This window comes from Thauera sp. K11, from assembly GCF_002354895.1.
Classification (GTDB): Bacteria; Pseudomonadota; Gammaproteobacteria; order Burkholderiales; family Rhodocyclaceae; genus Thauera; species Thauera sinica.
The window spans coordinates 4,218,332-4,272,811 of the sequence record NZ_CP023439.1 but is presented as its reverse complement, the minus strand read 5'-3'; the positions used below and the strand labels follow the sequence as shown (position 1 = coordinate 4,272,811).

General features: G+C 66.8%; 61 protein-coding genes and 2 pseudogenes (2 of these 63 only partly in view). 57 read left to right on the top strand and 6 right to left on the bottom strand.

Annotated features, from left to right (window positions below; genetic code table 11):
- Positions 1–501 carry the 3' portion of a class I SAM-dependent methyltransferase gene (locus CCZ27_RS18760; RefSeq protein ID WP_096450766.1) on the top strand. The gene continues 114 nt to the left of window position 1, outside the view, so only the last 501 of its 615 coding nucleotides appear in the window; the start codon falls outside the window, past its left edge; the stop codon is at positions 499–501.
- 38 nt (positions 502–539) lie between these two features.
- Here CCZ27_RS18760 and CCZ27_RS18755 read toward each other — a convergent pair whose 3' ends face one another.
- On the bottom strand, positions 540–2,288 hold the full coding sequence (locus tag CCZ27_RS18755; RefSeq protein WP_096450764.1) for a SulP family inorganic anion transporter: 1,749 nt from the start codon (positions 2,286–2,288) through the stop codon (positions 540–542).
- An 80-nt stretch (positions 2,289–2,368) separates the two neighbouring features.
- Between CCZ27_RS18755 and CCZ27_RS18750 the strand changes: the two genes are divergently transcribed.
- The 20 genes and pseudogenes from CCZ27_RS18750 to CCZ27_RS18655 all read left to right on the top strand — a co-directional run bounded on the left by CCZ27_RS18750 (position 2,369) and on the right by CCZ27_RS18655 (position 19,932).
- Positions 2,369–2,752, top strand: coding sequence for an ArsR/SmtB family transcription factor (locus tag CCZ27_RS18750; RefSeq protein ID WP_198363183.1), 384 nt, complete (start codon positions 2,369–2,371; stop codon positions 2,750–2,752).
- A 15-nt stretch (positions 2,753–2,767) separates the two neighbouring features.
- Positions 2,768–4,123: an NAD(P)/FAD-dependent oxidoreductase gene (locus tag CCZ27_RS18745; protein ID WP_096450760.1), complete on the top strand. Its 1,356-nt coding sequence runs from the start codon at positions 2,768–2,770 to the stop codon at positions 4,121–4,123.
- A 12-nt stretch (positions 4,124–4,135) separates the two neighbouring features.
- On the top strand, positions 4,136–4,507 hold the full coding sequence (locus CCZ27_RS18740; RefSeq protein ID WP_009521537.1) for a DUF5368 domain-containing protein: 372 nt from the start codon (positions 4,136–4,138) through the stop codon (positions 4,505–4,507).
- A 15-nt stretch (positions 4,508–4,522) separates the two neighbouring features.
- Positions 4,523–4,900 (top strand): carboxymuconolactone decarboxylase family protein, encoded by a 378-nt coding sequence (locus CCZ27_RS18735; protein ID WP_009521538.1) that lies wholly within the window; start codon positions 4,523–4,525, stop codon positions 4,898–4,900.
- Between the two features lie 18 nt (positions 4,901–4,918).
- The gene (locus CCZ27_RS18730; RefSeq protein WP_198363182.1) at positions 4,919–5,335 is read left to right on the top strand and encodes a hypothetical protein; all 417 of its coding nucleotides are present in this window, start codon (positions 4,919–4,921) and stop codon (positions 5,333–5,335) included.
- A gap of 1 nt (position 5,336) precedes the next feature.
- Complete coding sequence (locus CCZ27_RS18725; RefSeq protein ID WP_096450758.1) at positions 5,337–6,722, top strand: dihydrolipoyl dehydrogenase; 1,386 nt, start codon at positions 5,337–5,339, stop codon at positions 6,720–6,722.
- Positions 6,723–6,801: 79 nt separating this feature from the next.
- Positions 6,802–7,173, top strand: coding sequence for a DsrE family protein (locus CCZ27_RS18720; RefSeq protein WP_009521541.1), 372 nt, complete (start codon positions 6,802–6,804; stop codon positions 7,171–7,173).
- A gap of 115 nt (positions 7,174–7,288) precedes the next feature.
- Positions 7,289–8,122, top strand: coding sequence for a TlpA disulfide reductase family protein (locus tag CCZ27_RS18715; protein WP_096450756.1), 834 nt, complete (start codon positions 7,289–7,291; stop codon positions 8,120–8,122).
- Positions 8,123–8,386: 264 nt separating this feature from the next.
- Complete coding sequence (locus CCZ27_RS18710; RefSeq protein WP_009521543.1) at positions 8,387–9,301, top strand: LysR family transcriptional regulator; 915 nt, start codon at positions 8,387–8,389, stop codon at positions 9,299–9,301.
- 292 nt (positions 9,302–9,593) lie between these two features.
- Entirely contained in the window at positions 9,594–10,592 is a 999-nt protein-coding gene (locus CCZ27_RS18705; protein ID WP_442786597.1) for an ATP-binding protein, read from the top strand.
- A 128-nt stretch (positions 10,593–10,720) separates the two neighbouring features.
- On the top strand, positions 10,721–10,939 hold the full coding sequence (locus CCZ27_RS18700) for an AlpA family transcriptional regulator (RefSeq protein WP_009521545.1): 219 nt from the start codon (positions 10,721–10,723) through the stop codon (positions 10,937–10,939).
- 39 nt (positions 10,940–10,978) lie between these two features.
- The gene (locus CCZ27_RS18695) at positions 10,979–11,845 is read left to right on the top strand and encodes a ParA family protein (RefSeq protein WP_009521546.1); all 867 of its coding nucleotides are present in this window, start codon (positions 10,979–10,981) and stop codon (positions 11,843–11,845) included.
- Entirely contained in the window at positions 11,829–12,086 is a 258-nt protein-coding gene (locus tag CCZ27_RS18690) for a hypothetical protein (RefSeq protein WP_009521547.1), read from the top strand. Before CCZ27_RS18695 ends, CCZ27_RS18690 begins: the two co-directional genes overlap by 17 nt.
- A pseudogene (locus CCZ27_RS18685) lies at positions 12,007–13,748 on the top strand (ParB family protein). Before CCZ27_RS18690 ends, CCZ27_RS18685 begins: the two are co-directional and overlap by 80 nt.
- 13 nt (positions 13,749–13,761) lie before the next feature.
- The gene (locus tag CCZ27_RS18680; RefSeq protein WP_096450754.1) at positions 13,762–14,322 is read left to right on the top strand and encodes a DUF2857 domain-containing protein; all 561 of its coding nucleotides are present in this window, start codon (positions 13,762–13,764) and stop codon (positions 14,320–14,322) included.
- A gap of 3 nt (positions 14,323–14,325) precedes the next feature.
- On the top strand, positions 14,326–15,576 hold the full coding sequence (locus tag CCZ27_RS18675) for an STY4528 family pathogenicity island replication protein (protein WP_096450752.1): 1,251 nt from the start codon (positions 14,326–14,328) through the stop codon (positions 15,574–15,576).
- A gap of 309 nt (positions 15,577–15,885) precedes the next feature.
- Positions 15,886–16,671, top strand: coding sequence for a PFL_4669 family integrating conjugative element protein (locus CCZ27_RS18670; protein ID WP_096450750.1), 786 nt, complete (start codon positions 15,886–15,888; stop codon positions 16,669–16,671).
- Positions 16,668–17,219, top strand: coding sequence for a DUF3158 family protein (locus CCZ27_RS18665; protein WP_096450748.1), 552 nt, complete (start codon positions 16,668–16,670; stop codon positions 17,217–17,219). The genes CCZ27_RS18670 and CCZ27_RS18665 overlap by 4 nt, the downstream gene beginning before the upstream one ends.
- A complete protein-coding gene (locus CCZ27_RS18660) occupies positions 17,216–17,599 on the top strand; it encodes a single-stranded DNA-binding protein (RefSeq protein ID WP_096450746.1) in 384 nt (127 codons plus the stop codon). Before CCZ27_RS18665 ends, CCZ27_RS18660 begins: the two co-directional genes overlap by 4 nt.
- Before the next feature lie 302 nt (positions 17,600–17,901).
- Positions 17,902–19,932 (top strand): DNA topoisomerase III, encoded by a 2,031-nt coding sequence (locus CCZ27_RS18655; RefSeq protein WP_096450744.1) that lies wholly within the window; start codon positions 17,902–17,904, stop codon positions 19,930–19,932.
- Positions 19,933–20,457: 525 nt separating this feature from the next.
- On the opposite strand, the gene arsN2 is transcribed toward CCZ27_RS18655, so the two are convergent.
- Genes arsN2 through CCZ27_RS18625 form a run of 5 tightly spaced genes read right to left on the bottom strand, consistent with a single transcriptional unit; the run spans position 20,458 to position 23,701 of the window.
- On the bottom strand, positions 20,458–21,288 hold the full coding sequence (arsN2, locus tag CCZ27_RS24765; protein ID WP_096450740.1) for an arsenic resistance N-acetyltransferase ArsN2: 831 nt from the start codon (positions 21,286–21,288) through the stop codon (positions 20,458–20,460).
- Positions 21,285–22,376, bottom strand: a complete 1,092-nt coding sequence (gene arsB / locus CCZ27_RS18640) for an ACR3 family arsenite efflux transporter (protein WP_096450738.1) — start codon at positions 22,374–22,376, stop codon at positions 21,285–21,287. The genes arsN2 and arsB overlap by 4 nt, the downstream gene beginning before the upstream one ends.
- A 9-nt stretch (positions 22,377–22,385) precedes the next feature.
- Positions 22,386–22,883: an arsenate reductase ArsC gene (locus tag CCZ27_RS18635; protein ID WP_096450736.1), complete on the bottom strand. Its 498-nt coding sequence runs from the start codon at positions 22,881–22,883 to the stop codon at positions 22,386–22,388.
- A 12-nt stretch (positions 22,884–22,895) separates the two neighbouring features.
- Complete coding sequence (locus tag CCZ27_RS18630; protein ID WP_096450734.1) at positions 22,896–23,360, bottom strand: ArsI/CadI family heavy metal resistance metalloenzyme; 465 nt, start codon at positions 23,358–23,360, stop codon at positions 22,896–22,898.
- A gap of 11 nt (positions 23,361–23,371) precedes the next feature.
- Entirely contained in the window at positions 23,372–23,701 is a 330-nt protein-coding gene (locus CCZ27_RS18625) for an ArsR/SmtB family transcription factor (RefSeq protein ID WP_096450732.1), read from the bottom strand.
- 325 nt (positions 23,702–24,026) lie between these two features.
- Between CCZ27_RS18625 and CCZ27_RS18620 the strand changes: the two genes are divergently transcribed.
- From CCZ27_RS18620 to CCZ27_RS18445, 36 genes and pseudogenes are all read left to right on the top strand, one after another.
- A complete protein-coding gene (locus CCZ27_RS18620) occupies positions 24,027–24,278 on the top strand; it encodes a hypothetical protein (RefSeq protein WP_041701432.1) in 252 nt (83 codons plus the stop codon).
- Positions 24,279–24,303: 25 nt separating this feature from the next.
- Positions 24,304–24,696 (top strand): hypothetical protein, encoded by a 393-nt coding sequence (locus tag CCZ27_RS18615; RefSeq protein ID WP_096450730.1) that lies wholly within the window; start codon positions 24,304–24,306, stop codon positions 24,694–24,696.
- A 103-nt stretch (positions 24,697–24,799) separates the two neighbouring features.
- Positions 24,800–25,264 carry a hypothetical protein gene (locus CCZ27_RS18610; RefSeq protein ID WP_096450728.1) on the top strand — a complete coding sequence of 155 codons (465 nt, stop codon included), beginning with the start codon at positions 24,800–24,802 and terminating at the stop codon, positions 25,262–25,264.
- 80 nt (positions 25,265–25,344) lie between these two features.
- Positions 25,345–26,061 carry a DUF5983 family protein gene (locus CCZ27_RS18605; RefSeq protein WP_096450726.1) on the top strand — a complete coding sequence of 239 codons (717 nt, stop codon included), beginning with the start codon at positions 25,345–25,347 and terminating at the stop codon, positions 26,059–26,061.
- Positions 26,062–26,353: 292 nt separating this feature from the next.
- Positions 26,354–27,151, top strand: coding sequence for a GTPase (locus CCZ27_RS18600; protein ID WP_096450724.1), 798 nt, complete (start codon positions 26,354–26,356; stop codon positions 27,149–27,151).
- 77 nt (positions 27,152–27,228) lie between these two features.
- On the top strand, positions 27,229–27,594 hold the full coding sequence (locus CCZ27_RS18595; protein WP_096450722.1) for a DUF3085 domain-containing protein: 366 nt from the start codon (positions 27,229–27,231) through the stop codon (positions 27,592–27,594).
- Positions 27,595–28,007: 413 nt separating this feature from the next.
- A complete protein-coding gene (locus CCZ27_RS18590) occupies positions 28,008–28,571 on the top strand; it encodes an STY4534 family ICE replication protein (RefSeq protein WP_096450720.1) in 564 nt (187 codons plus the stop codon).
- 120 nt (positions 28,572–28,691) lie between these two features.
- Complete coding sequence (locus CCZ27_RS18585; RefSeq protein ID WP_096450718.1) at positions 28,692–29,321, top strand: DUF3275 family protein; 630 nt, start codon at positions 28,692–28,694, stop codon at positions 29,319–29,321.
- Positions 29,322–29,422: 101 nt separating this feature from the next.
- Positions 29,423–29,815: a hypothetical protein gene (locus tag CCZ27_RS18580; RefSeq protein ID WP_096450716.1), complete on the top strand. Its 393-nt coding sequence runs from the start codon at positions 29,423–29,425 to the stop codon at positions 29,813–29,815.
- Positions 29,816–29,822: 7 nt separating this feature from the next.
- Positions 29,823–30,092, top strand: coding sequence for a hypothetical protein (locus CCZ27_RS18575; RefSeq protein WP_096450714.1), 270 nt, complete (start codon positions 29,823–29,825; stop codon positions 30,090–30,092).
- 135 nt (positions 30,093–30,227) lie between these two features.
- The gene (locus CCZ27_RS18570) at positions 30,228–31,055 is read left to right on the top strand and encodes a DUF932 domain-containing protein (RefSeq protein WP_096450712.1); all 828 of its coding nucleotides are present in this window, start codon (positions 30,228–30,230) and stop codon (positions 31,053–31,055) included.
- A 501-nt stretch (positions 31,056–31,556) separates the two neighbouring features.
- Positions 31,557–32,213: a hypothetical protein gene (locus tag CCZ27_RS18565; RefSeq protein WP_096450710.1), complete on the top strand. Its 657-nt coding sequence runs from the start codon at positions 31,557–31,559 to the stop codon at positions 32,211–32,213.
- A 61-nt stretch (positions 32,214–32,274) separates the two neighbouring features.
- Positions 32,275–33,390, top strand: coding sequence for a DUF6094 domain-containing protein (locus CCZ27_RS18560; protein ID WP_096450708.1), 1,116 nt, complete (start codon positions 32,275–32,277; stop codon positions 33,388–33,390).
- Positions 33,391–33,502: 112 nt separating this feature from the next.
- Positions 33,503–33,808, top strand: a complete 306-nt coding sequence (locus CCZ27_RS18555; protein ID WP_096450706.1) for a hypothetical protein — start codon at positions 33,503–33,505, stop codon at positions 33,806–33,808.
- Positions 33,809–33,910: 102 nt separating this feature from the next.
- Positions 33,911–36,192 (top strand): annotated as a pseudogene (locus CCZ27_RS18550) (helicase-related protein).
- A 163-nt stretch (positions 36,193–36,355) separates the two neighbouring features.
- Positions 36,356–36,958, top strand: a complete 603-nt coding sequence (pilL2, locus tag CCZ27_RS18545; protein ID WP_096450704.1) for a PFGI-1 class ICE element type IV pilus protein PilL2 — start codon at positions 36,356–36,358, stop codon at positions 36,956–36,958.
- The gene (locus tag CCZ27_RS18540; protein ID WP_096450702.1) at positions 36,955–37,599 is read left to right on the top strand and encodes a hypothetical protein; all 645 of its coding nucleotides are present in this window, start codon (positions 36,955–36,957) and stop codon (positions 37,597–37,599) included. Before pilL2 ends, CCZ27_RS18540 begins: the two co-directional genes overlap by 4 nt.
- A 9-nt stretch (positions 37,600–37,608) precedes the next feature.
- A complete protein-coding gene (locus CCZ27_RS18535; RefSeq protein WP_096450700.1) occupies positions 37,609–38,331 on the top strand; it encodes a TIGR03759 family integrating conjugative element protein in 723 nt (240 codons plus the stop codon).
- Between the two features lie 23 nt (positions 38,332–38,354).
- Positions 38,355–38,900, top strand: coding sequence for a lysozyme family protein (locus CCZ27_RS18530; protein WP_503660835.1), 546 nt, complete (start codon positions 38,355–38,357; stop codon positions 38,898–38,900).
- Complete coding sequence (locus CCZ27_RS18525; protein ID WP_096450696.1) at positions 38,897–39,451, top strand: integrating conjugative element protein; 555 nt, start codon at positions 38,897–38,899, stop codon at positions 39,449–39,451. The genes CCZ27_RS18530 and CCZ27_RS18525 overlap by 4 nt, the downstream gene beginning before the upstream one ends.
- A 20-nt stretch (positions 39,452–39,471) precedes the next feature.
- Positions 39,472–41,631: a type IV conjugative transfer system coupling protein TraD gene (gene traD / locus CCZ27_RS18520; protein ID WP_096450694.1), complete on the top strand. Its 2,160-nt coding sequence runs from the start codon at positions 39,472–39,474 to the stop codon at positions 41,629–41,631.
- On the top strand, positions 41,628–42,377 hold the full coding sequence (locus tag CCZ27_RS18515) for a TIGR03747 family integrating conjugative element membrane protein (RefSeq protein ID WP_096450692.1): 750 nt from the start codon (positions 41,628–41,630) through the stop codon (positions 42,375–42,377). Before traD ends, CCZ27_RS18515 begins: the two co-directional genes overlap by 4 nt.
- 113 nt (positions 42,378–42,490) lie before the next feature.
- Positions 42,491–42,901, top strand: a complete 411-nt coding sequence (locus tag CCZ27_RS18510; RefSeq protein WP_096450690.1) for an integrative conjugative element protein, RAQPRD family — start codon at positions 42,491–42,493, stop codon at positions 42,899–42,901.
- Positions 42,898–43,137 (top strand): TIGR03758 family integrating conjugative element protein, encoded by a 240-nt coding sequence (locus CCZ27_RS18505; RefSeq protein ID WP_096450688.1) that lies wholly within the window; start codon positions 42,898–42,900, stop codon positions 43,135–43,137. The genes CCZ27_RS18510 and CCZ27_RS18505 overlap by 4 nt, the downstream gene beginning before the upstream one ends.
- Before the next feature lie 21 nt (positions 43,138–43,158).
- On the top strand, positions 43,159–43,536 hold the full coding sequence (locus tag CCZ27_RS18500) for a TIGR03745 family integrating conjugative element membrane protein (RefSeq protein ID WP_096450686.1): 378 nt from the start codon (positions 43,159–43,161) through the stop codon (positions 43,534–43,536).
- A gap of 12 nt (positions 43,537–43,548) precedes the next feature.
- Complete coding sequence (locus CCZ27_RS18495) at positions 43,549–43,977, top strand: TIGR03750 family conjugal transfer protein (protein WP_096450684.1); 429 nt, start codon at positions 43,549–43,551, stop codon at positions 43,975–43,977.
- Positions 43,974–44,666, top strand: coding sequence for a PFL_4703 family integrating conjugative element protein (locus CCZ27_RS18490; protein ID WP_096450682.1), 693 nt, complete (start codon positions 43,974–43,976; stop codon positions 44,664–44,666). Before CCZ27_RS18495 ends, CCZ27_RS18490 begins: the two co-directional genes overlap by 4 nt.
- Entirely contained in the window at positions 44,663–45,592 is a 930-nt protein-coding gene (locus tag CCZ27_RS18485; protein WP_267966273.1) for a TIGR03749 family integrating conjugative element protein, read from the top strand. Before CCZ27_RS18490 ends, CCZ27_RS18485 begins: the two co-directional genes overlap by 4 nt.
- Positions 45,582–47,054: a TIGR03752 family integrating conjugative element protein gene (locus tag CCZ27_RS18480; RefSeq protein ID WP_096450680.1), complete on the top strand. Its 1,473-nt coding sequence runs from the start codon at positions 45,582–45,584 to the stop codon at positions 47,052–47,054. The genes CCZ27_RS18485 and CCZ27_RS18480 overlap by 11 nt, the downstream gene beginning before the upstream one ends.
- Entirely contained in the window at positions 47,035–47,481 is a 447-nt protein-coding gene (locus CCZ27_RS18475; RefSeq protein WP_096450678.1) for a TIGR03751 family conjugal transfer lipoprotein, read from the top strand. Before CCZ27_RS18480 ends, CCZ27_RS18475 begins: the two co-directional genes overlap by 20 nt.
- On the top strand, positions 47,481–50,375 hold the full coding sequence (locus tag CCZ27_RS18470; RefSeq protein WP_096450676.1) for a conjugative transfer ATPase: 2,895 nt from the start codon (positions 47,481–47,483) through the stop codon (positions 50,373–50,375). Before CCZ27_RS18475 ends, CCZ27_RS18470 begins: the two co-directional genes overlap by 1 nt.
- Before the next feature lie 12 nt (positions 50,376–50,387).
- Complete coding sequence (locus tag CCZ27_RS18465) at positions 50,388–51,143, top strand: DsbA family protein (protein ID WP_096450674.1); 756 nt, start codon at positions 50,388–50,390, stop codon at positions 51,141–51,143.
- 194 nt (positions 51,144–51,337) lie between these two features.
- The gene (locus CCZ27_RS18460) at positions 51,338–51,925 is read left to right on the top strand and encodes a hypothetical protein (protein ID WP_096450672.1); all 588 of its coding nucleotides are present in this window, start codon (positions 51,338–51,340) and stop codon (positions 51,923–51,925) included.
- Positions 51,926–52,067: 142 nt separating this feature from the next.
- Entirely contained in the window at positions 52,068–52,514 is a 447-nt protein-coding gene (locus CCZ27_RS18455; protein WP_096450670.1) for a TIGR03757 family integrating conjugative element protein, read from the top strand.
- Positions 52,511–53,461: a TIGR03756 family integrating conjugative element protein gene (locus CCZ27_RS18450; RefSeq protein WP_096450668.1), complete on the top strand. Its 951-nt coding sequence runs from the start codon at positions 52,511–52,513 to the stop codon at positions 53,459–53,461. Before CCZ27_RS18455 ends, CCZ27_RS18450 begins: the two co-directional genes overlap by 4 nt.
- 9 nt (positions 53,462–53,470) lie before the next feature.
- A protein-coding gene (locus tag CCZ27_RS18445; RefSeq protein WP_198363181.1) for an integrating conjugative element protein crosses the window boundary here: on the top strand, positions 53,471–54,480 show its 5' portion. The gene runs 403 nt beyond the window's last position; the window shows 1,010 of its 1,413 coding nt (coding positions 1–1,010); its start codon is at positions 53,471–53,473; its stop codon lies beyond the right edge, outside the window.

Sequence of the window (54,480 nt, the reverse complement as noted above, 5' to 3'; positions counted from 1 at the left end):
CTCGCGGCCGCGATTGTCGACGTGGGTGGTGGAGAGGCCACGCTTGTCGACGATCTGCTTGAGGCGGGATATCGTGACATTGCCATTCTGGACATCTCGGAACGCGCATTGGAGGTTTGTCGAGAGCGACTGGCCGAACGATCCGCTCGGGTGAAATGGCTGGTGGGTGACGTGCTGGAGCAAGACTTTGCTCCGCGCTCCGTCGATGTGTGGCACGACCGGGCTGTCTTTCATTTCCTCACGGAGCATGCACAGCGCCAGCGCTATGTCGCTCGGGTATTGAAAGCGCTCAAGCCCGGCGGCTATGCCATCGTCGGCGCATTTGGCCCACAAGGTCCGACGCAGTGCAGTGGTCTACCCGTGGTGCGCTACTCGTCCGACGAACTGCATGACGAGTTCGGCAGTTGCTTCCTCCTCTTGGACCACTCGACGACCCTGCACACGACGCCGTGGGGGTCAACTCAGCAGTTCGTCTACTGCTACTGCAGACGTGAGCATTGACGCCAATGATGTGACTCGTGGCCGCGGCCCTCGCTGCCTCAGGCCAGGCTGTCGGGGGACAATTCCGCGATGGCTTGATAGTGGGTGAGGTAGATCCGTCCGCTGAGGCGCGTCAGAAACGGTGTGCCGGCGAGCTTGTCCATCACCGGCCCCTTCACTTCCGACAGATGGAGCCGGATGCCCGCCTCGTTCAACCGCGCCTCGATCGTTTCCAGGCTTTCGAGCGCGCTGGCGTCGATGTCGTTGATGGCCGAGCACTGAAGCACCACGTGCCGGAGTTCGGGGCGATCCGCGACAGCCTCATTGATGCGGTCCTCCAGATAGCGTGCGTTGGCGAAGTACAGGCTTTCGTCGACGCGCAGCCCCAGCACCTGCGGGCTCGTTAGCACGGAATGGCGAAGCACGTTGCGAAAGTGTTCGGTCCCGGGCACGAGCCCGACCACAGCCACATGCGGCCGGCTGCTGCGGTACAGATGCAGCATCAGCGCCAGGCCTACCCCGGCGATCAGGCCAGTCTCCACGCCCGCCAGCAGGGTCGCGGCCAGTGTGGCCGCCACCACAGTGAAATCGAAGCGTGAGTATTGCCAGGTCCGCTTGAGCATGCCCAGATCGACCAGCGAGAGCACCGCCACCACGATGGTTGCTGCCAGGGTGGCCTGTGGCAGGTGGTGCAGCAGCGGCGTGAGCAGCAAGGTCGCAACGGCGATGCCGATAGCGGTGTAGATCCCGGCCGCCGGCGTCTGCGCGCCGGCGTCAAAATTGACCACGGAACGCGAGAAGCCACCCGTTACCGGCAAACCACCCGTGAAGGCCGCTGCCACATTGCTCGTTCCCAGCGCGACCAGCTCCTGATCCGGTTCGACACGTTGGCGCCGTTTGGCCGCGAGCGTTTGCCCCACCGAGATGGATTCAACGAAGCCGACCACGCTGAGCAACAGCGCTGGCACGGCCAGTTCCGTCCACAGGGCCGGGTTCCACGCAGGAAGCGTGAACGGCGGAAGTCCCTGTGGCACCACCCCTACCACACGCACGCCGTGCGCGGCCAAGTCCCAGGCCCAGACTGCGACTGTGGTCGCCGCGATGGCTGCCACGGGTCCCGCCTTGGCGAGGGCATCTGCCCAGCGCTGCCCGATGCCGATGCGGCGCAGCCATGGCTTGAGCCCGCTGCGCGACCACCACAGGAACAAGAGCGCCGACAGCCCCAGAGCCACGGTTGGGCCATTGGTCTGGGGCAGACCTCGCCATAGCGCGGGAAGCAGTTCCGGCAGGGTATCGCCCGATGCCGCAATCCCCAGCACGTGCTTGGCCTGGCTCAAGGCGATCAGCACGCCGGACGCCGAGATGAAGCCGGATATGACCGGATGGCTGAGGTAGTTCGCCAGCCAGCCAAGCCGCAGCACGCCCATGAGGGTCAGCATCAGGCCAGACAGCAAAGCCAGCACCAGCGCCGCCGCCCAATAGTCAGCGGAGCCCGCCGCAGCAACCTGCCCGACGGCTGCGGCGGTCATCAACGACGTCACCGCCGCCGGCCCGACAGCCAGTGTGCGGCTGCTGCCGAACACCGCATAGGCAAGCAAGGGAAGCATGCTTGCATAGAGGCCCGCCTGCGGTGGCAGGCCAGCCAGCATGGCGTAGGCCAGGCTCTGGGGAATCAGCATCAGCGTGACGATGCCGGCCGCAAGCATGTCCGCGGACCATTGGCCTCGGTCGTAGGTTTTCCCCCAGGACAAGACCGGCAGCCACCGCTTGGCCGCAGAGGACCGTTGGGAGGTGGAAGCCCCGCTCATCGGTAGGCCTCGAAAGCCAACGAGAAAGGCACGCGGGCGAGCCCATCAGAAACCATCACATTCACGGGGATACCTCTGGAATGATTTACGAATTTACATATTATAATTTCTTCATTCGTTCAACAGCGAGAACCAAGATGCCACCGTTCAACAAGAGCAACCTAAAAGCGCCCGAGCAGCTGCGTGAGCACGCTGGCGAAGCGTGCGCCTTGCTCAAGGTTCTTGCGAACGAAGACCGCTTGATGCTGTTGTGCCAGATCGCGTCCGCTCGCCACAACGTGGGCGAGCTGGAAGCCATCACCGGCATTCGCCAGCCCACGTTGTCGCAGCAGCTGGCCGTGTTGCGTCAGGAGGGACTGGTCGAGACCGAGAAGGAGGGGAAGTACGTCTACTACCGGCTGGCCAACGACAACGTCGTGCGCGTCATGCGCATGCTCTGGGACATCTACTGCGCCCCGAAGTAAACGGGGTACGAGACCATGAATCACCACAAGAACCCTATCCAAGGAGACAAGGCAATGGATCAACCGCTCAATCGGCGCCGGGCTCTTCTGACGCTTGGTGCGGCCGGCGCTGCAGGCATTGCACTTACGCCGGGCATCGCCAACGCGGCGAACAAGGTCAAGACCACGGCCCGAATCGTCATCGCAGGCGCCGGCGCCGCAGGCCTGGCAGCAGCATCGCGTCTCTCAGAAGCGCTGGACGGCGCGAAGATCACGCTGATCGACGCGCGCAAGGAGCATTTTTACCAACCAGGTTTCACGCTGGTGGGCTCGGGCATCAAGCCCGCAGGCTACGTGGTGTCCACCACCGCCGAATACGTGCCCGCCGGCGTCGAGCTGGTGCAGGAACGCGTTGCCGAGTTCGATCCGGAAGGCAAGAAGGTCGTCACGGAAAGCGGCCAGGCCCATGCATACGACTTCCTCGTCGTCGCCACCGGCATGAAGCTGGAGTACGGCCTGATCGAAGGCATGGAAGAGGACCTGATCGGCAAGAACGGCATCGGCAGCATCTACCACAGCCCGGCCAAGGCCGAAGCCACGTGGCAAGCCATGTCGGCTTTCGCCGACAAGGGCGGCCGTGGCGTCTTTCTACGCCCCGGCACCGAGATGAAGTGCGCGGGCGCGCCGCTGAAGTACACCTTCATCACGGACGACTACCTGAGCCGGCGCGGCCAGCGCAGCAAGGCGGAGGTCGTCTACAACTCGAACAACAAGGCGCTGTTCAGCGTACCCATCGTCTCGGAGAAGGTGCGCATGCTGTTCCAGGAGCGCGGCATCCAGGTGAACTACGAGCGAGTTCTCAAGGCCATCGATCCGGGCAAGCGCATCGCCACCTTCAACACGCCGGCGGGAACCGAAGAACAGGGTTTCGACTTCATCCACGTCATTCCCCCCATGCGTGCGCCCGAGCCCATCCGCAACAGCCCGCTGCCCTGGCAAACCGGCGCGTGGGCCGCCGAAGGCTGGCTGGAGGTCGACAAGGGCACGCTGCGTCATGTGCGCTACCGCAACGTTTTCGGCGTCGGTGACATCGCCGGGGTGCCCAAGGGCAAGACCGCAGCGAGCGTGAAATGGCAGGTGCCCGTCGCGGTCGACCATATCGTTGCCGAGATCGCGGGCAAGACCTCGGACGCGCTTTACACAGGCTACACCTCGTGCCCACTGATCACGCGATTGGGCCGCGCCATGCTGGTGGAGTTCGACTACCAGAACAACCTGGTGCCATCCTTCCCCGGCGTGATCGCACCGCTGGAGGAGCTGTGGATCAGTTGGGTCATGAAGACCATGGCGCTCAAGCCCACCTACATCAGCATGCTGCGCGGCCGCGCCTAAGGAGACACCGCCATGAAAGAACTCGATCCCTTCATCCTGCTGGCTGTTTTCCAGGAAATGCTCGGCCCCTTGCTGTGGATTCTCCTGGCCGTCGTCGTCCTGGGCCTGGTCGCCTTCGTCGCCCTGCTGGTGCGCGAGAAAGGCCTCGTGTCACGCCGCCTGGTGCGTTCGGAGGCGCTGGGCATCGTCGGGGGAGCACTGGCTTTGGTCCTGATGGCCAAGGTGTCTTCCTCGGGCTTCACCGATGCCGCCGGCCCGGCCGACTGGTTCTTGATCGCCCTGGTGTTCGGTGCCGGCCTGGTCGGATCGACCATATTGGCCTACACCATCGCTGGCTGGTGGCCTGCTCGGCGGCAGCCGGCCGGCACCGCAAACGCCCATTGAGCCAGGGAAACTTCCATGACGACGACCAGCTACAAGAACGTGACGAAGCAGATCACCTCCAACCTGGCACCGCTGCGTGCCAGCGTTCCACAGGTCATGAAGAGCTTCACGGAAATGGGCAAAGCCGCCATCGCCGATGGCGCGCTGGACGCCAAAACCAAGGAACTCATTGCACTGGCGATTGGCATCGCGACGCGCTGCGACGGTTGCATCGGCTTCCACACCAAGGCCTTGGCTCGTCTGGGGGCCACGAAAGCCGAAGTGCACGAGACCCTGGGCGTGGCGGTCTACATGGGGGGTGGCCCCTCTGCGATGTACGCAGCCAACGCCGTGGCCGCCTTCGACGAGTTCATGGCTGAAACACCTCTCAGTTCGTTGCCGGCAGAGCAATAGAGCGCGTCCATGCGGCACTTGGCCAGCTACGTCGCAGCCATCCGACAGCGCCGCAGCCCGATGTGTATCGAGAGCATGACGCGCGATGCGTTGAGTTGGCAGGAGGATGGGTTCAAAGTGACCCAGGAGACGGTCACCTATCGGTTCACCGACGGCGCCACGATCTTCTGCACGACCGAGCAGGACTCGGTGCCGGTGGATGCCGATATCTGCCCGGAATGCTGGATCACCTACGAGGTCGTTTCAGATGGGCATTCCGACGAGCGGATCACGCCTGCGCGAGTGACTTTCAACTCGACCTGCCGGGAAGCCTTCTGGCTCAAGTACCACGCGCCGTCGTCTGACGACCTAAGCGACCTAACCGTGTCTGCATCGGCCCCTTGGTCGGCTGAGACGCGCTGCGACGATGCAGACACAACGAAGGAGAACCCCTAGCATGCCCTCGTCCATCACCACCGACGTTGCCATCATCGGAGCTGGCACTGCCGGTCTCACGGCTTTCAGCGAATTGCGTCGCCTCGGCCTGTCCGCCGTTCTGATCGACCATGGCCCTTTGGGCACGACCTGCGCCCGGGTGGGCTGCATGCCTTCCAAGGCAGCACTGCATGCCGGCCACCAGTGGGCCAACCTGCGCGCGCTGCTGAAAGAGGCCGCCGCACCTGCGGGCTCGGCCACTCCTGACGACTTGTGGAGCCACGCCCGCAGGACGCGCGACCTGCTCGCTGGTAACACCGCCAAGCGCACCCGCGAGGTCGCAGGAGATCGGCTTCTCACGGGAACGGCGCGTTTCACCGGTCCCAACACCGTGGACGTCAACGGCCAGCTCATTCACGCTCGGGCGTTCATCGTCGCCACCGGCTCCCGGCCGGTGGTTCCGCAGGCTCTTGCGGCGCTGGGCGATCGGCTGCTCACCACGGATAGTCTGTTCGACCTGGACACCCTTCCCGGGAGCGTCGGAATGTTGGGACTGGGCGCCATCGGGCTGGAAATGGGGTTGGCGCTGTCGCGGCTCGGGGTTCGACTGGTCGCCGGTGACATGAAGGCCTTGCCCGCAGGCATCACCGACCCCAAGATCGGTGCGCGTGCCATCGAGCACTTCAGCGGCGAGATCACCATGTGGCTGGGGCGGCCCGTCGAAGCCACTGCCCGGCAGCAATCAATCGAGCTGCGCAGCGGCGACGCTGTCGAACAAGTGGACGTCGTTCTGGCCGCACTGGGTCGCCGTCCCAATGTCGAAGGTCTGGATCTGCAACTGGCAGGCGTGCCGCTTGATGCACGCGGACAGCCGGTCCTGCATGCCAAGACCCTGCGTGCCGGCTCGTCCCTCGTGTTTCTCGCCGGTGATGTGAGTGCCATTCGGCCGCTGATGCATGAGGCCGTCGATGAAGGACTGATCGCAGCGCGTGCCGCTGCGCAATCGCTTGGTGGCTCCCCCCTTGCCGAACTCCCGCCACGCCGCACGCCGCTGGCGATCGTGTTCAGCGACCCCGACATCGCGACGGTCGGTCAAGCCTACGACACGCTGAATCTCGACCAGACCGTCATCGGCTCCGCGCAAGGCGACGCCAATGGTCGATCGCGCGTGATGGGTGCCGAAGGCAACCTCGTTCGCCTGTATGTGGACCGCGGCAATGGGCGCCTGCTAGGTGCCGGCCTGCTCGCCACGCGCGGGGAACATCTGGCCCACTTGCTGGCCTGGGCCATCCAGCGCGGGGAGACGGTCGAGAGTCTGCTGACGATGCCGTACTACCACCCCAGCATCGAGGAAATGGTGCAAAGCGCGCTCAAGGATGCAAGCCGGCAGTTGAAGGCTTCGGCATGAGCACCTTTGCCAAAATCCACGCAACCTCACCCCGTAGACCGTCCCACCGTTCTATTCATACACTGACCAGGAGCTGAACATGCAAACCACTGATTTCGTCGCGACCGTCTTCGACGGCACCAGCAATCCGAACAAGGTCACCGTGACCTTCACTATGGCCCTCAACGCCTTGCTCAAAGGCCACACGGCCACCATCATCCTCATGGTCGAAGCCGTCCAACTCGGCAAGCCCGGGGCCACGGCGGGCATGGCGATCGGCAAGCCGTTCGAGCCCGTGGCAGACCTGCTGGCCAAGTACCTCGAAAAAGGTGGTCGCATCGCCATCTGCGGCTCTTGCATGATTCACAACGGTCTGACGGCCGAGCAGATGGACCCGCGCTTCGAAGTCATCACGGCGCCGGATGTCATCGAGCTGCTCATGAATGCGAGGGGCTCCTTGCAGGTGACCTGAGGGCACACCAACCGTGCGATATGCAAGGCCGCCCATCGGCATGAAAGGGCCACCTCCTGCCCAGAAGCTGGCGAGCGGATGTTTCGGCCCGCTCGTTCAAGGCGGGAGCTAGAACTTGATTCATTCCGTTCAGATCGGACCAGTGTCACTGCCGCCCGGCCTGGTCCTCGCTGCGCTCGTCCTGACAATCGCTTTGTTGGTCGGAAATTGGCTTGGGCGTAAAGCCGGAGTCGAAGTAGAGAGTCGAATCTACCGCGGTCTGTTCATCAGCGCGATCTGCGCTCGCTTGGGGTTTGTGCTCCAGTACCATGAAGCCTATTCCAGCACGCCATGGAGCGTTCTTGATTTTCGTGATGGAGGATGGTCTCCCTGGGCTGGGCTACTTGCAGCATGGCTCTATGCCGCGACGGTCGTTTTACGTTTCCCGACAATAAGCAAGCCCCTGCTGTCGGGCTTGACTGCTGCAAGTGCGATTTGGATCGTCGGAACGGTGGTCCTGGCCTTGCCGTCTCGTGAAAGGCAGTTCCTGCCGGATTTCAACACGCTCTCCATAAAGGGCGACCATATCGCGCTGCAGTCCTACGTCGGAAAGCCTACGGTGGTCAATCTATGGGCCACCTGGTGCCCACCTTGCCGGCGCGAAATGCCCGTCTTCGAGCGCGCTCAGAACGAGCATCTTGACATCAACATCGTGTTTCTCAATCAAGGGGAGGCACCGGCCAAGATCCAGCAATTTCTTGCAGGAAGCAAGCTGTCGCTACGAAATGTGTTGATTGACACGCAGGGCGAAGTTGCCCGCTCAATGGGCCAAAAAGGCCTACCAACAACCCTGTTCTTTAACGCGGCTGGACGCTTGGTCGATGTTCGCGTCGGCGAGTTTTCTTACCCAACCCTCAACCAGCGTATTGATGCGCTCAGGCTCGGTCATGAGGCTGGCGGAAAGACGTGAGCCACTTTGGGATAAGCATCTGTAGTGCAGCAGTCACGGCACTACGGGAGGAGTTGATGCTTCACCAAAGTTATTCCGTCTGAGCCTGATCAACATACTTGTTCCATGATGTCGGCAGCCCAGCAGGCGTGATCGAGTTGGCGCGTTGCTGGTCAATGCATCCGGTAGGCATCGCGAGCTGCGAGGGGTGATTGCAACGGCTGCATTCTTCTCCTTAACTGCGACCAGGGCCATAGGCAGTGGCCCCACAGATAGGGAGAAAACATGAACTTGCGTCATATCGAGGCATTCGTCGCAGTGGCCGAGGAGCTGCACTTTGGCCGGGCTGCCAAGCGCCTGCACATCGAACAGTCGCCGCTGTCGCGCCGGATCAGCCGGCTGGAGGCGGACCTGGGCGTGACGCTGCTCCACCGCAACGGGCGTGGCGTGCGGCTGACCGTGGCCGGGCGCGTGTTCCTGGAAGATGCGCTGCGCGTGATGCTGGCCTGCGAGCAAGCCCAGGCCCGCGTTCGGGATGCGGCGGCGGGCTATCACGGCACGCTGCGCATCGGCTTGGCAGGCGACATCGGACGCACGCGCCTAGCCGCGCTGCTCGCGCTGTGCCGGCAGGAAGCGCCGGAGGTCAGCATCCGGTTGACGGAGGTACCGCTGGCCCAACTCCTGCACGGATTGGGCGTGGGTCTGTTCGACGCAGGCCTGGCGTCGGTAGGGCATGTGGAGGGCGAAATCGTGGTGGCGCCGCTGTGGCGCGATCCGTTCCTGGTGGCCTTGCCGGCGCGGCATCCGCTGCTGGCGTACAAGGAAGTGCCGCTGAAGGAGGTGGTGAAGTATTCGCTGGTGCTGTGCGACCCGCAGGTGTGTGACGGTTGCCAGCAGCAGCGCGAACACCTGTTCCGATCCATTGGCATTCAGCCAGCAGTGGCGGAGTACGTCAGCACCCATTCGCTGATGCTGGCCCTGGTGGCTGCGGGCTATGGCGTGGGGTTCTCCAGTGCAGCGCATCTCGAAGGCTGCACGCAAGCCGAAGTGGTGGCGCGACCGCTTGCGGAGCGGGACGTTTCGTTGACGACGTATCTGCTGCGGCCACAGGGGGACATCCTGGAACCGTTGCGCCAGTTCATCGACCGCGCGGAGCGTGTGGCAGGCACGCCAGTTGGCGGCGATCAACGCCTGGCATGAGGTGGGGAATACTGGATCGGTCGATGCATATTGGGTCTGGCGCAAGACCGGATTTGCATCACCGTTCGACCACCATGCGTCACGACGATAGGGGGCACATCGCTGGGGTAATCCGCATGGCATGAGAGACCGATGCCGGCGCGCTGCCGAAGTCAGTGTACTGACGCGGAACGCATGAGCTTTGCCTGGATGCAAACCGGCTCATCCGGCCGACGCATTGACGCTTTACCCCGCCCCATTTCCTAAGAAAGATTTGCCCTGGTTTTCTGGTTGAGCGCGGCATCCCTGATGGATGCGCGATATTTCAAACCGTTGCGCCGGTAACAAGACTTTTCGCAGGCGCATTATGGTGGAGGTGTATTGGGCATCGCAAGAAGTGTTTGCCTTTTATGCGACGCTCGGCTTCAGCGCCGAACCCAACGTTCACCATGTGCCGACCGGCCCGCGCTTGATCGGGTTCTGGGCAATCGTCGCGCCCACGTGGGCTGCGCGCGCTTGCCACTTGTCGATCCGACGATGGGAAGCGCACGACATGCCGAAATCGAGCAGCCTTGCCTTTGGCGCCAAGACTTACTACCGCCCGATGGAGGCGGCAATCCGCTGGTGCGGACTGCTGCGCTTCGAGCAACGCATCTTGCAAACGCTGGGGCGGCGCGCGATGCCGGAGGCCAACGAGTTTCCGCGCTGGCCACTGCTGCGCCTATATGCCGACCGCATCTTCGACGCGCTGACGCATGGCGAGCTGGCCGGCGGCAGGGACGGTATCGTAATGGACGGCCAACGGCCGGCGCTAGATGATCCGCAACTGACCGTGCGCCATGTGGACCTCAAAGCGTGGATGGCCCACTACTACCCCGGCGAGCGGCCGGGTTTTTTGTTTGACGACATCGAACGCGCGGTGCATCCGGTGGTGAGCGTGGACACGCTCAACATCCTGCTGGCCGACCGCGAGGCAACGAAGGTGCAGCTCGCCGAACTCTCGCAGGTGCGCGAGGCGCTGCGAGCCGCGCACGAAGCCTTGGCGAAGGTACAGGCGGCGCGCGGCGATGCCAGCGACACGTCGCGCGAGCCGGGCTTGCGCAGCGAGACGACCTACCTCAATATCATCGGTGGGCTGCTGACCTTGCTGCTGGGCAAGTCGCCCTCGGGCACGGCCTATTCGTCCTTCCACAGCATGGACGCGGTGGTGAGCGCGCTGCTCGCGCACCACGAAGGCCGGCCGGGCCTGAGCGAACGCACGCTGTGGAGCAAGCTCGCGCAGGCGCGGCGCCACCTCGAAGCGTCGCGCTGATTCAAGTCCCGGCCGCGCCCTGCAATTGCAGTCGCGCCTTCTGCAATTGCAGTGATTTCCGCGGCGGCCGTCTATTCAATGCGAGGCACTTTCCGAACAACGCCAATGAGCGTCAAGGAGTGTCTCTCATGTCTTCGCAGACGACAGCGCCGGTTACGCCGGCCGAGCACCGCATCCTGCGCCGCGCCGAAGTCGAGGCCAAGACCGGCTTCAAGCGCGCCCACATCTATTCGCTCATGAAGGAGGGCAGGTTCCCAAAGGCGCTGCGCCTGGGCGTGCGCGCCGTGGGATGGGACTCGGTGGAGGTCGAGCAATGGATCGCTGACCGCCTCAACGAGCGCGCCTGACGCTTCTTCCGGCACATGCCAATCAACCGGGAGAAGCCCATGCAGGTGGTGTCCATCATTTCGACCAAGGGCGGCGTGGGCAAGACCACGACGGCGGCCAACCTGGGCGGCTTCGCGGCCGACGCCGGGCTGCGCGTGCTGCTGCTGGACCTGGACGTGCAGCCCACACTGTCGAGCTACTTCACGCTGGCCGAGCGCGCGCCGGCCGGCATCTACGAGATGCTGGCCTACAACGAGCAGCGCGCCGAGCAACTGGTATCGCGTACCGCCATCGCCGGGCTGGACCTGGTGCTGTCGAACGACGACCGCGGCGAGCTGAACACGCTGCTGCTGCACGCGCCGGATGGCAGACTGAGGCTGCGCCACCTGCTGCCGACGCTCGCGCCGCGCTACGACCTGCTGCTGATCGACACCCAGGGCGCGCGCAGCGTGCTGCTGGAAATGGCGGTACTGGCCTCGGACCTGGCACTGTCGCCGGTGACCCCGGAAATCCTCGCGGCCCGCGAGCTGCGCCGCGGCACCTTGCAGCTCATCGAGGACATCGCGCCGTACCGGCACCTGGGCATCGAGCCGCCGCCGCTGCACCTGCTCATCAACCGCGTGCATCCGGTGTCGTCGAACGCGCGGCTGATCCAGCAAGCGCTGCGACAGGTGTTCCAGGGGCAGCCTGGCGTGCGCGTGCTGGACACCGACGTGCCGGCGATCGAGGCGTATCCGCGCGCAGCGACGCGAGGCTTGCCGGTGCACCGCGTGGAGTACCGCCAGCCGGCGGGCCGCGCCGCACCCGCGGCACTGGACACCATGCGCGCGCTGGCCGGCGAGCTTTTCCCGGCGTGGCAGGAGCGCTTCGCGCTCGTCACCGGCCGAGAGAACGCGGGAGGGGCCGGCCATGGCCAGCGCGCATGAACTGGCGCGCGGCCACAAGCGGCTGCGAGCGCTGATCGAGTTTGCCCTGGACGAGGGCTGGAAGGTGGTGCGCACCCGTGGCGGGCACCTGCTGTTCACGAAGCAGGGCTGCGCGCCGATCTACACCAGCTCGACGGCGAGCGACCACCGCGCCGAGCGCAATGCCCGTGCGCAGCTTCGCCGCGCCGACCGCCAGGCGCAGGCAGCCGCGGCATCGCCGCAGGAGCGCAGCCATGGCTGACATGACGCCGGACGACATGGCCGCGAAGCTGCTGGCCTCGGGCTTCGAGCGCAGCAGCCCTTCGGCCGCAGCCTTGACCGACCCCATCGCCGACACGCCGATGGTCGTCACGCTGGACCAGTTGCGCCCCTATGACCACGACCCGCGCGTGACGCGCAACCCGGCCTACGAGGACATCAAGGCGTCGATTCGCGAGCGCGGGCTGGACGCGCCGCCCGCCATCACGCGCCGGCCCGGCGAGCCGCACTACATCATCCGCAACGGCGGCAACACGCGCCTGGCGATCCTGCGCGAGCTGTGGAGCGAGACGAAGGACGAACGCTTTCTCCGCATCCCCTGCCTGTTCCGCCCCTGGCCGCAGCGCGGCGAGGTAGTGATGCTGACCGGGCACCTGGCCGAGAACGAGCTGCGCGGGGATTGAGCTTCATCGAGCGGGCCTTGGGCGTGGAGAAGGCGCGCGAGTTCTACGAACAGGAGATGGGGCGGGACAGCGGCCAATCGCTGTCGCAGAGCGAGCTGGCACGTCGGCTCACGGCCGATGGCTTCCCGCTGCCGCAGTCGCACATCAGCCGCATGCAGGACGCGGTGCACTACCTGCTACCGGCGATCCCGAGCTTGCTGTACGGTGGGCTGGGCCGGCACCAGGTCGAACGGCTCGCGGTGCTGCGCAAGGCCTGCGAACGCACTTGGGAGCGGCGTGCGCTGGGCCGCAGCCTGTCGGTGGACTTCGCCACGCTGTTCCAGGACGTGCTTGCGCAGTTCGATGCGCAGCCGGACAACTTCTCGCCGCAGCGGGTGCAGGACGAGCTGGTCGGCCAGATGGCCGATCTGCTGGAAGCGGACTACGACACGCTGAGCCTGGAGATCGACGACACGGAGAGCCGGCAGCGTGCGCTGACCAGCGATCCGGCGCCGCCGCAGGCAGCAAGACCTCAAGCCCCGGCGTCGTCTGCGTCCGCGCCGGAACGGCCTTCGGTGCAGTCGTCAGCGCCTCCCGCTCCCGCGTCGGCAGGCGCCAACCAGGCGGCCTCGACCAGCGGCGCCGAAAGCGCGCAGCGGGGCGACGAGCAGCAGGACGACAAGCAACGCGATGAACGCCTGCAGGGCCACATCGTCTCCCCGGCGACGACCACCGACCGCCTGCAATCCATCCAGCGCATGGTGGCCGACCAGATGGGCGACAAGCTGCCCGACTTCGAGGCCGACGCGCTGCGCGCCATCCCCGTGCAGGCGGGCGGGCTCTATCCCATCTCGGACGTCTGGTACATCGAGCCCGGCCTGGACGTGCCGGATCGGCTGCGCGTGCACATCGCGCAGTTCGCGCGCGAGATCGCCGAGGAAGCCGCCGTGGCCGAACAGGTCGAGCCCAGCGACGGCGGCATCGGCTTCACCTGCACGGCGCCGCCGGCCCCGCGCGCCGTGCCGCCATTCGCACGGGCAGTGCTGACGCTGCTGCAGGCGCTGTGCGCCGCACGTGCCGCGGCCGGGCTCGATCGCGCCCGGCTGGCGGACGATCTGGCGCCGCTGCTGTGCGGCGGCGGTGCCCATCCACGCCTGAGCGATGCCGCTCTGGTGAAGCTGTTTCGGTTGCTGCGCCTGGCGCGGCGGCTTCTGGATTTGGAGACCGGCGCGGCCTCCAGCGACCCCGGCCGCGGCGCCTGAGCGGAGACCACCCATGTCCGCACCGCACCCGCTCAACCAGGCCGTCATCGCACAGGCGCTGCACGACCTGCGCAACGGGCAACTGCGACGCTGCAAGGCGATGGGCTTCGGCGAGGAAGAACTCGATGCGCTGAAGCATCCCGAACTCGTGAGCATGCTGGTCAATGCCACGGTCTCGTGGTGCTCGGTGTCGGTCAATCGCGAGGTGCTCAAGCGATTGCTGAGCCAGGTGCACGACGTGGAGCGCGAGATCGCCACGGTTGACCGCATGCTGCGCCTGGGCGCTAGCACCGAGATGGTCAGCCGCTTCTACGGCCTGACGCACCAGGAGGTGGCCCTGCGCCGCGACATACTCGGCCTGCCCAAGCGCAAGGGGCGGCATCCAGTGCTGGACGAGGCGCAGGACACGGCGTTGTGGAAGCAATGGAAGGCCGGCGTCACGGAGCGCGGCGTCGCGCTGGACGACGAGGTGGCGATGCTGGCGCTGACCATGGACCTGGCCGAGACCTTGAACCTGCCGATGTCGGTGATCTGGTCGGCGATACGCAACTGGATCGATCAGGGGCTGGTGTAGACCATGGCGACCGGCGGCTCACCCCGGCGCGATGGCCCCGTGGCGCTGTCGGCACTGTTCGACGACGCGCTGCGCGAACTGGTCCCCCCGACACCATCGGCACCGCCAGCCCCGCGCGGCACTGCCCCTGCGGCGCAGTCCGCGCCGGTCAGCGACGGTTTCCTGTACAGCGGCAACCGGCACGAGAGCGTGCCGCGCGCGCTGTTCCTCGACCGTCGCCTGACGCCGCTGGAGCGCAACGCCTGGCAGGTGTTCCGCCTGCAGCTCCAGAGCGACGGCGTGACGGCTTTCCCGACCTACGACCAGCTCCGGCCCTTTCTTGCCTCAATGCCATGCGCGGCACAAGCCTCGCACGAGACCGTGGCGCGCGCCTTGACGTTGCTGCGGCTGACGCGCTGGCTGAGCCTGGTGCGACGGCGCCGCGACCCGAAGACCGGGCGCATCCTGGGCAACCTCTACGTGCTGCACGACGAACCGCTGACACCCTTCGAGGCGATGCAGCTCGACCCCGACTACCTGGGCCTGGTCAGCCAGGCGCTGACCCATGCCGCGAAGGCGGTGCAAATCGTCGGTGCGAACACCCTGCGCGAGATCGCCGAAGACCCGATGCTCAATGGCCGCACGCTGCCCACGCGCCTACAGGTGCTGGCACAACGCATGGCCTGCAACGAATGGGTCGATGCGAGTTATCCACAAGAGCCTGTGGATCACGAATCCGAAGAAGGCCAGGACGGCCTACTTCGGAATCTCGACGGCCCGTCTTCGGATTCCGAAGCAGGGCCGAAACCCGCGCCAGACGGCTCACTTCGGAATCCGAAGGAGGACCGTACAGTACGTAAAGAAAATCATAGTGAAGTACGTACAGTACCGCGCGCGAAGGCGTTGCAGCACCTGCGCCTGCCCGAGCGCCTGCTGCGCTTGAAGGACGAACAGCAAAGCGGCGCGATGGTGGCCTTGCAGCAGGTGGACGAGTCGCTGCGGCAGGCGGTGCTGGACGAATGGGATGCGCGCTGTCGCAACAGCGCGGTGCGCAACCCGGCCGGCTACCTGTTCGGCATCATCCAGAAGGCGATCCGCGGCGAGTTCAAGGCTTGGGCCGGCGAAGGCGGCTCGCCATCGACGCCGCCTGCGCCGCCGCCACGGCCACCCGAACCGGCTCCTTCTGCATCGCCACCGCCCGCACCTAACGGCCCCGGCCGTGAGGCAGCGCGGGCTTACCTGGCGAAGCTGCGTTCGACGTTGGGCAACGCCTGAACAGCTATCCCCAGGGGATAGCTGGGACACGAAGCCTTCCAGCCATCGGCTTCGGTTCTGTCATGTGTCGCACCGTCGCAGCCCGGCGCGGACCTATCCCCAGGGGATAGGTGGAACACGCAGCCTTCCGCGCCCCCGGTTCGGTCCCCGTCTTCATCGCCTGAGACGGGGAGCTATCCCCTGGGGATAGACGCAACACGCGGCCTTCCGGGACGACAACCGGGGACGCACCCGCTGCGGTTTGTTGACTGACGCCCTTCCGGGCGATGCCGATGCTGGCGGCTCGTTCCTTTACCGCGAGTCGTCACCATGGCCAACGAATCCCAGCAGCCCTTGCAGTTGAACCTCGGATCGCTGCGCAGCGCGATGTCGCTGACGCTGCACACCCACCACGCTTCGCGCATCTGGCATGGTCGAGCGCCCGCCGAGGGTCGGCCCGGCATCATCGGCCTCAACGGCTACATCAGCGTGATGAACAAGATGAAGCGCGGTGCCGAGCAGGACGATCCTTACTCGGATTTCTGGATGCTGCGCATCGAGGACAAGCTGACGCAGACCAAGACGAGCTTGCAGGCGCTGCGCGAGCAGGTGGACCAGGCACTGGCCGACGTGCCGCCTGCGCTTTCGCTGGGCGAGAACATGAACGTGCAGCCCGTGAAGCTGCCGCTGTTCGTCAACGCGCAGCTCGGCTTCATGGCGGTGTACCTGCTGGCCGACTATGACGACCTGGCGCGCAAGCTGATCCTTGCCCACCACACCGCACTGATCGACCGCAGTACGTTGGAACGCTGGCTCAACGACGGCGCGCACGCGCTGCGCAGCCTGTTCTCCCTGGCACAGCAGTACCGCTACTCCGGCGCGACGCGCGACGACTTCGCCTCGAAGAACGCGGTGGCGCGGGCGGCGCTGGAGAAGTTCGGCGAACTGCCGCAGGACGTGCTCGAAGGCACGCGCCGCTCGCGCTTTGCACCACCGATCGCGCGGCGGGCGGGCAAGCCTGGCGCAGCCGCTGATGCCGCACCCGTCGCTGGCGCAGCCGACGTAGCGGACGACGACCATGACCATGATCACGGTGGCGAAGGCGCAAAGGCATGACGGCACCGTCTTCCACCGGCCAACCGGCGCGCTTCCTGCCGCTGGAACAGGCGGACTTCCAGCGCCTGGAACACGCGGGCTACCTAAAAGGCCTTTTACAGCCTTTTAAGGGTAAGGGGAGTCTGGAAGCCTGGGCCAACCAATGCACGGCGCTTCGCGACAACCTGATCGCCCTGGCGCAGCGGCGCGTTCTGCAGCAAGCGCGGGCCTACCCGTTCTCGCTGCTCGACGTGCAACTGGCCCAGCAGACCACGGGCGCAGGCACGACCTTCCTGCGCTGGCGCAACCACGACCGTTCCTCGATGGGCGTGGCGCTGTGGGAATCGCTGCTGGACCGCCCGGCGACGCCGGCCTCGCTGATCGACGGCCTGTACGCGATGGAGCTGCAACGCATCGCGCTGAACATGCAGATCAGCCTCCTTCACACGCTGGGCCGCCAGGCCCAGGAGTGCGCCAGCAAGGCCGCGCAGGCCGAAGCGGCTTACCTGCGGCGTGTCCACGGGCATGCCGTGTCCGTTCCATCCACCACCCCCAAGGAGTCACCATGAGTACGCACTTCGTCGGCGAAGGCAACATCGGTTCTGCGCCGGACTACCGCGAATTCCCCAATGGCAATGACGAGCCGCGCCGGCTGCTGCGCCTGAACGTCTACTTCGACAACCCGATCCCGAAGAAGGACGGCGAGTTTGAGGACCGCGGCGGCTTCTGGGCGCCGGTCGAACTGTGGCACCGCGACGCGAACCACTGGCAGACGCTGTACCAGAAGGGCATGCGGGTGCTGGTCGAGGGCCGCACGGTCAAGGACGAGTGGGAAGACGCTGACGACAACGAGCGCACGACTTTCAAGATCGAGGCTCGGCGCGTGGGCATCCTGCCGTACCGCATCGAGTCGGTGACGCTCAGCGCCAAGCCGGCCGGCGGGCAGTAGCTCGCTCGCCGTTTTGCGCTGTGCCGCTCTCCCGAGGGCGGCTGTAGCAACCGTCAGACGCCCGCCATGCACCAGCTATCCCCAGGGGATAGCTCCAGGGTCGTCCACCGAATTCCAGCCGCCCTCCCGAAACGACGCTTCCGCTGCGCCAGTTGCTGCGGTCTTGCTCGCACCACTGCGGCAGCGGATCGCCTGCCGATCACAAAGCGGTGTCTGCGCCAATCGGCTTCCTTGCTGTCGGCATTCGCTGGCCCGGCCAAGCTGGGCCCATCCGACGAACCGCTCATTTCCAAGGAGGCTTCATGCGCGTGTTCCTGTGCGAGAAGCCGTCTCAGGGCAAGGACATCGCCCGTGTGCTGGGCGCCGGCCAACGCGGCAACGGCTGCTATAGCGGTGCGGGTGTCGTCGTGACCTGGTGCATCGGTCATCTGGTCGAAGCGGTTCCGCCCGAAGGCTACGGCGAGCAGTACAAGCGCTGGGCCATCGAGCAACTGCCCATTCTTCCCGAACGGTGGCGCGTCGAGCCCAAGGCGGCGACCGCGGCGCAATTCAAGGTCGTGCAGCAGCTCGTCGCCAAGGCGGGCGAACTGGTGATCGCCACCGATGCCGACCGCGAGGGCGAGATGATCGCCCGCGAGATCATCGAGCTGTGCGGCTACCGCGGCCCGATCCAGCGGCTGTGGCTGTCGGCGCTCAACGATGCGTCGATCCGTAAGGCGCTGGGTGCGCTCAAGCCGTCCGCCGAGACGCTGCCGCTGTACTTCTCCGCGCTCGCCCGGTCGCGTGCCGACTGGCTGATCGGGATGAACCTGAGCCGCCTGTTCACGCTGCTGGGGCGCCAGGCCGGCTACAACGGCGTGCTGTCGGTCGGGCGTGTGCAGACACCGACGCTCAAGCTGGTCGTGGACCGGGATCGCGAGATCACGCGCTTCGTCTCGGTGCCATTCTGGGCCATCGAGGTGGCACTCTCGCATGCAGGCCAGTCCTTCGTCGCAAGCTGGATGCCGCCACAGGGCAGCACCGACGACGCCGGCCGCTGCTTGCAGCAGCCGGTGGCGCAGCAGGCCGCCGAACGCCTGCGCGCGGCCGGCACCGCCCAGGTGCTGTCGGTGGAGACCGAGCGCGTGCGCGAAGGCCCGCCGCTGCCGTTCGACCTCGGCACCTTGCAGGAAGTGTGTTCCAAGCAGTTGGGCCTCGACGTGCAGGAGACGCTGGACATTGCCCAGGCGCTGTACGAGACGCACAAGGCAACGACCTATCCGCGCTCGGATTCGGGCTACCTGCCCGAGAGCATGCTGGCCGAGGTGCCGGCCGTCCTCGACAGCCTGGTCAAGACCGATCCCGGTCTGCGGCCGCTGATCGACCGCCTGGACCGCCAGCAGCGTTCACGGGCCTGGAATGACGGCAAGGTCACGGCGCACCACGGCATCATTCCGACGCTGGAGCCGGCCAATCTCTCGGCGATGAGCGACAAGGAGCTGGCCGTCTACCGGCTGATCCGCGCCCATTACCTCGCGCAGTTCCTGCCGCACCACGAGTTCGACCGGACGGTGGCGCAGCTCACGTGCGGCGGGCAGTCGCTGGTGGCGGTCGGCATGCAGATCGCGGTGGCCGGATGGCGCCAAGTGCTGGCGGCGCCGGAGCCCGAGGACGGTGACGGTGAGGATGCACAGCGCGGACAGGTGTTGCCGGCGCTGCAGGCAGGTGCCGCCTGCCAGGTCGGCCAGGTCGAACTGAAGGCGTTGAAGACGCTGCCGTCCAAGCCCTACACGCAAGGCGAGCTGGTCAGGGCCATGAAGGGCGTCGCAAAGCTCGTGACCGACCCGCGCCTGAAGCAGAAGCTCAAGGACACCACGGGCATTGGCACCGAGGCCACGCGCGCCAACATCATCAGCGGGCTGCTGGCCCGCGGTTATCTGTTGAAGAGGGGTAGGTCCATCCGCGCGTCGGATGCCGCCTTCACGCTGATCGACGCCGTGCCGGCGGCCATCGCCGACCCGGGCACCACGGCGGTGTGGGAGCAGGCGCTGGACATGATCGAGGCCGGCCAGATGACGCTGGACACCTTCATCGCCAAGCAATCGAGCTGGGTCGCCCAGCTCGTGCAGCAGTACCGCGGCGCCACGCTGAACCTCAAACTGCCGCCCGCACCGAGCTGCCCGCAGTGCGGCGCATCGATGCGCCAGCGCAGCGGCAAGAGCGGCGCGTTCTGGTCTTGCAGCCGCTACCCGGACTGCAAGGGCACGCAGCCGGTCGAAGATACCGGAGCAGGCAAGCGCGGCGCATCCAGCCGTGCATCAGGCCCACCGCGTCGGCGCCCCAGGGCGAACTGACGCCCCTATCTCCCTCTGCCACGCCGGCTGCTGCCGACGGCGGGGCAAACCTCCCGCGCCTCGCGGGACTCCCCAGCGCGCGTTCCCTTCTGCAACGGTGTGCGCGTCCTGCACAGGCCGATCACGGCTGGCAGGGCGAGAAGGTCATTGTTCCATCGAATCGCGCTCGCCGCGATTCCGCTGATCGACGTGCTTCCGTCCATCCGCGAGCGGTCTCCTGACGCCTTGGCCCGCAAGGCTGCGAGGTGCCAGGAGACCGCTTGCGGTCGACGGTATTCGGTGCCGGTGCCCGCCGGCGGAACAACGGGTTCCCTTTGTGTGTGGATACACGCCAGAGGATGCCGGCCCCAGCCACGAAACGGGCCGGGTGAGATTGCTGACGCAGCGAATGGCTTTGACGACAGCCTGGCCTGCTTGCAGCCCACAGGTGGATTGATTCCTCTCCAGCCGAAGGTCTGAGTGACCTTCGGCGCTTGTTCCATCAGCGGATTCATCCCCGCTCCGGCACAGTCTTGTGAGACTGCATCACAACGTCATGTGGCGGCTGAGCAGCGCAGCACTCGAAGGGCACAGGCTCGCGGCCTCCCGTGTGGCAAGGATCGCCGCTGGCGCGGCAGCGCGTTCCGCGGGATTGAAGCCCGCGCGCTCGAAGAACGGCGCTGCCGTCGTCGTCAGCAACCAGGCTTCGCGTCCGCCTTCATCGAAGGCGCGGCGCAGCAACAGCGCGAGCATGCCGCTGCCGATGCCGCGATGGCGTGCTTGTGGCAGCACCACCAGGGAGCGCACCAGTACGTCCCGGTCCATGTGCTCGAAGCCGCCGAAGCCCACGCGCTCACCTGACACGGTGGCATAGGCAAAGAAGCGACGCCCCGGCTCGGTCAGGTCGTCGGTGGGAAGACCGGCCTCATGCAGCGCCAGCGCAAGGTCCGGGTCGCTGCCGGCGATCGACGTGTCCACCAGGAGCGACGTGCCGTCCTCTTTGCGTATCTCTTCCGCTGGCCGCTTCGGCAGCAAATCGACCACCATGTCCGAAGGGCGACACAGCCGCACGCCCAAGGGAGACACCACGATTGGCCGATTGATGAGGATCGGGTGCGCCAGCATCTGGTCGATCAACTGGTCGTCGCTCCAATGTGCGGCATCCAGGCCCAGTTCCTTGTAGGGCGTGCCCTTGACGCGCAACGCATCCCGCACGCGCATGCCCATCCGCGCAAATAGCGCCTTCAAGGTCTCGTGGGCGGGCGGCACCTTCACGTACTCGATGACGGTGGGCTCGATGCCGCTGGCGCGGACCAGCGCCAGCGTGTTGCGCGACGTGCCGCAATCCGGGTTGTGGTAGATCGTGATGGTGCTCATGCCGGATGCCTGATCACATTGCGCGGGGCCTGTTCGTACCAGCCGCGAGAACGGTTGACCACACGCACCACCAGCAGCATCACGGGCACCTCGATCAGCACGCCAACCACGGTGGCCAGCGCGGCGCCGGAATGGAAGCCGAACAGGCTGATGGCGGCCGCCACGGCCAGCTCGAAGAAGTTGGACGCACCGATCAGCGCCGAGGGGCCGGCGATGTTGTGCTTCTCGCCGACACGGCGGTTGAGCCAGTAGGCCAGGCCGGAATTGAAGAACACCTGGATGAGGATGGGCACGGCCAGCATCGCGATCACCAGCGGCTGCTGCAGGATGGCCTGGCCCTGAAAGGCGAACAGCATCACCAGGGTCAACAGCAGCGCGGCGATGGACAGCGGGCCGATGTGTTCCAGCGCCCGGTCGAATGTTGCCTGTCCACGACGCAACAGCGAGCGGCGCCATACCTGGGCGATGATGACCGGGATGACGATGTAGAGCACCACCGAGATCAGCAGCGTGTCCCACGGCACGATGATCGAGGACAGGCCGAGCAGCAGAGCGACGATGGGCGCGAAGGCGAACACCATGATGGTGTCGTTCAAAGCCACCTGCGAGAGCGTGAACATCGGGTCGCCGCCCGTCAGCCGGCTCCAGACGAACACCATCGCCGTGCAGGGCGCGGCGGCCAGCAGGATCAGGCCGGCGACGTAGCTGTCGAGCTGGTAGGCCGGCAGCCAGTCGGCGAAGACGTGGCGGATGAATAGCCAGGCCAGCAGCGCCATCGAGAACGGCTTGACCGCCCAATTGACGAACAGCGTCACGCCGATGCCGCGCCAGTGCTGGCGGACCTGGCCGAGCACGCCGAAGTCCACCTTGAGCAGCATCGGGATCACCATGATCCAGATCAGCAGGCCGACCGGCAGGTTGACCTGGGCCACTTCCATGCGACCGATGGCCTGGAATGCGCCGGGCGCGAACTGGCCCAGGGCGATGCCGGCGACGATGCACAGCAGTACCCACACCGTCAGGTAGCGCTCGAAGATGCTCATCGAGAACGATGGCGTGGCGGCAACGGCTTCAGTCTGTATGGCCATCGCGCTACGTCACTGCTTGCCGATGGCGCGCAGCTCGTGCTGGAGCGACATGGCATCGAGCCGTTGGAGCGGCAGCGACAGGAACAGCTCGATGCGACGCTTGAGCGTCAACGCAGCGTCCATGAACGCCTTGCGCTGCTGTTCCTCGCTGCCTTCGACGGCGGCCGGATCGGGCACGCCCCAATGGGCCGAGACCGGTTTGCCTGGCCAAACGGGACACACCTCGCCGGCGGCGTTGTCGCAGACGGTGAAGATGAAATCGAAAACCGGCGCGCCGGGCGCCACGAATTCGTCCCAGCTCTTGCTACGGTAGCCGGTCGTCGGCAGGTGCAGGCGCTCCAGCGTGGCGAGCGCCAGCGGGTGGACTTCGCCCTTGGGGTGGCTCCCCGCCGAATAGGCGTGGAATCGCCCTTGGCCCAGCTCGTCGAGGATGCCTTCCGCCAGGATGGAACGCGCCGAATTGCCGGTGCAGATGAACAGCGCGTTGTAGGTTTTTTCAGTCGTCATGCGCGCCTCGCGTCAGCAGCAGGAAGAAGCCTGCTTCGCGGTAGACCGGCTATCCATCGGCGCGCAGCAAGCCGGAGCGGTGCCCGGCGCGGGCTGCGGCGCTTCGTTGAATACGGGGATGTTGCCCAGCGTGTAATAGTGCTCCCAGGCCACGCCTTGCGGGTCGGTAATCCAGTGTTTCTCGCTGCGCGCATAGCAGCAGGTCGTAGTGCCTTCGTCGAGCAGTGCCATATCAGCGGCCTGCGCGCGGGCCTTCAGGGCGGCGAGTTCGTCGGCGTCGTCGGTCTGGATGCCCAGGTGGTCGATGCCCGGCTTGCTGCCGCGCGTGGAGATGGCGAAATTGACCGGCGGATCTTCGAGCATCCACTTCGCATAGTCGCTTTCAATGCGCGCCGGCTGCGCGGCGAACAGTTGGGAATAGAAGCCGACGCTGCGGTCCAGGTCATCGACATGCAGGTGGACGTGAAAGCGTTTCATGGAGGTTCCTTTCAGCAGGAGGTACAGGCGCGGGTGGATTCGTTGGCCTCGCACACGCCGCCTTGGCAGCAGTGCTCGGTCAGGTAGCCGAGCAGCCCGTTCATGTGGGCGAAGTCGGCGCGGTAGATCAGGTTGCGGCCCTGCTGTTCGATGCTGACCAGGCCGGCATGGGCCAGCTCCTTCAGGTGGAAGGACAGCGTGTTGCGGGCCACATCGAGCTGGTCGGCTAGGACGCTGGGCGTGAGCCCTTCGGGGCCGGCGACGACCAGGGCTCGAAACACGCGGAGGCGCTGGGTGTGAGCCAGGGCGCCCAGGGCGGAAATGGCTTGGGTCTCGTTCATGATTCAATAATACAACATTTATCGAATCATTGGGCAGCACCCAGCAGCAATCAGGGACGAGGCGGGAACCGATTCCCCCGTGACGCAGAACGCGCCCCAGCGTGATCCTTTGCGGCACGTGTTGCTGACCTGATCAGCACATGCCAGCAGCCTGGGTCTTTCGGCTGCCGCGGGAATCCTCTCGTGCGACCCACCAGTCCGCTTCGCATCGACCACCGCGGACAGGCGTTTCACAACGCCGATGCCGTTCATGTTCAACCCTTCGGGAGGTATCCGCTCCCGTCAGGGCGTGGTGCTCCCGGTCTTCAACCACCAGGAGAACCCCATGTCCCTTGCGTTCGCATCGGCACCTTTGAGTGCTGAACAGGCCCGCGCGGAATCCATCGGCTACCAGGCCTTGGCCTACGTCGGCAAGCGCCTGCCCCTGCAGGTGCTGTGCAGCGCGGCCGGCCACTACATCGGCACCGCCGATGCGGACGGCCCGGTCTCGCGCGAGTCGGTCAGCTACTTCCGCTCGCACCACGCCGCCGAGCACGCCCTGCAAACGGGCCGCTGGCAGCAGCGCCTCCACCCGTGATGTCCAACCACCAGGAGCCCATGTCATGAACCGTGCCCTGCCTCAAGAGGTACTTGATCAGATCGAGCTGGAACACCAGCACTTCGCCGCCGCGCCCCAAGCCTTCTTCGAGGCGTGGAAACGCGGCGTCGACATCGCCGGAGCCGAATGGTTCGGCGACGGTACCCGCGAAGGCCTGCAGCGTGCCACCACCAAGTGGGATCTGCGGCCGAAGCTGCTGATGCTCAACGATGCCCTCGGCGTCCTGAGCAGCGGCCAGCGGATGTTCCTGTCCGCGATGGTGAGCTTCTACAACGCCCGCGAGGGCGGTGCGATGCTCAAGCGTTGCGGCTTCGAGGGTCTGTCCGACCTGGGCGGTCTCGACCTGGAACGGCGCAAGGTCATCGCCGACCTGACGCTGAACTACAACGGCTGGTGAGCCGCGCTGCGGCCTGCCGACGTTCTTCTTTTCTTCCCACCCCACGAGGGACATGCGTCCCTGCATGGGGCCATGTCCCTCCTTTTCTTGAAAGGAGTGATTCATGTCCCCTGACTTTTCCATCGGTCTGCTCGTGACCGACGACGACATCGATGCGGTCATCCTTGAAGGCTGGCCGGCCGACGTGCGCAAGCCGCGCATCGTGGTGTTCGACTACGCCGGCAATGATGTGCCCGACGAGTATGTGCTGCGTGTCAGCAGCGGAACCCCGAATACCGGATTGACCGGGCGCGAGGTGTTCCCGGTCGAGTACGGACCCGACTGCCGCTACCCATCGCCCGCTGAAGTCCTTTCGGTGCTCGATGCACCTAAGCCGGCCGGAAAACCTTCCGCGCTGAGCATCGCCCGCAACGTGCACCAGAGCATCCTCAACCTGGATGCGCGCCTGGATCGCCTGGAGCAGGCGCCGACCGGCGACGACTACAACCGCCTGTACCAGCTTGCGAATGGCGGCCTGCTCGACCTGTTGAAGGCGCTGGGCGACCCGTCCTCTACCGCTGCCGGCTGACCGGCTGCCACTTCATCCACCCGCTGGGGTTCAATCCCCAGCAGGGGATTGCCTCGGCCATCCCCTGCTGGAGAAATCCCATGTCCTACTCGAACAACAATCCCTTTGTCCGCGGCTACGACGGCCTGTCCGTCCAGCGGCTGCTCGCCATCTCCTACGACGACGACTGCCCGCTGACCTACCTGCCGCTGCATCCTTCGCAGTCGAATCTACCGGACAGCCAGGTCGAACGGCGGGCCTGCATCTTCTCGGACGACTTCGTGCTGATCACCGAGGACCAGGCGGTCCCCGACGAGTTGCAGGCGCAATGCCGCAGCCACGGGCTCGCCCGCAACGTGGTCTATGCCGTGATGGCCCAGGAAGACGGCAAGCCGCTGCACGTGGGCGACACTTACTCCGAAGAAGCAGCGCGGGAAGTCGTGCGGCGCCTGCGCTATGAAACCGGCTACTACAGCCGGTGCTGGGAAATCAGCAGCGCGCACCTCGACGCCGACGCGCATCGCTTCCTCGCCGAGCTTGCGGACATCGCCACGCCGACGCTGTTCCTGTTCGTCGCCTTCCGCATCCCGTACAGCCCGGCCATCGGGTTGAAGCTGATCGCCACGCCCTGGACCGACGAGAACCTGCGCGCGGTCGAAGGCATCACGGCCAAGCGGCTGATGCAGGAGCATCGCAAGAAGGGCATGCCGGAATCCCTCGTGCACGTGCTGCACCTGGCCGCGCTCGCCGACGTGCGCATGCTGATCTTCGATGCCGATGCGCAGGTGCTGGACGGCCTGCCGATCTACGACGACTGACACCACCTTTCGAGCCCCCACGCGGGGCTCGTTCTCTTTCTGGACGAAGCCGGTGGCCGCGCAGTGCCGATTCCCCCGCGACGCTGGCCCACGCCTGACGCATGCTGCTCGCATGTTCGCTGGCGTTGCCGGCAAGCATGCCCAGGCAGTCGAGACCTTCGAGGCTGCGGCACGGTTCGCCGTGCTGGTTGCTTTTCCTTCTCCGGGCGCATGTCGCGTCCATCCACCTCACCCCCAAGGGACACACCTCCCTTGCGGGCGGAAGTCCCTTGGTTGCCACAAGGAGTCTTCCATGGATACCCAAGCCATCCGCGCACAGATGCCGACGCTGGTTCGCGGCCACGTGCCTGCCAACGTCCGCAGCTTCAAGTTCAACATCTTCGACGGCCAGCCCAAGGTTTCGACGCTGGGCTTCCACGTTGATCCCAAGCCCTTCGAGGGCAAGGTCATCGCCACCACCGACGAGGCCATCGTCGTCAAGACGGGGCGGGCCGAGTTCGCGGTGCTCGACAAGGCCCTCGTCACCGACGTGCCCGACGAAGGCGCCAAGGTGCAGGTCGAACCGTATGCGCGGCGCCGCTTCGACGGCTTGCGCGCGGATACGCCCGAGGAGAGCACTGAGTTCACCGCCGACGGCCAGCCGCACACGGTGAAGCGGCTCACCCTGGGTTCCGCGCCGGCCAAGCTGCCGATCCCCGAGCCGCAGTGCCCCGAGCTGCAGGAGCTGATCCACCAACTGGAGCAGTTGCCCGCGCCCGATGGATTCCGCCGCATCACGCACCTGCTGGTGGATGCCGGCGCGCGGGACTTCACGGTGGTCGATCCGAGCCCCAGCAACATCATCGCCACGCCGCCGGCCATCGGCCTCACCGTCGCTTCGGCGAAGTTCCAGGGGCGCGTCACCGTGCTCTACGAACGCGGCCTCGACACCTACGCGGTGGAGCTGCATCGCGAAGGCGAGCTGGTCGAGCGGGTCGATGAAGTGTTCTTCGACACCTTGGGCCAGGTGCTGGAGCGGCTGATCGACGACGGGAGCTGGCGCCTCATCCGCGTGCAGCGCTTGTCCGGTCGCAAGCCCGTCCAGCACTGAGTCCCTGCATCCCCAAGCGGCTTCCCGTCCTCACGGCGGGAAGCCATTTTCTCGTACCTCCATTGGAGATCACTTCCATGACTGTTCGATTCAAAGGCGCCGCGCTTCGGCCCGTGCTCGCCGAGGCAGCGGCCAACCAGTGCCGCGTCATCCTGGTCAAGGACCAGGGCGTGTATTTCATGGCCGAGCGTGGCGAGCGCCAGCCCGATGGACGGCGCAAGACGATCGCCTATGCCGTGGGCTGCAACCCCCATGTCGATGCGTTCGACGACTGGTGGGAACTGACGCGCGCCGAATTCGGCGGCGACGACTTCGGCGAGTTCTTCGACCTGCAGGAACGGGTCTTTACCCGCATCCTGCACAGCGAGGACGACCTCGAAGTGTCGGCCACGGCCACGCACCTGTCGATGCAGCCCATGCCCGCTGCGCCGGCCGGCCACTGACTGGCCTGCTTCCCAGCCCCTTCACGGGGGCTTCTCTTTTTTCTGGTTCAGCGGCCCCGGCCGCATGTCGGCTCAAGCTCCCCACTGGCGCAATGGACTGAAGAGCGCCAGCAATGCGGAGAGTCACGGATACCGATTGCCGCTCGCGCGGGCGCGTGCCAGGCGCCACGCTTACCACCATGTTCCGCTGACACCCGTCAGCAGCATGCCCAGGCAGTCTCGATCTTCAAGACTGCGATGCGGTTCCGACCGCGCTGATCACCCAGTTCGCTCCGGCATCCCAGCGCGAACGGCCATCGGTTCTCCCGATGGTGATGCCACCCAAGCTGTTCCTTCAACCCACGCGGGGGTTCCACACCTTCCCCGCCTTGGGTCGGGTGTGTCTCCGCCTCTTTGTTCTCAGGAGATTCACCATGACCACTTCCACCGAAAAGTCCTTCTTCGACCTGCACATCACCGGACTCGGGTATCTCAATCGCATCCGCGAAGTGAAGCCCAAGAAAGGCGATGCGTTCCTGGCCTGCGACATCGCGGCGCTCAACGGCCCCAGCGATGATGTGGCCTACGTGCGTTTCGACACGCGCGTCTCGGGCTCCGAAGCGCAGCACCTGGTGCGCCGCTGCATCCAAGCGGTTGATGCCGAGAAGAAGGTGATGATCGGCTTCCGCCTGGGCGACCTGTGGACCGACACCTTTACCTACTCCAAGGGCAAGCGTGCCGGCGAGCAGGGCGTTAGCCTCAAGGCCCGCCTGCTGTTCGTCAGTTGGATCAAGGTCGATGGCAAGCTCGTCTACAAGGCCGAGCCCAAGCCGACCGACGCCGACGACCGCGACGAACGCGACGTGCGCGCCACGGATGTCCCCGCGACGTCCGCCGAGCCGCAAGCCGCTGCGTCCGAGCCCGCCAGGCCCGCCGCTGAAGCTGCCGATGAAGCCACTGCCGATGCGCCCGCATTGGAAGTTGCCGAGTCGTTCTGATCCGCAAGGCCCTGACTCTGAATTGAGCCCAGGGCCTTGTCTTCTCCCACTCGCGTGCGCATGCGACCGTCACCATGACGGCCGTGTGCGTGACCGCAGCTTCGTCCGCAGGAGTTCTTCATGATCACCATTCCCGGCCAATTGGCCATCAAGACCATCCACGGCCGCAACGGCGACTTCAACGTCGGGCGCCTTGCGACCTCCATCGGCGAGTTCGTCGTGAAGAACGCCGAACTCGACCAGTACGCCGAAGGCAAGTACGAGGGCGATTTCGCCATCGCGGAGATTCGCCCGTCCACGTACAGCGCCAACGGCCGCATGGTCATCGAGATCCGCGCCCTCCTGGGTGGGATGACTTTGTCCAACATCGACGCCCTGAGCCGTGACGACGCCCGCCGGCTGAGTCCGCAGGAAGTCGATCCGATCGACGAGGAAGCGCAGACCGCCACGCCGACGCCGACGACCGCCCCCAAGGCGGCCGGCCGGAAGAAGGCGCGCAGCTCGCGCGACCCGCTGGTCGATACCACGCCGTTCGGCAGCGAGCCGGCTGCTGCGTCTGCCGAGGCTACGGCCCATGCGGACGACGACGGCGACGCGGCGCTGTTCGACACACTCTGGCCGCTGGGCGATGTCGTCAAGCTCGATGCCACCGTGGATCGGCGCGTGCTGCGCCAGCAGCGCGACCGCCTCGGCGACCTGGGCTACGAGTTCGCTCCGCTGTCCCAGGACTGGCACCTCGCCAGGGTGTGATCCCATCGCCATTTCACGCCGCATGCCTGCGGCTTTCCACCACCCGCCGGGGCTCCTTCCCCGGCGGGAGGACTCCGGCCCTTTCTCACAGGAGTCATTCCATGGGCTGGACATTCGTTCGATTGACGCGCGATCAGTTGATCCGCGAGCTGACCGCAACCGAGGAAACCGAGCGGTCGTGCAGTGAGGTCATCGACCACACGCTGGTCGGCAACGTGCTGTGGACGGTGGTGCGCGTCACCGCCAAGCAGGCCGGTGTCCTGGGTCTCGCACCCGGCGAGTCGGCCACCTTGATCGGCTGCCATCTGCTGGAAAGCGAGGGCCGCGAATGGGGCTACAAGTTCCTGGTCGAGGCCGAGCACCCGTACTACTACTCGTGCCCGCTGCGCTATCTCGACATGGCGCCGCAGCGCTGCGCCACCTGGCGCGCAAGGGTGCATGCCTTCCACCAGCAGCCGACGCGCAAAGCGGCCGGCGATGCAGCCACCGACTGAGGCGCACATGGACACCCTCATGTCGTCCTTGCCGCCCGAGCTGCTTCGCTTCGTCGAAGACCAGTTGGCCAACAACGAGGTTTCCGACGACGACGAACTGCGCGAGCACTTCATCGCCAACGGCCTGAGCGAAGAACAGGCGTGGCAGGCACTGACCTACCGCGCCCTGTACTTGCGCTACATCTTCCTCGAAGGCTTCACGCCGATCCTTAAAGGCCAGGAAGCGCTTTGCTTCAACCCGCATAGCCGAGGCTGGGAGCCGGTTCAGAACCCATAGGCCGCTTCCCAGCGACGCGCTTCTTCATCCCTTCCATCAGGCCCTGTTCAGCAGGGCTTTTCTTCGTCCCATGCAATCCGCGCATCCGGCCTCGGCCGCTGGATACCGATTGCTTCATTCCGCAAGGAGATCATCATGCAACTCGCTTCCCGCTTCGCTTTTCGCTCCCCGGTGCTGCGCGCCGACTATCCGCTGTCGGATGATCAGATTCGCACCGTGGCCCCGTCCATCTTCGCGGACACCCCGCACGAAAGCCGCTCCGAACGGTACAGCTACATCCCCACGGCGGCTGTGCTGACTGAACTGCGCAAGGAAGGCTTCCAGCCGTTCATGGTGTGCCAGACCCGCGTGCGGCACGAGGACCGCCGCGACTACACCAAGCACATGCTGCGCCTTCGCCACGCCAGCCAGATCAACGGCGCCGAGGCGAACGAGATCATCCTGCTCAACTCGCACGACGGCAGCAGCAGCTACCAGATGCTCGCGGGCCTGTTCAGATTCGTCTGCCACAACGGCCTGGTGTGCGGCGACACCTTCGCCGACGTGCGGGTGCCCCACAAGGGCAACGTCACCGATCACGTGATCGAAGGCGCCTACGAGGTGCTGCACGGCTTCGAGCGCGTGCAGGACTCGCGCGACGCCATGCAGGGCATCACGCTGGACAACGGCGAGGCCGAGGTCTTCGCCAGGTCGGCGCTGACCTTGAAGTACGACGATTCGGGCAAGGCCTTGCCCATCACGGAGACCCAGATCCTGCGGCCCCGTCGTTACGACGACAACCGCGCCGACCTGTGGACTGTCTTCAACAGAGTCCAGGAGAACCTGGTCAAGGGCGGCCTGAGCGGCCGTGCTGCCAACGGGCGCCGGCAGCGCACGCGAGCCGTCCAGGGCATCGACCAGAACGTCCGGCTCAACCGGGCGCTGTGGCTGCTCGCGGACGGCCTACGCCAGCTCAAAGCCTGACCCACAAGCGGATCGTGCCTCACGGCATGGTCCGCTTTTTTTTGGCTGGTGCTGTGCTGCCAGCGCACCGTGTTCCATTTGGTTCGGTGTAACCCTAATGCGGCAATTCGCGGCTGCCTCGAAAATCGAGATTCGACTGCATACCTCCCTGGCTTTTCCTCCCTGAGCCAAGCAGTCATCTTTGCCGCCTCGGTGTCCCCGGGGCGGTTTTCTTTTGCGGCCGTCCTTCCGGCGCCGCGGGCGATGCGCCAGCGCAAACAGGGTTGGGCGCCGGGTCGGTTTTTCGCTCACGCGGTGTACGCAGCTTGGCGCAGGCTATGACTCGTGTCCGTCGGCGTAGCCGACAACATGCCCAGGTAGCCCAGACCTTCAAGGCTACGGTGCGTTGCGACGCACGGTCTGATTCTTCACAACGACGTTCACCGCGTCTTCTTTCATCCCCCTGGGGCAGTGACTGCCCTAGCGGGTGGTGCTGTCTCCGCTCACTTCGAGGACATCACCATGCCTGCACCTTCTTCCCCCAAGACGCTCTATCGCATCGACGAATGCCCCGACCTGATGGCCGATGGCGTCGTCGGTGACGAGAACGGCAACCTGGTCTTCATCTCTCTCTGGTCGCGCGACACCGCCGTCCAGGGATTCCTGGCCCGCCTCACCCTGGGCCGGGACGAGCAGGGACTGGACCAGTTCCACGTCATCACCGAGCAGGGCGCGAGCATCCCGGTCTTCGTCGGCAACGTCGAGAACCTGGAAAAGCGCAGCGCACGCGCCTACCGGCGCACGCTGTTCGGCTCGCTGACCAACATCTGGCTGTTCGATCGGCGCTGCGTCAAGCCCGACAAGGCCAACGCCAGCGCGCTGGCGCTCCTGCCCCGCGGCTCCGCGCACCGGCTCGACCGGATGTGGAGGCTGGTGCGGGACACCTGCCCGCTGCCGCTTCTCGATCCCTGGCGCGATGGCGTGCTGGAGCTGCTGCAGGCGAAGTCAATGCTGACGCGCCTGCCGTTCGCCCTCGGTCCCCTGGAAGGCCATCGGCTCGCCATCGACGTGCCGACGCTGACCCAGGTGCTGGGCGGCCTGATCCGCAGCGGTGCGCTGGTCGCCGACACGCCCGTCAGCCGCATGCCCTCGGCCCGCCCGCTCGAAGCGGTGGCTTGAGGTTCCTTCACCGGACATGCACGCGCGCATGTCCGCATCCCTTCATCTTCAGGAGATTCCCATGGCCCTCATGTTCCCGCGGCTCGCCCGCAACTTCATCAAGAACGGGTACTTCCCCACGGATGAACCCACGCTCGAAAGAGCACTCGCCGCACTGGCGCCCGCCGAGGCCTCGGCCGGACCGCTGTGCATCCTCGATCCCTGCGCCGGCGAAGGCGTGGCGATCGCCGAAGCCGCGCACGCCCTCGGGCGCGAGCGGGTCCAGGCCTTCGCCGTCGAGTACGAGGCCGAGCGTGCACGCCACGCCCGGCAGTTGGTCGATCGCTGCATCCACGGCGACCTGATGGACACGCTGATCAGCCGGCAGAGTTTCGGCCTGCTGTGGCTCAACCCGCCGTATGGCGACCTGTCCAAGGATGCCAACGGCAACGTCGGCTACCAGAGCCAGGGCCGCGCCAGGCTGGAAAAGCTGTTCTATCAGAAGGCGCTGCCGCTGCTGCAATACGGCGGCGTGCTGATCTACATCGTGCCGCACTATGTGCTCGATGCCGAGCTGGTCGGATGGCTGACCCGGCACTTCGCCGAGCTGCGCATCTACCGCGCGGTGGACGCGCAGTTCAGGCAAATCGTGATCTTCGGTCGCAAGGTTCGCCAGCGTGACCAGGTATCGGATTCGTGCAAGGCCACGCGCGCGCTGCTGTTGCAGATCGGGCAAGGCGACGCCGAAGCGGAGGAACTGCCGGTTGAATGGCCGTTCCTGCCGTACACGGTGCCTGCCACGGCCGAGCCGGAGCACTTCTACCGCGTGACGATGGAGCCCGAGCAGTTCGCCGATGAAGTCGGCCGGCTGCAAGGACTCTGGCCGACGCTCGACACGCACCTTGGCGCCGCGCAGCAGTCGCTGCGGTCCCCGGCGCGAGGGTTATCGCATTGGCATCTCGCCTTAGCGCTCGCCGCGGGTGCGATTTCCGGCGTGGTGAAGTCTAAGACGGGCCGCGTGCTCGTCGTCAAGGGCGACACGCACAAGGAGAAGACCTTGCAGACGGAGTACACCGAGCGCGACGACGGCACCGTGGCCGAGACGCGCATCCTGACCGACAAGTTCGTGCCGGTCATCCGCGCCTGGGACATGACGCCGGGCTCGTCGACGTGTGGCGAGGTGCTGACCATCCGCTGATCGCTGTTCCCTGACGGTTCGCCGTCGCTTCATCCACCAACTCATCCACCCAACGGGGCCATGTCACCCCGCCGGGTGCCGTGGCCCCTCTTTCATCCGAAGGAGAAACACCATGGCATTCGCAGTTCTCAACGTGGCGTTGCAAGCACGCTTTGCCCCCGGTCACCTTGTCATGACCTGCGGCATTGACGCGCTGGTCCGGCAGGGCCGGCTCAACCCGACCCCGTACCTCTGCCGCCATCTCAGCGGCGATTGGGGCGACCTCGACGACAGCGACCGGCGGCAGAACGATGCCGCGTTGCGCTCCGGCGAGGATCGGCTGTTCTCGTCCTACCAGGTCGCGCCCGACCTGAAGCTTTGGATCATCACCGAATGGGATCGCAGCGTGACCACGCTGCTGTTGCCCAGCGAATACTGATCTTCATCTACCGCGGCCACGCGCCGTTCTTCTCTTCCCACCACGGGGCATGCAATCGCCCCGCAGGGGAGGTGCATGCCCCATTTCATTTGGAGCATCACCATGTCCCTCGATACCGACGTTGTTTCCGCCGCCGATGGCACGCCCGTCCAGGGCGATCTGCTCGAAGCGGCTGCTTCTCCCCTGGCGATGAGCCTCCAGGATTTCGTTGCCGAATTCGGCGACGAGCTGCTGGACTCGCTCAACCGCGCCAACCCCCCGTCTACGCCGGCCAGGCCCGGCCGCATCGCCAGCTCGTGCTGGCCAGTCTCAAGCGCAAGCTGTTCGGCGCGCAAGCCGAGGTGGTGCATGCCGTCACCGAGCTGCTGGCCGACCGCGGCGAACGCGCCGCGATCGTCAATGGCGAAATGGGCTGCGGCAAGACCACCGTTGGCATTGCCACGGCGGCCGTGCTGCACGCCGAAGGCTACCGTCGCACGCTGGTCCTCTCACCGCCCCACCTGGTCTACAAGTGGCGCCGGGAAATCCAGGAGACGGTGGCCGGTGCCAAGGTCTGGGTGCTCAATGGCCCGGACACGCTGGTCAAGCTCATCAAGCTGCGCGAGCAGTTGGGCGTGCCGGTACGCGGCCAGGAGTTCTACGTGCTCGGGCGCGTGCGCATGCGCATGGGGTTCCACTGGAAGCCCGTCTTCAACGTGCGGCGCACGCGGCACGGCGAAGTGGGCGCATGCCCGGACTGCGGCCAGGTCATCACCAACCTCGACGGCGAGCCGATCAACCCGGTCGAACTCGAAGCCGAGGACTACCGCCGCCGGTGCAGCCATTGCGCCGCACCACTGTGGACGCTGATGCGACCGCGGAGCCTGTCCGCCAGCGACCAGTCCACGGCCGTCTTCAAAGCCTTGCAGCGCATCCCGACCATCGGGGAAGTCACCGCGCAGAAGCTGATGAAGAAGTTCGGCGACGGCTTCCTGGCCTCGATGCTGGGCGACAACATCCACGAGTTCATCAACCTCATGGATGCCAAGGGCGAGCTGGTCTTCTCGGATCGTCAGGCGCACCGCATGGAGCGGGCGATGGCGAACATGGAGTTCGGCTTCGGCGAAGGCGGCTACCAGCCGTCCGAATTCGTCAAACGCTACCTGCCGCAAGGCACGTTCGATTTGCTCATCGCCGACGAGGCGCACGAGTACAAGAACGGCGGCTCCGCACAGGGCCAAGCGATGGGGGTTTTGGCGGCCAAGGCACGCAAGACGCTGCTGCTCACCGGCACGCTGATGGGCGGCTACGGCGACGACCTGTTCCACCTGCTGTTCCGAGCCCTGCCGGGGCGAATGATCGAAGACGGCTACCGCCCGACCAAGAGCGGCAGCATGACCTCGGCCGCGATGGCGTTCATGCGCGATCACGGCATCCTCAAGGACATCTATTCCGAGAGCACGGGCACGGCGCACAAGACGGCCAAGGGCACCAAGGTTTCGGTGCGCACGGTCAAGGCGCCGGGCTTCGGCCCGAAGGGCGTGCTGCGTTGCGTCCTGCCGTTCACGGTATTCCTCAAGCTCAAGGACATTGGCGGCAACGTGCTGCCGTCCTACGACGAGGAGTTCCGCGAGGTGGCGATGGACACGGCGCAAGCCGCGGCCTATCGCGATCTGTCGTTTCGTCTGACCTCGGCGCTGAAACAGGCGCTGGCCAAGCGCGACACGACGCTGCTCGGCGTGGTCCTCAACGTGCTGCTGGCCTGGCCGGATTGCTGCTTCCGGTCGGAGACGGTGGTGCACCCTCGCACGCGCCAGACCTTGGCCTTCGTCCCGGCTCAGTTCAACGAGCTGGAGGTGATGCCCAAGGAGCGCGAGCTGATCGAGATCTGCAAGCAGGAGAAGGCTGCGGGTCGCAAGACGCTGGTCTACTCGGTCTACACCGGAACGCGCGACACCACGTCGCGTTTGAAGGTGCTGCTGGAGCAGGAGGGCTTCAAGGTGGCGGTGTTGCGCGCGAGCGTAGACGCCAGCCGTCGCGAAGACTGGATCGCCGAGCAGTTGGACCGTGGCATCGACGTGCTCGTCACGAACCCGGAGCTGGTCAAGACGGGTCTCGATCTGTTGGAGTTTCCGACGATCGTGTTCATGCAGTCGGGCTACAACGTCTACAGCCTGCAGCAGGCGGCCCGGCGCTCATGGCGCATCGGCCAGAAGCTGCCGGTTCGCGTGATCTACCTCGGCTATGCGGCTTCCTCGCAGATGACCTGCCTGGGGCTGATGGCGCGAAAGATCATGGTCTCGCAGAGCACGTCGGGAGACGTGCCCGAGTCGGGACTGGATGTGCTGAACCAGGACGGTGATTCCGTCGAGGTGGCACTGGCCCGGCAACTCGTCGCGGCCTGATCCCACCCACCCACGCCGGCTGCCCTTCGGGGCGCCGGCTTCTTTTTTGTTCTGCACATCGACGGCAGGCCATGAAGTCGGGCGCATGCCAGTTCCCTTTGTTTGCTGCCCCAACGCCCTGCGGCGGCGATGGTGAGGGCTCCGTGTTCCAGGGAACTGCCCCATGCAACCACTCACCTGCGTCGTTCATCGCCTGGCTGCGCCTGCCTTGCTGGTTGGCTGCGTGCTCATCACCGGCTGCGCCGCCACGGGCACGGCGAGCACCCCGACTGCCCCTGACTCGATTCCCGAGCCTGCGGTGTTGGTCAGGACCATCGCCCCGGAGCCCGAGCCGAGCCTGATCCCGGTGGCCCGTTATGGGCGCTACACGCTGGTCGAGATGGTGCCGGAACCGGCGCAGCGCGACCTGCTGCGGCAGGTGATCGAGATTTCGATTCCGCCGACCTTGGACGCGAGCGTCGGCGATGCCCTGCGGCACGTGCTGCTGCGCACCGGCTACCGCCTTTGCGATGCGCCGGACGCCGCTTCGCTGTTCACGCTGCCGCTGCCGGCGGCGCACCTGCGGCTCGGGCCACTGCCGCTGCGCGATGCCCTGCTGGCGCTGGCCGGTCCGGCCTGGGATCTGTCCGTCGATGACGCTGCGCGCGCGGTGTGCTTCGCGCGCCTGACGACTGCGCGTGCGCCGGGCGCCAGCCCCATTCCTGCGGCTGCCGCATCGAGCGCGCCGGCCGCCGAACCCCACGTGCCCCAGGAGGCCCAGCCATGACCATCCCGCAGCTTCCCGACGAGAACGCCGGCCGCGCGCGCTGGTTGAACATCGCAGCGACCGCGTGGCTGCTGCTCGTGAGCATCCTCGCGGTCGTCAGCAGCGTGGGCCTGTCGCGCCTGAGCGAGCAGAGCCAGGCCAGCGCCCAGGATGCGCACGTGCAGGCGCTCAACACGCGCGTCGCCGAACTCGAACAGCAGGCGGCGGCCTCGAAGAACCAGCCCAAGCCTGTCACCCAGCCCGACTTCGAGGCCGCGCACAAGGCGCTGGACGAGCGCCTGACGCAGGTCGAGCAGGCCCAGGCCGCAGACGCCCATACCGGCGACTTGCAGGCGCTGCAGGCGCGCATGGGCGACCTCGAAGCGCGCATGAAGCGAACCGCCGCGCCTGCCGCGGCACCCCGGCGCACCGCCGAGCCGGCCAATCCCAAGGTGCCCGAACCGCCGTTCAACGTCGTGGGCGTGGAGCTGCGCGGCGGCGAGCGCTTCCTGTCGGTGGCGGCGCCCAAGGCCTCGTCGGTGCTGGACGTGTGGCTGCTGCGCGAAGGCGATGCCGTAGGCGCGTGGCATCTGCTGGCGATCGAGGCGCGCGCCGCCGTATTCCGCGTGGACGGCCAGACCCAGCGCCTTGCGCTGCCATAGGAGCCGGCCATGAAGCACGCCGCGATCTGCTTCGCCGCCATCCTCGCCGCTGTCGCAGGCACGGCCTCGGCGCAGTCGGCGCCGGTCGCGTCCTCTCGCACCGTTCCCGCCCAGGTGCAGAACAGCAGCGACGCTGCGCTGGACGAGCGCCTGGCACGCGATTGGGGCCTGCGCCCCGAGGAGTGGGCGCGCTACCGCCAACTGATGCAGGGGCCGCTGGGCATCTATTCCCCGAACCTCGATCCGCTGACGGCGCTGGGCATCGAGGCGCGCAGCGACGAGGAACGCAACCGCTATGCAGAGCTGCAGGTGCAGGCGGAATCGAAGCGCGTGGGCAAGACGCTGGCGTACCAGCGGGCCTACGACGCGGCGTGGAAGCGGCTCTATCCGGGACAGCAGCGCGTGAACATGCCCGGCGCGAAGGTGCCGGGCGCCGGCAACCGGGGCTCGGGCCGGCTGGCGGTTTTCGTGAAGGCCGAGTGCCCGCCGTGCGAGCAGCGCGTGCGCCAGTTGCAGGCGGCCGGCACCGCCTTCGACCTCTACATGGTCGGCAGCCGCCAGGAGGACGCCCGCATCCGCCAGTGGGCGACGCAGGCCGGCATCGACGCCGGCCGCGTGCGCTCCCGCACCATCACGCTCAACCATGACGCCGGGCGCTGGCTGTCGCTCGGCCTGCCCGGCGATCTGCCCGCTGTGGTGCGCGAGGTCAACGGCCAATGGCAGCGGCAGTAACCCGCCGTGCAGGCTGCGCGGCCTTGGTCCTCGGCCTTTGCGCCCATGCCGCCATCGTCTTCGGCCAGGAGGTGCCGCCACCCGCCTACCAGCTCGCCGCTCAGCAGGCGGGCGTGCCGTCGCCGGTGCTGTATGCGGTGGCGCTGCAGGAGAGCGGCGCCCGGCTGCGCGGCCGGTTGATCCCGTGGCCGTGGACGCTCAACGTCGCCGGCCGCGCCGAACGCTACGCCACGCGGGCCGAGGCCTGCGCAGGCATCCGCCGGGCGCTCGCCCGCACGCCGGCCAACCGCATCGACGCCGGCCTCGGCCAGGTCAACCTCGGCTACCACGCGCACCGCTACGCGCATCCCTGCGAGCTGCTGGACCCATACCGCAACCTCGCCATCGCCGCGGAAATCCTGCAGGAGCAGCACACGCCGGGCGAGGACTGGCTGGTCGCCATTGGCCGCTACCACCGCCCCGCGGGCGGCGAGCCCGCCGCCCGCTACCGCCGCAGCGTCCACCAGCACCTGACCCGCGTGCTCGGGCCGGGCGCCTCACTTCCCTCTGCCCGGAGCCCCATGCCATGAACCGCATCCTCGTTGCCGCGACTGCGGCGCTGCTGGCCACCACCGCCGACGCGCAGGACCGCGGCCCTCTCAGCAAGAACAGCTCCCCGCCGCTGATCGTGGTCGAGGACAAGGGCGGCACCTCGGTGCTGCCGTACTACCGCGCCTTGAACCCGCAGGATGCGCAGCCCGGTCAGCCAGCCACGCCGCAATCCAAGCCGCGCATTGGCGGCCCGGCCGAAGCCGAGGCGGCCATGCTGCCGGTGCGCTCGATGCGGCTAACACCCGGCGACGAGCCGCGCCGCGTGATCCGCGCACCGGGCCTGACGCCGCTGTTCCTGGTCGGCGACGACGACCGCTCGCGCGCCTGGCTCAAACAGCGGGGCAAGGACTTGCAGGCGCTGCGCGCCGTGGGCCTGGTGGTCAACGTTGCGACGCCCGAAGCCCTGGCCGCACTGCGCCGCCTGGTACCGGGCTTGATGCTCTCGCCGGCCTCGGGCGACGAGCTGGCGCAGCGCTTGGGGCTCAAGCACTACCCGGTGCTGATCACCGCCTCCGGCATCGAGCCCTGACGTGACGTGAAGCACCCGCCATGGCCCAGTCCCAAGCCGTCGAAGTCTTGCTGCGGCCAGCGGTGGAGCTATACACCGTCGCGGTCTGTGCGGGCGCCGCGCTTCTGTGCCTGGTGGCCCCGTGGTCGCTCGCGCTGAGCCCCTTGCTCGGCCTGGGCAGCGCGCTCGCTTTCCTCACCTTCGGCACGCTGCGTTTTCACGATGCTTGGGCCATCCTGCGCTACCGGCGCAACATCCGCCGCCTGCCGCGCTACGTGATGACCAGCCGCGACGTGCCGGTGAGCCAGCAGCGGTTGTTTGTCGGCCGGGGCTTCCGCTGGGATCAGCGACACACGCACCGGCTCATGCAGACCTACCGGCCGGAGTTCCGCCGCTACGTCGAGCCGACGACGATCTACCGGATGGCGCGGCGCATGGAAGAGCGCCTGGAGTTCGCGCCGTACCCGCTGTCGAAGATGGCGAAGGCCCTGGCCTGGGACAACCCGCTCAACCCGGCGCGTCCGCTGCCGCCGGTGGGCGGTATGCCGCGGCTGCACGGTATCGAACCGCACGAGGTCGACGTCACGCTGCCATTGGCCGAGCGCGTCAGCCACAGCCTGGTGTTAGGTACGACCCGCGTCGGCAAGACCCGCCTGGCCGAGCTGTTCATCACCCAGGACATCCGGCGCAAGGTCAACGGACAGCACGAGGTCGTGATCGTCTTCGACCCGAAGGGCGATGCCGACTTGCTCAAGCGCATGTACGTGGAAGCCAAGCGCGCCGGGCGCGAAGGCGAGTTCTATGTCTTTCACCTGGGCTGGCCGGACATCTCCGCGCGCTACAACGCGGTGGGCCGCTTCGGACGCATCTCGGAAGTCGCCACGCGCATCGCGGGCCAGCTTTCCGGTGAAGGCAACAGCGCGGCGTTCCGCGAGTTCGCCTGGCGCTTCGTCAACATCATCGCGCGGGCCTTGGTCGAGCTGGGGCAGCGGCCCGACTACCTGCTGATCCAGCGCCATGTCATCAACATCGATGCGCTGTTCATCGAGTACGCCCAGCACTACTTCGCCCGGAACGAGCCCAAGGCCTGGGAGGTCATCGTCCAGCTCGAAGCCAAGCTGAACGACAAGAACATCCCGCGCAACATGATCGGCCGCGAGAAGCGCGTCGTCGCGCTGGAACAGTACCTCTCGCAGGTGCGCATCTACGACCCGGTGCTCGACGGCCTGCGCAGCGCGGTGCGCTACGACCGGACGTACTTCGACAAGATCGTCGCGTCGCTGTTGCCTCTGCTGGAGAAATTGACCACCGGCAAGATCGCCCAGTTGCTGGCGCCGAACTATTCGGACCTCTCCGACCCGCGGCCGATCTTCGACTGGATGCAGATCATCCGAAAGCGGGCCGTGGTCTACGTCGGCCTCGATGCGCTGTCGGACGCGGAAGTCGCGGCGGCAGTCGGCAACTCGATGTTCAGCGATCTCGTCTCGGTCGCCGGCCACATCTACAAGTTCGGCATCGACGACGGCCTGCCGGGTGCCGCGACGGGCGTGAAGGTGCCGATCAACGTGCACGCCGACGAGTTCAACGAACTCATGGGCGATGAGTTTATTCCGATGGTCAACAAGGGTGGCGGTGCCGGCGTGCAGGTCACGGCCTACACGCAGACCCTCTCGGACATCGAGGCGCGCATCGGCAACCGCGCGAAGGCGGGTCAGGTCGTCGGCAACTTCAACAACCTGTTCATGCTGCGCGTGCGCGAGACCGCCACGGCCGAACTGCTGACGCGCCAACTGCCCAAGGTCGAGGTCTACACGACGACGGTGATGAGCGGCGCCACCGACAGCTCCGACCCGACCGGCAACACCGCGTTCACGTCGAACACGCAGGACCGCATCAGCAGCAACAGCGTGCCATTGATCGAACCAGCGCACGTGGTCGGCCTGCCCAAGGGCCAATGCTTCGCGCTGATCGAGGGCGGGCACCTGTGGAAGGTGCGCATGCCCTTGCCGGCACCCGATCCCGACGAGGCCATGCCCAAGGATCTGCAGGAGCTGGCCGGCTATATGCGGCGGCACTACGTCGAGGCCGGCGACTGGTGGGACAACAAGGGGCTTCCCGGTCTGCAGGACCAGGCACTGCCCGACGATCTGCTCGCCGACTTCAAGCAGATGGCGAGCGCGGATGAAGAGGCCACGGCATGAGCGATCCCGCCGTCGCCGTCCAGCGCCAACAGATTCGCCAGCAGGGCCTGATCGCGGGGCTGGTGACGCTGCCGTTCCGGCTGTTCGGTGTGTTGATCGGCTCGCTGCTGCTGTGCATCGTGATCGAGTGCATCGGCATGCACTTCCTCTGGCCCGAGCAGGGCTGGCGCCATGCGCAGGGCATGTTGAACTACGAACTGTCGCAGCTCTCGGAGCATTTCACGCAAAGCGTGCTGGTGCAGGAGCCGGGGCGTAGTGCGCGCCAGCTTGTCGAGTGGGCCTACCAGGGCTTGTTCGTGAAGACGGGCCTGCTGGACTGGATACGCGACGCCGCGGCGCAATCACGCGCCGGTGCCAAGAGCCAGGCGCAGGACTTCCGCTACTACATCGGGCAGCTCTACGCGCATGTCGAGAGCTACGTCATCGCCTCGGCCTACACGGTGCTGGTGTTCCTCGTGCGGCTGCTGGTACTGATCCTGACCTTGCCGCTGTTCCTGATGGCGGCCTTCACCGGCCTGGTGGATGGCCTGGTGCGCCGTGACGTGCGCGGCTTCGGCGCCGGGCGCGAATCGGGCTTCGTCTACCACCGGGCGAGGGCCAGCCTGATGCCGCTGGCGGTGCTGCCCTGGGTCACGTACCTGGCGCTGCCGGTCAGCGTGCATCCGCTGCTGATCCTGCTGCCAAGCGCCGCGCTGCTCGGCGTCGCGGTCTGCATCGCGTCGGCGACGTTCAAGAAGTACCTGTAGCCGCATCGGCCGCCGTCGCGGAAAGCGGTGGCGGGCCGGTTCCGATTGATTGCGGCACCGGAAGACCGGCCGTTTGAGCATCAAGCCATCCGCATCCCTCGGAGAACGGCTCGATGGAAACCACTCGCAATCCCGCGCAGGTTCGGCGCTTTGCCGTCGCGGCACCCTGGACCGTGCGTCTTGTCGCGCTTCTGCTTGCCGCTGCCGGATTGCAGCCCGCCATCGCCGCCGATGCCTCCGACAACGCCGCGGAGCGCGAGATGCTCGCCGCGGTGACGCGCCAGCTCGACCTACTGGACCGCCTCGCCGAGCGAGCCGCCGCCACCGCGCCGCAGGAGCGCACCCGCTACCACTTTGACTACGCGCGGCTGCGTGCTGATCTGGAGCGCGTGCGCACCGGCGTGCACGACTACCTCGTTCCGCAACGCGCCCAGCCGCGCGATCCTGTGCCGCTGCTGGCCGGCGACTACACGCGCAGCAATGCAACCACCGCGACGCCTGCCAAGGAGGCGCCGTCGCCATGACGCCTTCCGCCGATCAGGTCGCCGCCTTCACGGCCAATGGCGGTTTCGCGCCCGGGGCCGTCTCCACCGTCGTGCTCGGTTTCGTCTTCGCCGTCCTGCTGCTGTGGGGCGTGTGGGCGATGCGCACCGCCTATGTCGGCTGGGCCGAACACCACCTGACCCAACGCCAGTTCCTCGGCGTCATCGTGCGCTTCGTCGCGATGTACCTGGTGCTGGGCTTTTTCCTCCTGTCCTGACCCCATGAAAGGTACTTCGCCATGAACGCTCCCGCTACTTCTCGCCGCCCCACGTCGCGGCCCGCCGCGCGCCTCGCTGCGCTGCTGATCCCGCTGGGCATCGCCGCCACGCCGCTGCCGTCGTTCGCCGACCTTCCCACACTGGAAGACCCGTCGCGCGGCACTGGCAGCGGCATCATGCAGACGCTGCAGAACTACGGCTATGACATCGTGCTGCTGGTGGCGTTGCTCGTGGTCGCTTCGATGTTCGTCGGCGTCTGCTACCACGCCTACACGCGCTACGCCGAAATCCACACCGGCCGCGCGACCTGGGGCCAGTTCGGCTTGACCGTAGCGGTGGGCGCGATCCTGCTGGTCGTCGGCATCTGGCTGCTGACCAAGGCCACCGGCGTCCTGTAAGGCCCGGCAACGATGGCCGGCTCCCTGGAGAGTCCGTCGCGCGACGGGCTCGTGACCTTCCTGCCGCACCGCCTCAACCGCCATCCGGTGGTCGTGCGTGGGCTCACGGCCGACGAGCTGTGGGTCTGCGCCGGCCTGTCCGGCACGGCCGGCCTCGTGGTCGGCGTGCCGCTGGCCTGGCTGACGCACAGCATCGCGATGGTGCCCACGCTGATCGTCGCCGGCATCGGCATCGGCGTCTTCGTGGGCGGCGGCCTGCTGCGGCGGTGGAAACGCGGCCGGCCCGACACCTGGCTGTACCGCCAGCTCCAGTGGCGCCTCGCGCTGTGCTACCCCGTGCTGACCGCGCATACGGGCGGGAGCCAGCTCATCACCCGTTCGGGCTGGTGGTCCACGCGGCGCCTGCGGCCTGACCCGTCCCTGCGTCGAGGTAGACCATGAGCCGATTCAAGAACGAGGTCGCGCACCTGCAGGCGCACGTGAAGACCTTGCGCCTGGCCGGCGCTGCGCTTTTCATCGTAGCGCTGCTGCTTGGCTTCGGCTGGTGGAGCGCGCCCAAGAGCCTGACCATCCACGTGCCGCCCGACCTGCGCTCGGGCAGCACGCGCAAGTGGTGGGACGTTCCGCCCGAGAGCGTCTACGCCTTCACCTTCTACATCTGGCAGCAAGCCCAACGTTGGCCGACCAACGGCGAGCAGGACTACCCGCGCAACCTGCATGCGCTGTCGGCGTACTTCACGCCGAGCTGCCGCGCCTTCCTGCAACAAGACTACGAATTCCGGCGCAGCAATGGCGAGTTGCGTCAGCGCGTGCGCGGCATCTACGAGATTCCGGGTCGCGGTTACGGCGACGACTCGGCCATGCGCGTGCGCACTGTGTCGGCCAACAACTGGATCGTCACGCTCGACGTGAGCGCCGACGAGTACCTGGGTGCCGAGCAGGTCAAGCGCGCGCTCGTGCGCTACGCGCTCAAGGTCGTGCGCATGGACGTGGACCCCGAGCGCAACCCCTTTGGCCTGGCGCTGGACTGCCATGCGCGCGCGCCGGAGCGCATCGAAACCCCGCCGCCTGCGGCGCCGCCCGGCCGGGCCGCGAGCGCTGGCTCCAACCTGCAGGGAGACACCCCATGAAGTCCCTCGTGAAGCGTTCATCTGCGGCGGCCCTGGCCGGCCTGCTGCTGTGCCTGGCTTTCGTGCCTGCAGTCCATGCCGTCGAAATCCTGCGCTGGGAGCGCCTGCCGCTGGCGGTGCCGCTCGTCGTCGCCCAGGAGCGCGTGGTGTTCGTCGAGCGCAACGTGCGCATCGGCGTTCCACCCACCGTTGGCGAACAGTTGCGCGTGCAGAGCGCCGGGGGCGCGATCTACCTGCGCGCCAATGCGCCGATCCCGCCCACGCGGCTGCAATTGCAGGACGTGGAATCGGGCGCGCTGATCCTGCTGGACATCGCGGCCGAGCCGGCGAAGGCGGGCCAACCCGCGCTCGAACCCGTGCGCATCGTGGAAGGCGACGTGCCGGCCACGCGCTACGGCGAGCCGGCCAGGCCTGGGGCGACGGCGGACGACGATGCTGAACGCACGGCACCTGCTGCGAAGCGCGCTACGCCGGTGGCGGTCGTGCTCACGCGCTATGCGGCGCAGAACCTCTATGCGCCGCTGCGCACCGTGGAGCCCGTGCCTGGCATCGGCCGCGTCAACCTGCGGCGCGGCCTGGAGCTGTCCACCTTGGTGCCGACGCTGCCGGTGCGTGCGCAGGCGCTGGCCGCCTGGCGGCTCGAAGACCAGTGGGTGACGGCGGTGAAGCTCACCAACGCCTCCGGGCGCTGGCTCGACCTCGATCCCCGCGCGCTGCAGGGCGACTTTCTCGCCGCGACCTTCCAGCACCCGAACCTGGCGCCGGCCGGCCGCGCCGCCGACACCACGGTGGTCTACCTCGTTACCCGTGGCCACGGCCTGGCCGAGTCGCTGCTGCCCAAGCTCTCACCGATCGACGCGACGGTGAACCTGCCGCCGGCTGCGGCGGCCGGCCAGGCCGAAGGAGGTGCCCGCCATGAAAAGTAATCCCCTCCTGAAGTGGCTGCTGATCCCGATGGCGCTGGTGCTGCTGTTCGTCGGCATCAAGATGTTCTCCGGGGATCGCGGCGCCAAGCCCGTTCCGGCCGGCAGCGCCAACCCACTCACGCCCGAAGAGATGAAGGCGCTGGGCATCGAGGGCGACACGCCGCGCGATACCGTCGCGACGCTGGTGGCCCAGGTCAAGCAGTTGCGCAATGAGCTGCAGACGGCGCTCAACGACAACAAGAACCAGAAGAGCGAGAACGAGCGCATGCGCGCGCGGGAGAGCGCCATCGACCAGCGCATCCAGTCCGCGCTCGAAGGCGAGCGCGGCCGCCTGCAGCAGGACCGCGAGCAGTTGGCCGGCGACCGCCAGCAGACCCAGGGCCTGTTGCAAGACCTGCAGCGGCGCCTGGATGGGCTTTCCGGCAAGGGCGGCCAGGCCGACCTGCCGGTGGGGCTGGGCCTGGAGGATGGCGACGGCAAGGGCTTCGGCGGCACCCAGGGCGGCGCCGCGCGCAGCGCCAGCGGCACGCGCTGGGTGGAACCGGACGACGCGAAGCCCTCGGCGAAGAACGGCAGCGGCGGCGCCCTGAACTTCCCGACCAGCTTCGGGCCGGCGCAGAAGACGCTTTCCGACACGGCCGACAACGTGGCCAGCACCGTGGCGGACGCCGGCAGCCGCGCGGTGGGCGCGTCGGCCAAGCCGGTCTACACGGTGCCGTCGAACTCGACGCTGATGGGCTCGATCGCGATGACCGCGCTGATCGGCCGCGTGCCGATCGACGGCACGGTCAACGACCCGTACCCGTTCAAGGTGCTGATCGGCCCGGACAACCTGACCGCCAACGGCATCGACATCCCCGACGTGGCGGGCGCGGTGGTCAGCGGCACGGCCTCGGGCGACTGGACACTTTCCTGCGTGCGCGGACAGATTCGCTCTGTCACGTTCGTCTTCAACGACGGCACGGTGCGCACCATTCCGGAGGACGGCAACCGCAACCAGAATGGCGGCGGTGGCTCGGGCGGCAACGCGAACAGCATCACGCACGGCGGCCTGGGCTGGATCAGCGATCCTTACGGCATCCCCTGCGTCAGCGGCGAACGGCGCAGCAACGCGCAGCAGTACCTGGGCTCGCAGGCCCTCATCACCGCGGCCGGTGCCGGCGCAGCCTCCCTCATCAAGTCGGACAACGGCAGCGTGGCCGTGGTCGCCAACAGCAACGGCTCGCTCGGCACCGTGGGCATCAGCGGCAACGAGGCGATGGGCCGCATCCTGGCCGGTGGCGTGCGCGACATGGCCGATTGGGTCAACAAGCTGTATGGGCAGGCCTTCGCCGCGGTCTACGTGCGCCCCGGCGCCAAGGTCGCCGTGCACCTGGAGCAGCCGCTCAACATCGACTACGACGCCAAGGGGCGCCGGGTCAATCACCGCATCGGAGGCAAGCATGCGTCGGATTTGGATTGAATCGGCCGCGATCCTGTGCGCGGCCGTGGTGCTGGGTGGCTGCGCCACCAGCAAGGACAAGCTGCTGCCGCACGGCGATCACACCATGCTCGATGTGTGGAACCAGGAGACGGGCGGCAGCGCCGGTGGCGCTGCGGGTGGCGGACAGGCTGCACGGCAACTGCTCGATGCACGCCAGGGCCTGCGCCGGCCGCTGACGGAGGCCGACGTGCAGGCAGCACCTGCCGCCGCAGCAGCCTACACGCGCACCGCGGCCAACGAGATCTACCGCCAGTTCCACCGGCTGCCGAACCCCGACCTGGTGATGTACGTGTTTCCGCACCTGGCCGGCAGCGATCCGGTGCCGGTGCCCGGCTACACCACCGTCTTTCCCCTGTATCAGCGCGTGCAGTACGCGATGCCCGGCGAACGCCTGGAGGACTACTGATGGCCTGGCCCTTGCCCTGGCCGCGCAAGGCCCTGACGTCTGCTGGTCCCGACCTGGATGCCGATGACGCCTGGTCGCAGCATGTCACGATGATGGCGTCGCACGGCATCCCCGAGCCGGGCATCGCAGCGGACGACCGGCCGCGCCGACCGGCCACCGAGGCGGACCTGCAAGCGCTCTACGGCGTGGCGCCGTCCTTCGCCGACCTGCTGCCTTGGGTGGAGTACCTGCCGGATTCCAAGAGCATGCTGCTGGAAGACGGCCAATCGGTGGCTGGCTTCTTCGAGCTGGCGCCGGTGGGCACCGAGGGCCGCGAGATGGCCTGGCTGTGGCAGGCGCGCGATGCGTTGGAGAACGCGCTGCAGGACTCCTTCGACGAACTCGACGAGAACCCCTGGGTGGTGCAGCTCTACGCCCAGGACGAATCGACCTGGGACAACTACCTGCGCGGGTTGGCCGACTACGTGCGGCCGCGCGCGCAGGGCAGCACCTTCACAGAGTTCTACGTGAGGTTCTTCGCACACCACCTGCGCGCCATCGCCAAGCCCGGGGGCCTGTTCGAGGACACGACCGTGACGCGCCTGCCGTGGCGCGGCCAGGTGCGGCGCGTGCGCATGGTGGTCTACCGGCGTGCTAACACGGCGACCGCATCGCGGCGCGGCCAGTCGCCCGAGCAGGCGCTGACGACGATCTGCGACCGGCTGGTGGGCGGCCTCGCCAACGCAGGCGTGAAATCCCGGCGCATGGAGGCGGCCGACATCCACGACTGGCTGCTGCGCTGGTTCAACCCGCATCCGACGCTGCTCGGCCCCAGCGCCGACGACCGCGAGCGCTTCTATGCGCTCACGCGCTATCCCGAGCAAGCCGAAGACGGAGAGATCGAATTGGCCAGTGACGACTTCGGACAGCGCCTGTTCTTCGGCCAGCCGCGCTCGGACGTGGCGAACGGTACGTGGCTGTTCGATGGCCTGCCGCACCGGGTCATCGTGATGGACCGGCTGCGCATGCCGCCAGCGACCGGCCACGTCACCGGCGAAACCCGCAAGGGCGGCGATGCGGTCAATGCGCTGTTCGACCAGATGCCCGAGGACACGGTGATGTGCCTGACGGTCGTCGCGGCGCCGCAGGACGTGCTCGAAGCTCACCTGAACCACCTGAGCAAGAAGTCGGTCGGCGAGACGCTGGCCTCGGAGCAGACGCGCCGCGACGTGCAGGAAGCGCGCGGGCTGATCGGCAGCGCGCACAAACTGTACCGCGGCGCGCTCGCCTTCTACCTGCGCGGGCGCGACCTGGCGCAGCTCGACGCCCGCGGCCTGCAACTGATCAACGTCATGCTCAACGCCGGCCTGCAGCCGGTGCGCGAGGAAGACGAGGTGGCGCCGCTGAACAGCTACCTGCGCTGGCTCCCGTGCGTGTTCGATCCGGCGCTGGACAAGCGCCAGTGGTACACGCAACTGATGTTCGCGCAGCACGCTGCGAACCTTGCGCCGGTGTGGGGCCGCAGCCAGGGCACGGGGCATCCGGGCATCACGTTCTTCAACCGCGGCGGCGGGCCGATCACCTTCGATCCCTTGAACCGGCTCGACCGCCAGATGAACGCGCACCTGTTCCTGTTCGGGCCGACCGGCTCTGGCAAGTCGGCAACGCTCAACAACATCTTGAACCAGGTCACGGCCATCTATCGGCCGAGGCTGTTCATCGTGGAGGCTGGCAACAGCTTCGGTCTGTTCGGCGACTTCGCCACGCGGCTCGGCCTCAAGGTGCATCGCGTGAAGCTCGCTCCCGGCGCCGGCGTCAGCCTCGCGCCGTTCGCGGATGCCCACCGATTGGTCGACACGCCCAGCCAGGTGCAGACGCTGGACGCCGATGCGCTGGACGAGGACCAGGAGCCTGTCGCGCAGGCGGTAAGCCGCAGCGAGGAGGTGGACGAGCAGCGCGACGTGCTCGGCGAGCTGGAGATCACCGCGCGGCTGATGATCACCGGCGGCGAGGACAAGGAAGAAGCGCGCATGACGCGCGCCGACCGCAGCCTGATCCGCCAGTGCATCCTCGATGCGGCCCAGCTTTGCGTGGCCGACCGGCGCACGGTGCTCACGCGCGACGTGCGCGACGCGCTGCGCGAGCGCGCCCGCGATACCTCGCTGCCGGAGGTGCGCCGCGCACGGCTGTTGGAGATGGCGGACGCGATGGATATGTTTTGCCAGGGCGTGGACGGCGAGATGTTCGACCGGTCCGGCACGCCCTGGCCCGAGGCCGACATCACCATCGTGGACCTCGCCACGTTCGCGCGCGAGGGCTACAACGCCCAGCTCTCGATCTCGTACATCAGCCTCATCAACACGGTGAACAACATCGCCGAGCGCGACCAGTTCCTGGGCCGGCCGATCATCAACGTGACGGATGAAGGCCACATCATCACCAAGAACCCACTGCTCGCGCCCTATGTCGTGAAGATCACGAAGATGTGGCGCAAGCTCGGCGCCTGGTACTGGCTGGCGACGCAGAACATCGACGACCTACCGAAGGCGGCCGAGCCCATGTTGAACATGATCGAATGGTGGATCTGCCTGTCGATGCCGCCCGACGAGGTGGAGAAGATTGCGCGCTTCCGCGAGCTGAACCCGGCGCAGAAGGCGCTGATGCTCTCCGCGCGCAAGGAGGCCGGCAAGTTCACTGAGGGCGTGATTCTCTCCAAGAGCATGGAAGTGCTGTTCCGTGCGGTGCCTCCCAGCCTCTACCTGGCGCTGGCTCAGACCGAGCCCGAGGAGAAGGCGGAACGCTTCCAGTTGATGCAGCAGCACGGCATCGGCGAGCTGGATGCGGCCTTCAAGATCGCCGAGAAGATCGACCGTGCTCGCGGCATCGAATCGCTGGCGATCGGTGCACTGGCTTGAGGGGAGAACACCATGCGGATCGCTCGCTTCATTCCATCCCGCCCGGTCGCACTGGTCGCCGTGCTGCTCGTCGTCGCGCTGATCGCAGCGGTCTGGCTAGGCATGCAGCCACAGGCGCCGATCGCTGAAGACGTTTCCACGTCGGCCGACTTCAAACCGGCGCCCGCGCCGGCATCCGCCACCACCACCGGCCCGCCGTGGCGCTACGGGCGCGACGATGCGCGCTTCACGGTGGTGGAGTACGCCGACCTCGAATGTCCGTTCTGCCGCGCCTACTTCGCGGTGCTCAAACAGTGGATCGATGCTCACCCCGAGGTGAACTGGCAGTGGCAGCACCTGCCGCTGACCACGCATGAGCCTGCGGCGACTGCCAATGCGCGCCTGGTCGAGTGTGTCGGCGAGGCCGGCGGCCCGGCCGCTTTCTGGCACGCCGTGGAGTGGGTCTACGCGCATACCCGCGGCGACGGCCAGGGCCTGCCCGAGGGCCTGGGCTATCCCGGCATCACGCCCGCCGCCCAGCAATGCCTCGACAGCGACCGTCCCGATGCGCTGATCCGCGCGCAGTCGGCGATCGCCGCGCAGGAGGGCATCAAGGTCACGCCCACGCTGCGCCTGCGGGACCGCCATTCCGGAAAGACGCTGTTGCTGCATGGCCCGGTGGAAGGCGATGCGCTGCTGTCGGCCATCGACCTGCTGGCGGCCGGCGGCACCACCGAGACCGCATCGAAGGAAATGCCTGCCGAGTCCCTCGGCGACATGCCCAGGTAGCCCCGATCTTCAAGGCTACGCCGCGGCCCCCGGCCGCGCTGATCGACCCCGTTCGCTTCGCATCCCTCGACGCGAACAGCCGCCGCGCTGCGGTGGCGGATGCCTGTTCTTCCTTCGCTTGTTGTTTATCCCACGCGGGTCGCCCACGCCCGCAGGGGCGGCATGGCGCTTCCGCACCTTCTTTGGAGACTGCCATGCAACCCAAGATCCATGTTGTTGATGGTGTGACCTTCGTGGCCACGCCTTACCGCGCCGGAACCTTCATCCGCGAGGATGTGTTCTGGCGCCAGTTCACGATCACCTGCCAAGGCTACATCGAGTACCCCGAGGATGATCCCGTTTTCGGGACCTGGTGGACACCTCACATCCTTGAGCTGGGCCAACACGGCCTGATCGAGGAGGCCCTGGCCCTCGCAGCGGACGAACTGTCAAAAGACGAGTTCGATCTGAGATCGGAGATCGAGGCGCTGGACTTTAGGCCGGAGCTGGTCCTGATCCGCGATTCGCTCGATCGGCTGGTTGTCTCCAGCGAGGTGCAGTGCGGCAGCCGCATCCGCTGGTGCGAACCCACCGCCTCAGATGCGGAAGCCGCCGACGTCGCGAAGCAGGTTGATGACCTGCGCGGCGAGGCTTCCTACGAAGCTGGCTGGGACAACCACAGCACGGCCGAGCGCCTGCGCCTGCGTGCCCGCGTGCTCGCCGGCCGGCTGGTCGATCCATTCTGGCAGGCCCATGCCCGCCGCGCCGTTCAAGCCTCGGCGGCCACGGCTGCGGTCGCCTGATCCACACGGGAGCTTCGGCTCCCGTTCTTCTTCCTTGAGGCGCTGGCGAAAGCGGGGTGTGCGCGGTGCGCATTCCTTGTCGCAGCGGACATGCCTTCGGCGTTCGACTAGGGACCTTGCTCTCATTCCCAGGACGCCCGCCATGACGGCTCCCTTGTTCAATTCCATCCCGCGGCTGCGGGCCACGCGCATCGCGTGCGCGGGAGGGCTGCTGCTTGCCCTGTGTGGCCAGGTCGCTTCTGCCGCCGACGTGCTGGTCGTGACCGACAGCAGCCATCCGGTGCAATCCACGTCCGGCGCCCGCGTGGTCGAGCTGGACCTGCCCGAGCGCATCGAGGCCGAGCTGGCGGCCGGTCTGCCCAACGATCCCAGCCGCGCCGCTGCCCTCGTGCAGCAGCGCTTGCGCGATGGCGGCCAGGCCTTGCAGCGCCGGATCGGCACCGCCTACCAAGGTGTGGCCGATGCCTGGGGCCTGGGCATCGCCAAGGTGCCCGCCGTCGTGGTCGATCGCCGGTATGTGGTTTACGGCGAGCCCGACGTGGCGCGCGCCGTGGCCCGCATCCAAGCCCATCGGAGGACACAGCCATGAAGCGCCTGCTGTCGGCATCGTCGCGCCGCGCGCGCCTTGCCATCGCTTCGGTGCTGCTGGGCGGCGCGGCATCGAGCTTCGCCCTGAACACCGCCACCATCGTGTCCTCGGCCCTGTCGCCCGACTGCATCGAGTACCGCGTCGTCGGCATCTGCTACTGGCTGTTCTGCACCACGTTCGGCTGCTCGGTACGCACGTCGGTGAAGGTGCGGCACTACGTGCCGGACGCGGTGGTGTCGAGCTACAGCAACACTGGCGAGAACCCCTGGGTCGAGGTGCGCGCGATGAGCACGCCGAATCCCACGGCGCAGGCCGGCGGCGATGGCACGACGAACCACGACAACGAGAACAACCTCGCCAAGTTCAAGAACGCCGATGTCATCGGCCACCCCGGCGGCTACGTGTTCAGCCAGTTCGCGAGTTCCTTCGGCTACTCCTGCGAGGGCGCCGGCACGGCCTTCATGCCGTACCTGCTCAGCACGCTGGACACCATCGCCTGGCGCTACAACATCCCGGAAGCCTTCTACCCCGAAGCGCTCATTCCCGGCCGGCGCGAGATCGGCACGCGCACCGGCCTGAACCTGTGGGGCAACGTGTACGCCCGCGGGGGCTTCCTGCACCAGACCGATGACCACAAGAGCGGCGCCGTGGTCGCGCAACGCGCGGGCGACGTCGTGACGCGGCGCAACCAGATCCACGTGTACCAGCCGCTGCTCGCCGACGCCCGCGACGGCTACTGGCCGGCCGGCGCACTGATGGAGACCGACGCCTCGACGGGCAAGTGGCAACCGCTCACGCCCACGCTCTCGAACAGTTGCGTTGTCTTCCCGCACAGCGGAAGCCTCACGCAGGCGCAGCAGGGCGACTACGCCTGGGCGCTGTGGCGGCCCTATGCCTGCTGCCAGCGCCGCGGCCAGGTTTTCCTCGGCAGCGTCGATTTCAACTGAGGAAAGCCCATGAAAACCCCCGTGCAAACTTTCATCTCCCGTCTCGCGCAACGCGCCAAGCCCTACACACTCAGCATCGCGCTCGCCTGCGCCATCACCGCCGCGGCCGGCGTCGCGTGGGCGCAGACCCGCATCAACCCGACCGGTGTCGGCGTGAGCGGCAGCGTGATCGGCGACGACGTGCTCTACAGCATCGGTGGCGGTCGGGCCGTGTCCATGGGCGGCGCCGGGAACATGCAGAGCATCGGTGTGGGCATTGGTTGGAACAGCAACCTCATTTGCGGCGACATGAGCATCACGACGACGCTGCAGAACCAGTTGAACGGCATCACCAACGGCTTCCAGCAGATCATGAGCAACGTGATCCAGAGCGCGACCAGCGCGGTGGCCTCTCTGCCGGCGCTGATCATCCAGCGCGCCGATCCGGGCCTCTACAACCTGCTGACAAATGGCGTGCTGCAAGCTCGGCTCGACTTCGACCGCAGCAAGCTGACGTGCAAGGCGATGGCCAACCGGATGGCGGACATGGCCGGTGGCCAGGCCGGTTGGGATCAACTCGCCGAAGGCTTCGCGCTGCGCGATGCGGTGAGTAGCACCGATGCGGTGTCCGCCGTCGAGCAGGCCGAATCGAACAAGGGCAACAACGGCGTGCCCTGGGTCGGGGGCAGCAACGCAGGTGGCTCGGGCCAGGGTTCGATCAAGGTGGTCGGCGACGTGACCCGCGCCGGCTACAACCTGCTGAACAGCCGCGGCGTCACGGACACCTCGTCCATCCCGCGCGCGTCCTGCGGCAACCGGCTGACCTGCCAAACCTGGTCCTCGCCGCAGGCCGCCGCGGACTTCGCAACGCGCGTGCTCGGCGAGCGCGAGCAACGCACCTGCGAGACCTGCACGAAGACGCAGACGACGCCCGGCGTCGGCCTGACGCCGGTGATCCAGGAAGAGTACGAGGCCAAGCTGCAGGCGCTGCAGGGCCTTGTGACGGGCTCGACGCCGATGACGGTGGCGAACCTCGAAGC

Bases quoted from the DNA above. Each gene is read 5' to 3' on its own strand.
- CCZ27_RS18740 (WP_009521537.1), top strand. From the start codon at position 4,136: ATGAAAGAACTCGATCCCTTCATCCTGCTGGCTGTTTTCCAGGAAATG.
- CCZ27_RS18580 (WP_096450716.1), top strand. From the start codon at position 29,423: ATGGGCTGGACATTCGTTCGATTGACGCGCGATCAGTTGATCCGCGAG.
- CCZ27_RS18510 (WP_096450690.1), top strand. From the start codon at position 42,491: ATGGAAACCACTCGCAATCCCGCGCAGGTTCGGCGCTTTGCCGTCGCG.
- CCZ27_RS18590 (WP_096450720.1), top strand. From the start codon at position 28,008: ATGACCACTTCCACCGAAAAGTCCTTCTTCGACCTGCACATCACCGGA.
- CCZ27_RS18605 (WP_096450726.1), top strand. From the start codon at position 25,345: ATGTCCTACTCGAACAACAATCCCTTTGTCCGCGGCTACGACGGCCTG.
- CCZ27_RS18625 (WP_096450732.1), bottom strand. From the start codon at position 23,701: ATGAACGAGACCCAAGCCATTTCCGCCCTGGGCGCCCTGGCTCACACC.
- CCZ27_RS18505 (WP_096450688.1), top strand. From the start codon at position 42,898: ATGACGCCTTCCGCCGATCAGGTCGCCGCCTTCACGGCCAATGGCGGT.
- CCZ27_RS18560 (WP_096450708.1), top strand. From the start codon at position 32,275: ATGGCCCTCATGTTCCCGCGGCTCGCCCGCAACTTCATCAAGAACGGG.
- CCZ27_RS18680 (WP_096450754.1), top strand. From the start codon at position 13,762: ATGTCCGCACCGCACCCGCTCAACCAGGCCGTCATCGCACAGGCGCTG.
- CCZ27_RS18710 (WP_009521543.1), top strand. From the start codon at position 8,387: ATGAACTTGCGTCATATCGAGGCATTCGTCGCAGTGGCCGAGGAGCTG.
- CCZ27_RS18490 (WP_096450682.1), top strand. From the start codon at position 43,974: ATGAGCCGATTCAAGAACGAGGTCGCGCACCTGCAGGCGCACGTGAAG.
- CCZ27_RS18525 (WP_096450696.1), top strand. From the start codon at position 38,897: ATGAACCGCATCCTCGTTGCCGCGACTGCGGCGCTGCTGGCCACCACC.
- CCZ27_RS18540 (WP_096450702.1), top strand. From the start codon at position 36,955: ATGACCATCCCGCAGCTTCCCGACGAGAACGCCGGCCGCGCGCGCTGG.
- CCZ27_RS18450 (WP_096450668.1), top strand. From the start codon at position 52,511: ATGAAGCGCCTGCTGTCGGCATCGTCGCGCCGCGCGCGCCTTGCCATC.
- traD (WP_096450694.1), top strand. From the start codon at position 39,472: ATGGCCCAGTCCCAAGCCGTCGAAGTCTTGCTGCGGCCAGCGGTGGAG.
- CCZ27_RS18700 (WP_009521545.1), top strand. From the start codon at position 10,721: ATGTCTTCGCAGACGACAGCGCCGGTTACGCCGGCCGAGCACCGCATC.
- CCZ27_RS18595 (WP_096450722.1), top strand. From the start codon at position 27,229: ATGACTGTTCGATTCAAAGGCGCCGCGCTTCGGCCCGTGCTCGCCGAG.
- CCZ27_RS18670 (WP_096450750.1), top strand. From the start codon at position 15,886: ATGGCCAACGAATCCCAGCAGCCCTTGCAGTTGAACCTCGGATCGCTG.
- CCZ27_RS18575 (WP_096450714.1), top strand. From the start codon at position 29,823: ATGGACACCCTCATGTCGTCCTTGCCGCCCGAGCTGCTTCGCTTCGTC.
- CCZ27_RS18495 (WP_096450684.1), top strand. From the start codon at position 43,549: ATGGCCGGCTCCCTGGAGAGTCCGTCGCGCGACGGGCTCGTGACCTTC.
- CCZ27_RS18460 (WP_096450672.1), top strand. From the start codon at position 51,338: ATGCAACCCAAGATCCATGTTGTTGATGGTGTGACCTTCGTGGCCACG.
- CCZ27_RS18465 (WP_096450674.1), top strand. From the start codon at position 50,388: ATGCGGATCGCTCGCTTCATTCCATCCCGCCCGGTCGCACTGGTCGCC.
- CCZ27_RS18750 (WP_198363183.1), top strand. From the start codon at position 2,369: ATGATTTACGAATTTACATATTATAATTTCTTCATTCGTTCAACAGCG.
- CCZ27_RS18665 (WP_096450748.1), top strand. From the start codon at position 16,668: ATGACGGCACCGTCTTCCACCGGCCAACCGGCGCGCTTCCTGCCGCTG.
- CCZ27_RS18620 (WP_041701432.1), top strand. From the start codon at position 24,027: ATGTCCCTTGCGTTCGCATCGGCACCTTTGAGTGCTGAACAGGCCCGC.
- CCZ27_RS18695 (WP_009521546.1), top strand. From the start codon at position 10,979: ATGCAGGTGGTGTCCATCATTTCGACCAAGGGCGGCGTGGGCAAGACC.
- CCZ27_RS18470 (WP_096450676.1), top strand. From the start codon at position 47,481: ATGGCCTGGCCCTTGCCCTGGCCGCGCAAGGCCCTGACGTCTGCTGGT.
- CCZ27_RS18485 (WP_267966273.1), top strand. From the start codon at position 44,663: ATGAAGTCCCTCGTGAAGCGTTCATCTGCGGCGGCCCTGGCCGGCCTG.
- CCZ27_RS18705 (WP_442786597.1), top strand. From the start codon at position 9,594: ATGCGCGATATTTCAAACCGTTGCGCCGGTAACAAGACTTTTCGCAGG.
- CCZ27_RS18610 (WP_096450728.1), top strand. From the start codon at position 24,800: ATGTCCCCTGACTTTTCCATCGGTCTGCTCGTGACCGACGACGACATC.
- CCZ27_RS18570 (WP_096450712.1), top strand. From the start codon at position 30,228: ATGCAACTCGCTTCCCGCTTCGCTTTTCGCTCCCCGGTGCTGCGCGCC.
- CCZ27_RS18720 (WP_009521541.1), top strand. From the start codon at position 6,802: ATGCAAACCACTGATTTCGTCGCGACCGTCTTCGACGGCACCAGCAAT.
- CCZ27_RS18480 (WP_096450680.1), top strand. From the start codon at position 45,582: ATGAAAAGTAATCCCCTCCTGAAGTGGCTGCTGATCCCGATGGCGCTG.
- CCZ27_RS18455 (WP_096450670.1), top strand. From the start codon at position 52,068: ATGACGGCTCCCTTGTTCAATTCCATCCCGCGGCTGCGGGCCACGCGC.
- CCZ27_RS18565 (WP_096450710.1), top strand. From the start codon at position 31,557: ATGCCTGCACCTTCTTCCCCCAAGACGCTCTATCGCATCGACGAATGC.
- CCZ27_RS18515 (WP_096450692.1), top strand. From the start codon at position 41,628: ATGAGCGATCCCGCCGTCGCCGTCCAGCGCCAACAGATTCGCCAGCAG.
- CCZ27_RS18635 (WP_096450736.1), bottom strand. From the start codon at position 22,883: ATGACGACTGAAAAAACCTACAACGCGCTGTTCATCTGCACCGGCAAT.
- CCZ27_RS18725 (WP_096450758.1), top strand. From the start codon at position 5,337: ATGCCCTCGTCCATCACCACCGACGTTGCCATCATCGGAGCTGGCACT.
- CCZ27_RS18755 (WP_096450764.1), bottom strand. From the start codon at position 2,288: ATGAGCGGGGCTTCCACCTCCCAACGGTCCTCTGCGGCCAAGCGGTGG.
- CCZ27_RS18660 (WP_096450746.1), top strand. From the start codon at position 17,216: ATGAGTACGCACTTCGTCGGCGAAGGCAACATCGGTTCTGCGCCGGAC.
- CCZ27_RS18690 (WP_009521547.1), top strand. From the start codon at position 11,829: ATGGCCAGCGCGCATGAACTGGCGCGCGGCCACAAGCGGCTGCGAGCG.
- CCZ27_RS18745 (WP_096450760.1), top strand. From the start codon at position 2,768: ATGAATCACCACAAGAACCCTATCCAAGGAGACAAGGCAATGGATCAA.
- arsN2 (WP_096450740.1), bottom strand. From the start codon at position 21,288: ATGAGCACCATCACGATCTACCACAACCCGGATTGCGGCACGTCGCGC.
- CCZ27_RS18630 (WP_096450734.1), bottom strand. From the start codon at position 23,360: ATGAAACGCTTTCACGTCCACCTGCATGTCGATGACCTGGACCGCAGC.
- CCZ27_RS18555 (WP_096450706.1), top strand. From the start codon at position 33,503: ATGGCATTCGCAGTTCTCAACGTGGCGTTGCAAGCACGCTTTGCCCCC.
- arsB (WP_096450738.1), bottom strand. From the start codon at position 22,376: ATGGCCATACAGACTGAAGCCGTTGCCGCCACGCCATCGTTCTCGATG.
- pilL2 (WP_096450704.1), top strand. From the start codon at position 36,356: ATGCAACCACTCACCTGCGTCGTTCATCGCCTGGCTGCGCCTGCCTTG.
- CCZ27_RS18600 (WP_096450724.1), top strand. From the start codon at position 26,354: ATGGATACCCAAGCCATCCGCGCACAGATGCCGACGCTGGTTCGCGGC.
- CCZ27_RS18735 (WP_009521538.1), top strand. From the start codon at position 4,523: ATGACGACGACCAGCTACAAGAACGTGACGAAGCAGATCACCTCCAAC.
- CCZ27_RS18500 (WP_096450686.1), top strand. From the start codon at position 43,159: ATGAACGCTCCCGCTACTTCTCGCCGCCCCACGTCGCGGCCCGCCGCG.
- CCZ27_RS18585 (WP_096450718.1), top strand. From the start codon at position 28,692: ATGATCACCATTCCCGGCCAATTGGCCATCAAGACCATCCACGGCCGC.
- CCZ27_RS18655 (WP_096450744.1), top strand. From the start codon at position 17,902: ATGCGCGTGTTCCTGTGCGAGAAGCCGTCTCAGGGCAAGGACATCGCC.
- CCZ27_RS18675 (WP_096450752.1), top strand. From the start codon at position 14,326: ATGGCGACCGGCGGCTCACCCCGGCGCGATGGCCCCGTGGCGCTGTCG.
- CCZ27_RS18615 (WP_096450730.1), top strand. From the start codon at position 24,304: ATGAACCGTGCCCTGCCTCAAGAGGTACTTGATCAGATCGAGCTGGAA.
- CCZ27_RS18475 (WP_096450678.1), top strand. From the start codon at position 47,035: ATGCGTCGGATTTGGATTGAATCGGCCGCGATCCTGTGCGCGGCCGTG.
- CCZ27_RS18535 (WP_096450700.1), top strand. From the start codon at position 37,609: ATGAAGCACGCCGCGATCTGCTTCGCCGCCATCCTCGCCGCTGTCGCA.